Origin of the sequence: Magnetospirillum fulvum (assembly GCF_900108475.1) — a bacterium.
Classification (GTDB): domain Bacteria; phylum Pseudomonadota; class Alphaproteobacteria; order Rhodospirillales; family Magnetospirillaceae; genus Phaeospirillum; species Phaeospirillum fulvum_A.
Genome location: NZ_FNWO01000009.1, coordinates 1 through 57671, shown reverse-complemented (window position 1 = coordinate 57671; position 57671 = coordinate 1). Strand labels below are relative to the sequence as shown.

Here is a 57671-nt window from a genome sequence, read left to right as displayed (position 1 = left end):
CACGGTGCGCGAGCCGACCTTCGATTCCTCGCGCACCCCGGCCAGAGCCAGATCGGCCGCCCGGATCTGTGAGGTATAGGAGGTGACCTGAGCCTGAGCCGATTGCAGGCTCTCCCACGCCTTGGTCGCGGTCTCGACCGCGTCGCGGCGGGCCTGATCGGCCTCGATCCGGCGCTGCCCGGCGGTTTCCTTGGCGGCACGAAGGCGGGCATAGGTTCCCCCACCCTCGTACAGCGGCACCGACAGGTTCAGCAACACCTCCTTGTTGCTGATCGCGGAATCGAACCCGCCAATCCCGGTTCCCGCCGTGTCGAGATAGCGCGACACGTTGGCGTCGAGGGAGAGGCTGGGCAGCAATTCGCCGAACACCAGATCGATCCCGTATTTGGCCGAATCAAAGGTGCGGTCGGCGGCGACAACGGAGGGATTGTTGGCCTGGGCGGCGGCAATCGCCTCGGTCAGCCCGGTCGGCAGCGGTTCGGGCAGCGCGGGTTGGGACACCGAATCCGGCACGGTTCCGACGGTGTTGAGGTAATTGGCCCGCGAGCTTTTCAAGGTGCCCTCGGCCCCGATGCGATCGGCGACGGCCCTGGCCAGACGGGCCTCGGCCTGGCTGACGTCGGTGCGGGTGATCTCGCCAACGCGGAACCGCTCCTGGGTCGCCTCAAGCTGGCGCTTCAGCACCTGCTCGTTATTGATCGACAGGTTCAGCACCTGCTCGTCGCGGACGACGTTGAGATAGGCGTTGGTCGCGTTCAGCAGCACGGTCTGCTCGGTCGCGATCAGGCGGGCCCGCTCGGCCTGGACGTTCGCCTCGGCCTGATCGGTGGCGGCAACGGTGCGACCGCCGCTATAGATCGGCTGGCTGACGGTCAGCGAGGCGGATTTCGGCGTGCGGATGGTCTCGTACTTGTCCGGCCGGGTATTGGCGGTATAAAGCCCCTTGCCCGCCGACCCGGTCACCGTCACCGTCGGACGCCATCCCGCCAGCGCCTGCGGCACCCCTTCGTCGGTGGCGCGCAACTTGGCCCGATAGGCCGACAGATTCGGGTTGGTCTGGTAGGTCGTCGCCAGAACATCGTTCAGCGAGGCCGCCCTCACCGCTCCGCCCCCGGACATCGCCATCAACGCGACCCCAGCCACCCCGGCCAGCAGACCGAATGCCTTCTTCATCACGACACCTTCTCTTCGGGGGGACTGTCCGTCCGGTTCCACCGCGCCAAATCACAACCGTCGAAGATTAACGGGAGCGGGCATAAGTTCAAGGTTAAAACCTGAAGACGGGCTTCGGCTCCAAACCGGGCAGAAACGGCGTCGCGGCGTCGAACGGGGTGTCGCGTCCGAAAGCATCGCCCGTCCGCGTTACCCGCGTCGCAACGCCGCCCCCCTTTCCCGACGCGACCACCGCGACCAGACGGCCCGCATCGGCCAATTGGGCAACGATGCCTTCGGGAATCGCCGCCACGGCGCCCAGGAACAGAATGACGTCGTAGGGAGCCTGGGCCGGATAGCCGACCGCCAGATCGCCGGTGACCACCGCGACATTATCGACGTCGCGCTCGGCGAGGGTCGCGGCGGCGGCGGCGGCGAGGGTCACGTCGCATTCGAGCGACACCACCGTGCTGGCCAGTTTCGACAGCACCGCGCTGCCCCAGCCGGTGGCGTCGCCAATCGCCAGCACGACGTCGCCGCTTCCGATCGCGGCGGCCTGAAGCAGCCGGGCCATCACCAGCGGCTCAATCATCACCCGCCCGTGGCCCAGCGGCAAATCCTCGTCGGTATAGGCGTAGCCGCGCATCCGCCGGGGCAGAAACGGCTCGCGCGGGGTCGAGGCCAGCGCCTGGACGACGCGGCTGTCTCCGACATGATTGGTTCGAATCTGGTTCTCGACCATGTTGAAGCGGGCGGCGGCAAAATCCATCTCGGCTCGGCTCCTAAGGCTAGACTGCGCCGTGCAGGCGACGGTCCGTTATAGGACCGACTCAAAATGAAAACAATGCCGCCACAAAGCCGCTTGACCGAGGGTAAATCTCCGTTTATAAGCACCCACCTCACGTCGGCCCCCGGGCCGGTCGGACCGGTGGCCGGGTGGCAGAGTGGCTATGCAGCGGACTGCAAATCCGCGTACGTCGGTTCAATTCCGGCCTCGGCCTCCACCGTTCCTCGGGCGGGTACGACGCGAAGACAGTTTTTCGGTTTCCCACCACCGCAGGGAAATCGGTGATCCGGAGTAGCTCAGCGGTAGAGCAGCCGGCTGTTAACCGGCTGGTCGGGGGTTCGAATCCCTCCTCCGGAGCCAATGTAAAAGGCTGGCCTTTCCCAAGGCCAGCCTTTTTCTTTTCCGGTCGGCCGCGCCCCGCAACAGCCCTTTCGCGACCTGAGGCGCGACGCATCCCACCATGCAAGATTTTTGTTAGAAACAGAAGCGACTCCGGGCTATCAAAACGTGATAGTGGTGATAATAATATTCCATTAATTGATACTGACAGCTTTACAAATTTGCGAGGCCAACATGCGCAAGATCGCCTTGTTTGCAACACTTGCTATCGTTCTAAGCGCCTGTGGAACATCGCCGGTTAAGTTAAGCTCCGCCACAGCAACACCGCCTGAGCGAGTTCTCTCGCACGCCACTCCCGAGCAAGGTTTTTCTCCTGTTATAATTGTTCGCGATAGCGGTTTCTTTGGCAGCGGAGTTTATCAATCCATCCATGTCGATGGCGTTCTTTCTGTAAAACTTGCGACAGGCGAAATGGCTAAATTATATTTAGCGCCAGGAGATCATGTTTTAGGCGTCATTCCATCACCTAATTTATTTGGATCACATACGATTTACGAAATAGGCATTCGCATTGAGCCCAACCGCACTCATTACCTCCGAGTCTCCATTGGCCCGGAAGGATCTTCGCGGTTGGCTCCGACTGCGGAAGTACAATAGCCGGTGATTGGCCTCGATAGCATCGGGGGAACCCCCGTCGCCTCGGCCGGAGGCGGAATCGAACCGCTCTAAAAAGCTGTTGCAATTTGCCTGGGCGCTGGCGCTAAATAAAACCTTAGGCATAGTCCGACACCCCCCCCTAAGGGAGATAGCCCCACCATGTCCGTCACCCCGATTTCCAGTGGGTCAGCACCGCCGTCGCTGGCACCGTCTCCGCTCGCCAAAACCGCCCGCGACAGCGACACCGAATCGAACGAAGCCGCGACGGCAAAATCAACCGAAACCCCTCCGCCGCCGCGCGAATCGGCTGGACGCGGTCGGAGCGTCGATATCACCGCCTGACCCGCCCCGGCGGGCTCGCCCCCGTCAGGGATGCGTCGAGGTGATCCGTTCGCGCCCAAGCGGAAGATGCTTGGCCAGATAGATCGTCGCCGCGCAAATCTCGGGCAGCGGGTCTTCCAGCGTCCCGGTCTGATAGGCCCGGCGGCCGATACAGCCGCCGGCGCAATACGGCCCGATCGGGCAGGTCTTGCACTTGGGCAGATTTTCCAGACGATGGTTCTGAAGCCTTGCGATCTTGTCCTGGTCGTAGCGGATCGTCTTGCTGTCTGGATCCCACTGCCCGTAGATGAAGTGGCGCAGTTCCTCCTTGGTGTCGGCGAACATCGCCATGTCGCAGCTTGACACCGACCCGTCCGGGTTCATCTGCGGCATCGGCAGGCAACTGCGGCAACTGACTGATGTCTTTTCGTCGAAATTGAAGGTCATCGAGTTCATGAACTCGACCCCCAGCCGCTCCGCCACCGCATAGGCGGCGACGAACCCCTTGGCGAAACGCATCTGGCTCGACAAATTGACGTCGGTGGCGCCGTGGTCGTTGCGGCGGATCGGGCGGATCAGCGGATTGACGCACAGATGACGGACGCCAAGCCCGTGATAATAGGCAACCAGGGAATCCTGGGAATCGAGCGTCTCCTCGACCAGGGTCGAACGGACCCCCACCCGCGTCTTCGCCATCACCGCCGCCAGATTGGCCTCGGCCTCGCGGGTGCGGCCCAAACCGTCCCAGCCGGGGCGGTAGGCATCGTTGACCGAAGCCGGTCCGTCCAGCGAGAACCAGACGACGTCAAAGGTATCGGCGATCCAGTCCCGCGCCTCGGGTGAGGGGAACACGCCGTTGGTCTGAAGTTCGAGCGTGATGTCGGGCAGCAGCGAGCGAGCATAGGCGACGCAGGCGATGATGGTGTCCATATCCTGGGTCGGCTCTCCCGGACTGAAGAACCGCAACCGGTCGGCCTTGAACCCGGTCGGGTGTCCGGCGATGGAATCGCGAATCCCGGCCAAAGCGAAGTCCCGATCGACGACCAGCGGGTTCGCCTGTTCGTCGGGACTGCTGGCCATGCAGTAGGTGCACCTTAAATTGCAGCGACTCGTCACGTTGACGGTAACCGCTCTCTTGTCGCAGTGCTTCATCGCTAAAACAACCATGTAAGGTTGACGGATAAGACAGATCATCTACCCTTAGAAAAGGGAAGCCAACCCATATCAGGCTCTTTCGACGCAGGTCACGCGGCCGGACTGTCGCTCAGACGGAAGGTGATCTTCGGCTTGCCCTTTTTCTGGCTGAACGACGCCTCGACCGCCCCGATCTCGGCGATGTCGCGCAGATGGGTTCCGCCGCAGGGAATCGAAAAGCCCAGGCAGTCCCACCAGCGGAACCCCGCATTGCTGTCGTCGTCGCGGGTGGTGACCGCCCCACCGGCGGCAATCGCGGCCCGCAGCGCCTCGGTCGCCCGCGCCACCAGCCCTTCGTCGAGAGCGACACCCTCGTAGCGGTTATAGGCCTCGCCGTCGCCGATATCCGAAGTCTTGGGATGAGGCAGCCGGACCCCGCCGACCTGCTCGATCAGGCAATGATGGAGGTGAACCGTGCTGTGCAGCCGCATCTGGCGATAGCGGAACGGCCAGTCCAGCTTCGCCGTCACCGCCGCGCCGGGTTCAAGACCGGGGCACGGCCCGGCCAGAACCAGCAGCGAGCGAGGCGAACTGGCGTATTGGTCCTTGACCGTGTCGATCACCGCGACCGGCCCCAGCGCGGTCTCAACGGTGCCGATATCGCCCTTCTGGCCGCCGCCCTGGGGGTAGAACAGATTGTCCTTGAGGGCGAGATACCAGCGATCGTCCTCGTCGAAGATCGACTCGACCACGGTCGCCACTTCGGCGCAGTAGGGATCGGTATGATAGAGCGAGCTTGGCATCACAATCCTCTTTGATTGACTATGTTACGGCACCTCGCCGCCCGGACCGGCGCGGAATCGTCCGTCCGCCATGTCGAGAACGCGGTCGCCCGCGTCGAAATAGCGGTCGTCATGGGTGACGCAGACGATGATGCGGTCGGGACGGCGCAGACCGGGAAGAATCTCGCGATAGAACTTGCGGCGAAAGCCGGGGTCTTGATCGGCAGCCCACTCGTCGAGCACCAGCACCGGCTTGTCCTCCAGTTCGGCGGCAAGCAGGGCCAGCCGCTTGCGCTGGCCGCCCGACAGATCGATTGTCGAGAAGCAGCCGTCGCGCAGCGAAACCTTGTCGCGAATCTCGTATTTCCGCAGCAGGGCATCGGCTCGGTCGGGATCGACCGGCCCCAGCCCGTGCAGACGGCGGAACAAATGGAAATCGGACAGAACCATCGCGATCCGGTCGCGATAGGCCTGCCGCTCGCCCACCGGGACCGGGCGGCCATTGACCGAAAGGGTGCCGCGATCGGGCGGCAGCAAACCGACGAGAAGGTGGATCAGGGTCGATTTGCCCGAGCCGTTGCCGCCGGTGATGAAGACGATTTCGCCCGCGCGCAAGGTGAGGTCGAGCGGGCCGACGGTGAAGCCCGGCCAGCCCGCCGCATCGCGATGGCTATAGACGATTCCGTTAAGAGAGAGCGTCTCAAGCGGCGCCACCGCCTCGGGTCTGTGGCTGTCTTCGGCCTCGTGGCGGGCGGCGGCGGCGCGCAACCTGTCTTCGAGCGCCAGCAGGCGGTTTAAGGCGGATTCGGTTTCGGCAACGGCGGGAATCGCCTGGGCAATCGCCGAGATCGGCCCGACCATGAACAAGACAATCGTCGTCGCTTCGAGGGCGATGCGGGCAAAGCCGGAATCGAACGGCGGCACCACGAACACCATCACCCCGATCAGGGCATAGAACATCACCTGGATCAGGACGAAATAGACCGCCCACCGCTGCTTCGCGCCGCTTTGGGTCAGCCGCGCCGCGTCCGAGGCGCGGGCAATCTCGGCCACCAATTGCGACGCGCGCAGGCGGTTGATCCGCACCTCCTTGATCCCGTCGAGCAGATGTTCGAGCCCTTCGAACACCCGGCGCTCGTCGAGCGCGGCCTGCTCCATCGTCTCGGCCGTCGCCTGCGACCGGCGCAGATCGACCGCCACCACCGCGGCCGAGAACAAGACGAAGATCAAAAAGGCGGGCAGCGACAGCCACGCCAGAAACAGCGAGACCAGAACGAGGGTGACGACCTGCTGCGCCGCGATCGCCAGCAAGGTGACGGTGCGCGACAGGGTCTGCGTTTCCTGCGCCAGCGCGGTATGGATCGCGGCCCGGCCCACCGTCGCGACAACACGGTAATCGGCCTCGCGCACCTGTTCGAACAAACGCTCGCGGATGCGGCGGATGATCTCTTCGGCCTCGCGGGCAACCGCCGCCATCACCCATTGCTGCGACAAAGCGAACAGGGCCAGCCCGACGGCGAACATCAAGACGGCGCGAAAGCTGATCGTGCCATTGCGGGCATCGACCGCGCCGAAACTGACCAGACCCAGCACCAGCAGGGTCGAGAGCGCCCCCAACAGCGTCATCGCGATCAGCGGACCGGGCGACAACGCGGATTCGCGGCGGAGATAGGTGAGCAGCCGCATCTAGGGTTCCTCCCCCGCGTCGCGGCCCCGTTCGACCAGCCGCCCCTCCTCGAGGTGGAAGCGGCGGTCGGCGACGTCGAAATAGGAATCGTCATGGGTGACGGCGACGATCGTCCTCCCCTCCGCTTTGAGGGTGGGGAGAATCTCGCGGTAGAATTTGCGGCGAAACGCCGGGTCCTGATCGGCCGCCCATTCGTCGAGCACCAGCAACGGCCGCCGCTCCAGCAACGCCGCCATCAGGGCCAGCCGCTTGCGCTGACCGGCGGAGAGGTCGAGCCGCGAGAACCGGTCGCCGGTCAAACCAGCGACCCGCTCCATCTCCAGCCAGGACAGCATCGTCTCGGCCTCGGCGGCGGTGAAGGGCGCCGCCCCGTACAGGCGGGGAAACAGGTGGTAGGTTGAAAAGACAGTGGCGATACGGTCGCGCAACGCATGGCGCAGCCGTGGCCCCACCGTCACCCCGTCGATCCGGATCGTCCCGCATTTGGGCCGATACAGCCCGGTCAGCAGCTTGATCAGGGTCGATTTGCCCGCCCCGTTGCCGCCGGTGATAAAAACGATCTCGCCCGCGCGCAAGGTCAGGTCGAGCGGCCCCAGCACGAACGCCGCCTCGCCTTCGGGGGCCGGATAGGCGTAGGTGACGCCGCAAAAGGCGATCTCGCCAAAGGCGGCGGGAACCGAGGCGGCAGCGGACGGGGCCGCGCCCTCGTCTTCGGCCATCGCCGCAAGCGTCGCCTCGAGCCGGGCAATCCGCGCCGCCGCCTGCTCGGATTCGGCCAGCAACGGCAGATACTGGATCAGCGCGCCGAGATCGCCCGACATAAACAGAACCGCCGCCGTGATCTGCACCACCTGATCGCGGAACCCCGGAACATATTGCGGGATTACGAACACCACCACCGCCAGCATCAGATAGACCGCGATCTGGCCCAGGATGAACTGGCGGACGACGTGGCCCTGGACATCGACGCGGACGTCGGTAGCGGCAAGCGAAAAGCGGGAGAAGGTCGCGGCGAGATCGCGGCTGCGGGCGCTGCTGATCCGCACCTCCTTGAAGCCGCCGAGCAGGTCGTCCAGGCTTTCGAACAGACGGCGTTCCTCGTCCATCATCCGGGCAAAGCCGTCGTCGCGCCGCCGCCCGGCGCGGTGATAGAGCAGACCGCCCAGCCCGATCGTCAAGCCAACCAGGGCGAAAGCGGTCAGCGAGACGAAGGCGATATAGGCCAGGATCACCACGACCAGCACCGCCGAGCGCAGGGCCAGGGCGATGAATTGCGAATTCTGCGAAATCTCGCGGGTCGCCTGGGTGATGCTTTCGTAAAAGACGGTGTGGCCGACCCGTTCGACCTGTTCGTAATCGGCGCGAACAAGACGGTCGAGCAGACCGGTCCGCACCTGATGGATCGCGTTTTCCAGCGCGGCGCACAATCGCGACACCGCAAAGACCTCGACCCCGGCATAGAGCGCGATCCCGGCAGCGAAGGCGGCGGCCAACGCCCAATCGACCTGGGCCAGTCCGGTCCCGGCGATTTCGGCGGCGGCCTTGTTGACGATGCCGAGCACCAGAACCCCGGACAGGCCCGACAACAGGGCCGCGACCACCACCCGGGTCCGGGGCAGCGTATCCTGCGACAGAAGCATACCAAGCAGGTGATTCATCGGGCCGCGGCGACAGGGGTTCCGGGTGGAGGGCGTGCGGCAACACTCTATCTAGAAGTGTTGCCTGCCGTCCATCCGCGTGTTGGGTAAACCGACGCGCCGATCAACTGAAACGGCATCGCCCTATGGACTTGGCTCCGCATTTCCGGAAGGATATCAATCGTCGCACTGTGAAGATGGTGCGGACGATATCGAACGGAACCGCCGATCAGGCGGATTACTTTTGCGCGAAGAAATGCAAGTCGCCCCGGCGACCTGCGCATGAAACAGCCGGAGAGCAGGAATATGACCGCGTCGGGTCTCCCCTCCACCGTCAGTCCGGGTCGCCCCCCTGCGGCGGAGACGCACGGGTTTCCCCCGCTGCCACCCGAAGCACCGGTTTCGCTCGACATGCTGCTGCGCCGGGCCGCCCACGACTGCCCCCACGCCGGTTTGTCGTGGATCGGATCGGGCGGCGCGTCCCACCGCATCCTCTATCCCGATCTGCTGGCCGAGGCGGAACGGATCGCCGTGTCGCTGCGGCGCGCGGTCGAGCCCGGCGGCGCGATGATCCTGCTGCAAGGCGATCCCCATCTGATCCTGGCCGGTCTGTCGGCTTGCCTGCTGGGCGGTCTCGTCGCGGTTCCGCTGCTGGCTCCCGATCAGGCCGCCGCCGCCCTGCCCCGGCTGCGTCAGGTGTGGGAGACGCTGGGCCAGCCGCCGATCCTGGCCAACGATAGCGATTGCGACCGACTGGCCGACCTGTGGCCCAACGATGCCGCGCCGCCCCGTCTGCTCCCGCTGTCGGCGGCGCTGGCCGGGAGAGAGGGCGAGACACCGCCGCCGCCCGCGCCCGCGCCCGGCGATATCGGGTTGATGCTGTTCACCTCGGGCAGCACCGGCCAGCCCAAGGGGGTTCCGCTCAGCCATCACGGGCTGCACCATGCCCTGCGCGGCTTCGATGCCCGCTTCGACCTTTGCGCCGCCGATTCGGTCTTCAACTGGATGCCGCTCGACCATGTCGCCGGGTTGGCCTTCCTCGCCCTCGGCGCCCTGCTGCATGGAGCGGAGCAGAGCCACATCCCGACCGAATCCGTTTTGAAAGACCCGCTCCGCCTGCTCGACGGACTGGATCGCAGCCGAGCCGCGCTGGCCTTCGTCCCCAATTTCATCTTCACTCTGGTCGCCGAGCGGCTGGAAACCCTGGACCGTGGCGACGTCATCCCCTCGGATCGCTGGAATCTCAGCCATCTGCGGATTCTGATCAGCGGCGGCGAGGCGGTCGATGCCGTCGCCGCCCGACGCTTCGAACAGGCGCTGGCTCGCTTCGGCCTGCGCCCCGGCGTGCTGCGCCCCGGCTTTGGGATGAGCGAGGCGGGCGGCGGCATCACCTTTGCCGAGGGACTCGAAACCTGCTTGGTGCCCGGCCTCACCGCCCAGCCGGTCACCGGCCTGGGCGTTCCGGTCCCCGGCCTGTCGCTGCGGATCGCCGACGACCAAGGCGAGGTCCGGCCCGAGCGCAGCATCGGCCGGGTCCAGATTCGCACCGAGGCGCTGATCGAGGGCTATGTCAACGATGCCGAGGCGACCGCCGAAGCGTTCTTGGACGGCTGGTTCGATACCGGCGATCTCGGCTTTCTCGATCAGGGGCGGCTGTTCCTGGTCGGACGCGGCAAGGACGTGCTGATCGTCAACGGGCTGAACGTCGCCAGTCCGGAAATCGAAATCGCCGCCGAAACCGTCCAGACCATCGTGCCGGGCCAGACCGCCGCACTGGGGGTCCGCCGCGACGGCAGCCAGACCGATCAGGTCGCCCTGCTGTTCGCCCCGCGCGATCTGACGATCCTGCCGCCGGACCATGCGGCGGCTTCCTTCTGGTCCGAGGACGAGGCCGAACGGCTCGCCGAGATGATCGCCCAAATTCGCGGCGCGGTGGCCGACCGCACCGGGCTTGCCCTCGCTCTGTGCCTGCCGCTGCCGCCCGACAGCCTGCCCCGCACCTCGATCGGCAAGATCAAGCGGGGCGACCTGCAAAGCGATGTGCAATCGGGCCGGTTCGACCGTCTGAGCGAGGCTATCGCTCGGCTGGAAGCGGCGGCGCGGCCGCGCCCGTCCACCCGGTCAGAACAGAGCGCCCCCTTCGACTCCGTCACCGACGCTCCGCTGTTCGCCCTGGTCGCCCAGGTCTGGCGCACCGTGTTGGGGCAAGAATGCGTCGCTCCCGACGATTCGTTCCTGACCTTGGGCGGAGACTCGATCGCGGCGGCCCGCATCCTCGAAGAACTGGGCCGCACGCTCGGTCTTGACCTGCCGCCCGCGCTGTTGTTCCAGGCCCCGACCCCGGCCGGATTGTGCCGCGCCCTGGCCGACGCCATCGCCCGGCGGCCCGGCACGGTCGCGGCGACCATCCCGTCGCCGCCGCCATCGCCCTCATCCCAGGCCGACGATCCCCCCGTCTCGTTCGGCCAGCGGGGGCTGTGGCTGCTCGACCGGCTCGACGGCCCGCAAAGCAGCTACAACAACCCGGTCGGACTGCGGCTGACAGGACGGCTCGACCTGCCCGCCCTCACCCGGGCGCTGGAACTGATCCTGGCCCGCCACGAACCGCTGCGGACCCGGATCGTCGCCGGACCGGACCAGGACGAGCCGGTCCAGCGGATCGACCCGGTCCCCCCCGTCCTCCTTGATCCGGTCGCGGTGACGGCAAAGGGGCTCGACGCCGCGATCCGGACATTGATCGACCTTCCCTTCGCGCTCGACCGCGATCACCCGATCCGGATCGCCCTGTTCGCGCTGGAGCCTGACGCGCATCTCCTGGTCCTGTGCCTGCATCATTGCGCCTCGGACGGCTGGTCGCTGGCGCTGCTGCTGCGCGAACTGGAACGCGCCTATGGGGCTTTCCACGCCGGATCGCAGCCCGATCTGCCGCCGCTTGGCACCCGCTATGCCGAGTTCGCCCGCTGGCAGCGCGACCCGGCCACCGCCAATGCCGCCGGTCTGGCCTATTGGTGCGAGCGGTTGAAGGACGCGCCGCCACGGCTCGACCTGCCGCTCGATCATCCCCGCCGACCGAACCGCCTCCGCTCCGCCACCCATCACAGGGTTACCCTGTCGGCGGCGGAGACGGCGCGTCTGCGTACCCTGGCGGCGGGGCGCAACACCACCCTGGCGATTGCGACCCTGACCGGGTTCGCCCTGCTGCTGACAAGGCTGTCGCGGCAGGACCGGGTCGTGATTGGCCTCCCAGTCGCCAACCGGCCACGCCCCGACCTCGCCAACCTGATCGGCTTTTTTGCCAACACCCTGGCGGTGCCGCTGCACCAAGCCGACGGGGACTCGTTCCTGGAGCGGATCGAACGGACCGCCCTGACCGTCCTGGATGGATTGCGCCACCAAGACACCCCGTTCGAGGCGGTGGTCGAGGCGGTGAACCCCGACCGCAGCCTGGGTCACGCCCCGCTGTTCCAGGTGATGTTCGCCTATCAATCGGTGGTCAGCCACGCCCCCGACTTGCCCGGCCTCGAGGTCCGGCTGGAGAAGCTGTCGCCGAATTCGTCGCCGTTCGACCTGTTCCTGTCGGTCGAGGAAAGCGAAGACGGCGGCCTTGATTGCTGCCTCAGCGCCGATCGCGGTCTGTTTGAGCCGGTCACGGCGGCCCGCTTCGCCCAATCCTACCGCCATATCCTCGTCGCCGCGACCGACGCGGCGGAGCGTCCGCTCGACGAGATCGACCTGCTGCCGCCCGAGCAGCGCACTCTGGTGATGAAGACGTGGCAGGGCGGTCCTCCGGTCGGACCGGACGACGGCGCGACCCTGGCCCGGCTGTGGGCCGACCGCGCGTGCGCCTCCCCCGCCGCGACGGCGGTCCGGACGATCGAAGGCGACGAAATCCGGTGCGGCACGCTGTTCGCCGAAAGCCGCGCCCTGGCCTGGGAGATGCTGCGCCAGGGAGCCCGCCCCGGCCAACCGGTCGGGCTGCTGCTGCCCCGCTCGGTCGCGCTGGTGCGGGCCAGCACCGCCGCCCTGCTGGCCGGATGCCCGTTCGTCGCGCTCGATCCCGCCGCACCCGACCACAAGATCGCCCAGACCGCCCAGGCGGCCGGGCTGCGGCTGGCGATCTGCGGCGAGGGCGAATCCGCCCGGCTGGCGGCGCTGGGGATCACAGCGCTGGCCCCGCTCGCCCCCGACCCCGCACCGGATTCGTTTGTTCCGCCCGGTCTGTCCGCCCACCCCGACGAATGCGCCTTCCTGCTGTTCACCTCGGGCTCGACCGGCCGCCCCAAGGGGGTGGTCTGCACCCATCGCGGCATCGTCAACCGGCTGCGCTGGCAATGGAGCCGTCACCCCTATCGGCCGGGCGAAATTTGCTGCCTGCGCGCCGCCGTCACCTTCGCCGACAGTCTGGCCGAATTGTTCGGCCCGCTGCTGGCCGGGGTGCCCGTCGTGCCGCTGTCCGACGCCGACATCCACGATCCCGACCGGCTGCTGGCGCGGCTGGACGAGATCGGAGCGACCCGTCTGTTGCTGGTGCCCTCACTGCTGGCGCTGTTGCTTGACGCCGCCCCCGATCTGGGACGGCGGCTGCCCCGGCTCGGCCTGATCTCGGTCAGCGGCGAAGCGATGCCGGCCGATCTGCTGGCAAGGCTGCGCCGGGCCGCGCCCAACGCCCGGCTGCTCAATATCTATGGCAGTTCCGAAGTCTCCGCCGACGTGTCGTGGTACGAAGTCGGCCCCGACGACCCGCTGCCGCCGGACGGAACGGTGCCGATCGGTCGCCCGCTGCCGGGCAACCGGATCTATGTCCTCGATTCCGCCCGGCGGCCGGTTCCGCCCGGCGTGCCCGGCATCCTTCATGTCGCGGGCGAGCAATTGGCGCGAGGCTATCTCGACGATCCCGACCAGACCGCCGCCGCCTTCCCCACCGCCCCCGACGGCGAGCGGCTGTTTCGCACCGGCGATTTGGGCCGCTTCCGCTTCGACGGCATGCTGGACTATCTCGGTCGCGACGATTTCATGATTTCGCTGCATGGGCTTCGGATCGAACCCGGCGAGGTCGAGGCCACCTTGCGCGCCCATCCGGCAGTACGCGACGCGGCGGTGACGCGGGCCAGCCTGCCCGGCGGCGAGCCGATCCTGGCCGCCTTCGTCGTGCTCGATCCCGTCGCCGGTGCCGGATTGACCGCCGATTCCCTGCACGCCTTCGCCGCCGGTCGGATCGCCCGGACGATGGTGCCGCACCGCTTCTCCCGGATCGAGCGACTGCCTTTGCTGTCCAATGGCAAGCTCGACCGCCGCGCCCTGTCCGCGCTGGAACCGGGCGAGACGTTGCCCTCGGCAGCCGCGAGCGCCGCCCCGTCCACCCCCGGCGAAACCCTGGTCGCCCAGGCGATGAGCGAGATTCTGGGGCAAGCCCCCGCCTCGATCCACGCTAATTTCTTCACCTGCGGCGGCCATTCGCTGCTGGCGGTACGGCTGGCGGCGCGGATCGCCGCCCTGTCCGGCCGCGATTTCCCGGTCGAGCGGGTGTTCGTTGCCCCGACCGTGGCCGGACTGGCGCGCTGGCTGGACGAGAACGGGGACGACGAAGCCACCCCCGACCTGCCGCTGGTCCCCCGCGCCGCTGGCTCGGTTCCCGACCTGTCGCCCGCGCAGCGCGGCTTCTGGAGCCGCCAATTGATCGAGGGGGCTGAGCGGGGCGACGGTCTGGCAGGCGGGTTCGACCTGTCCGGTCCGCTCAATCCCGACCATCTCGAAGCGGCGATCCGGGCGGTGGTAACGCGGCATCTGCCGTTACGGACGCTCCATGGCGAGGCACAGGGCCAGCCCCTTCTGACCCTGCTGCCGACCGAGACGGCAATGAACGATATCTTCGCCGCCCTGGATCTGTCGGGCTTGACCGACGATTCCCGGCAGGATGGACTGGCCGCGCTGGAGACAATGATCGCGGCGGCCCGGTTCGATCTGGCCGCCGAGCCGCCGCTGCGGCTGCGGCTGGCCCGGCTTGGGCCGGACCAGGCCCGGCTCTATTTCAGCGCCCATCATATCGCCTGGGACGGCTGGTCGACCCAGGTATTCCTCGACGAACTGAGCGCCACCATCGCCGCGCTGGCCGAGGGGCGCCAGCCCGCCTTGCCCCCTCTGCCGGTCAGCTATTACGATTATGCCGCCTGGGCGCTGGCGCGCGAGCGAAGCGGCCGCTTTGCCGCCGATCTGGCCTATTGGCGCCAAAGCCTGGAGGGAGCCCCGCCGCTGCTCGACCTCGCAAGCGATTGGCCCCGCCCAGCCCGGCGCGACGGACGGGCCAGTGTCGTCCGCGTCGGACTCGACCCCGCCACCCTGGCCGGGCTGGACGCCCTGGCGCGGCGGCGCGGCGAATCCCGGCCGGTGGTCCTGCTCGCCGCCTTCGCCGCCCTGCTCGCCGCCCATGGCGGCCGCGAGGATCTGGTGATCGGGATGGTCAGCGCCAACCGCAACCATCCGGCGACGCATGGATTGATCGGCTTTTTCGTCAACACCCTGCCGCTGCGGCTGCGGCTCGACCGCGCCCGCTCGGTCGCCGATCTGCTCGACATCGCCCGCGGGGCCAGCCACGCCGCCCAGGCCCACGCCGAGCCGCCGTTCGACCGGATCGTTCAGACCGCCAAGGTCGAGCGCAGCCTCGCCTATGCCCCGCTGGTCCAGTGCCTGTTCGTCCATCACAACGAACCGTTCGCCCCGCCCGTCCTGCCCGGCGCCACCGCGACGCCCTATCCGATCGACCCGATCCGCACCGGGCTCGATCTGGTGTGGGAAACCCAACCCGATGCGGCGGGAGGTCTGTCCCTGACCGTCACCGCCGCCGCCGACCTGTTCACCGCCGCGACAATCGAGCGTCTGGCCGCCCACTCCCTGACCCTGTGCCGCGCCCTGGCCGAGACGGGTGCCTCCGACCGCGACTGGCGGGCGCTGCCGCTGATCCCCCCCGAGGAGCAGGACCGCCTGGGACGTCTGTCGCAGGGTGCCCCGGTCGCGCTGCCCCGGCCCGCCTTGATCCACGACCTGATCCGGCGCCAAGCGCTGGCCGATCCCGAGGCCATCGCCCTCGACGGCCCGGCCGGACCAGTGACCCGGGGCGCGCTCGACTCCCGCGCCAGCGCAATCGCCGCCGCGATCGCCCCCCATCTGCCCGAAACCGGCGACGCCTTGGTCGCGCTCTGCCTCGAACCCGGTCCCGATTTCGTCGCCTGCTGGCTGGGACTGCTCCAGGCGGGCGCGGCGGTGCTGCCGCTCGATCCGATCTGGCCGCCCGAGCGGATCGCCCTGATCCTGCGCCAGACCGCCCCGGTGCTGCTGGTGACCGATCCGGCGCGGTCGCTCCCGCCGCTGCCGCCCGGCACGACGCGGATCTCCCCCGACCGGCTCGCCACGTCACCCTCCGCCCGCCCCCCGGCGACGCCCGGCCGGACCCTGCCCGCCGACGGGCGGAGTCTGGCCTATGTCATCGCCACCTCGGGCACGACCGGGGCGCCGAAGGCGGTCGCGGTCGAGCATCGCTCGCTGGTCAACCTTGCCTTGGCCCAGGCCGACCTGTACGGAATCGGCCCCGCGACGCGGGCGCTATTGCTGGTCTCGCCCGCCTTCGACGTCGCGATGGGCGAACTCGCCACCCTGCTCTGCGCCGGGGGAACCCTGGTGCTGGCCGACCGGCTGGCCATCGTGCCGGGGCGGGAGTTGGTCGAACTGCTGAAAGCCTATCGCGTCACCCATCTGTCGCTGCCGCCCTCGGCGCTGGCCGCGCTGCCGCCGGTCCAGGACGACCTACCCGACCTCGCCTGCCTCGTGCTGGGCGGCGAAGCCTGCCCGCAGGCGCTGGCCGAGCGCTGGTCGCCGGGCCGGACCCTGTTCAACGCCTATGGCCCGACCGAGGCGACGGTGTGCGCCACCGCGACCCGCTTGACCACCAGCAGCGACATCGGCCGCCCATTGCCCAACGTCCAGGCGTTCTGCCTCGATGCCGCCGGACGGCCGACCGCCCCCGGCGTCGCGGGCGAATTGTATCTGGGCGGGATCGGTCTGGCGCGCGGCTATCTCGGCCGCGACGATCTGACCCAAGCCGTGTTCATCGCCCACCCGCTGGGGGCCGAGGGGCGGCTTTACCGCACCGGTGACCGCGTCCGCCGTCGCGAGGATGGCGGGCTCGACTTCCTGGGCCGCCGCGACGATCAGGTCAAAATCCGAGGCGTCCGGATCGAACCAATCGAAGTCGCCGCCCTGCTCGATTCGTTCCCCGAGGTCGCGCAATCGGTGGTGGTGCCGCGCGCCGAGGGCGGAACCACGCTGCTGGTCGCCTGCTATGTTCCGGCCCGCGCCGAGGGTCCGTCGCCGACCGCCGAGGAATTGCGCCAGCGGCTGAAGGAGCGGCTGCCGCCCCAGGCGGTGCCGGACCGGATCGTCCGCCTCGACGCCCTGCCGCTGACCGCCAATGGCAAGATCGACACCGCCGCCTTGCCCCTGGCAGCACCCACCCCGCCGCCGCCCCGCCCCGCGCGCGGTCTGCCTGCCGCCCGGCTGCGCCCGCTGCTGGCCGAGATCTGGCGCGAGGTGCTGGGACGCGAGGTCGGCGAGCGCGAGAATTTCTTTGACGCTGGCGGCCACAGCCTGCTGGTGGCCCAGGTGCAGAGCCTGATCGAACAGCGTTGCCAGCACAAGATCGCCGCCGTCGATCTGTTCCGTCACCCCACCATCGCCAGTCTGGCCGAGGCGTTGGAGCCCTCGGACGGTGCGTCCGCGCCCGAGCCCGAGGCGGTGCCCTCCCCCCGCGACGCCGCCGAGCCGATCGCGGTGATCGGGATGGCCTGCCGTCTGCCCGGCGCGCCCGATCTGCCCGCCTTTGCCCAGGCGCTGCGCGACGGGCGCGAGCTGATCGGGCGCTTCAGCGACGAAGAATTGCTTGCCGCCGGACTGGACCCCGCCCAACTGGCCGATCCGGCCTATGTCCGCGCCGGTGGATTCGTCGCCGACATAGATTGCTTCGACGCCGGGTTCTTCGGCATCAGCCCGCACGAAGCGGCGGGACTCGACCCCCAACAGCGGGTGTTCTTCGAATGCGCCTGGCACGCGCTCGAACATGCCGGTCATGCCCCCGGCCCCGACGGCCTGTCCGCCGCCTTGTTCGCCGGAACCGGGGCCAACCACTATCTGGCGCTGGCCTATCCCGACGGCCCGCCTTTGTCCGAGGAAGGCTTCGCCGCCTACACCGGCAACGGGGCCGACTTCCTTGCCACCCGCACCGCCTATCTGCTCAATCTGACCGGCCCGGCGGTGACGGTGCAGACCGCCTGCTCGACCTCGCTGACTGCGGTGGCGATGGCGTGCCGGGCGTTGCGCCAGGGCGAGGCCGAGTTCGCCCTGGCCGGTGGCGTGTCGCTGCCGCTGGTCCCGCGCGGCTATCTCTATCGCCCCGGGATGATCTTTTCCCCCGACGGCCATTGCCGCCCGTTCGATGCCGAAGCGCGGGGAACCGTGCCCAGCGGCGGCTGCGGGCTGGTCGTGCTGCGCCCGCTCTCCGCCGCCCTGGCCGACGGCGACACCATCCATGCCGTGATCGTCGGCGCGGCGATCAACAATGACGGCGCGGCCAAGGCCGGATATCTCGCCCCCGGCATCGCCGGGCAGAGTGCGGCGATCCGCGCCGCCCTGGCCCAGGCCGGGTTGCGCCCCGACCAGATCGGCTATGTCGAGGCGCACGGCACCGGCACCGAACTGGGCGATCCGATTGAGGTGGCGGCGCTGCATCAGGCCTATGGCCCGCTTGCCCCCGGCTCGATCGGCTTGGGCGCGGTCAAGGCCAATCTGGGCCATGCCGACGCCGCCGCCGGGGTGATCGGACTGATCAAGACCGTGCTGACCGTCGCGGGCGGCGAGATTCCCCCCACGCCCCACTTCACCCGGCCCAATCCCCGGATCGACTTTGCCGCCGGGCCGTTTTTCGTGCCCACCCGACCGATGCCCTGGCCGAAGGCAGACGGGACGCGGCGGGCGGCGGTCAGTTCGTTCGGGATCGGCGGCACCAACGCCCATGTCGTCGTCGCCCAGGCCGAAGCAATCGCCCGCGCCCCCTTGCCGGAGACAGAGACGGAGCCCGGTTGGCGGGTGGTGAAGCTGTCGGCCAAGAGCCCGGCGGCGCTGGAGCAATTGTCGCACGCCCTGGCCCAGGATGCCGGGACGGTCGATTTCGACGATTTCTGCCTGACCCTGGCGCGGGGGCGGCGGTCCTTGCCGCTGCGCCGGGCGATCGTCTGCCGCGACAAGGCCGCCGCCGCCGACAGGCTGAGCGGACGCGGGCGGCCCGATCCGGCGCGGACCATCGAGTTCAGCGGACAATGCCGCGACGGGGCGCCGCCGCTCCTGTTCCTGCTGCCGGGACAGGGCAGCCAATATCCGGGAATGGGGCGCGGCCTCTATCGCGCCGAGCCGGTATTCGCCCGCCGCCTCGATACCTGCCGCGAGTTCTTGCGCCCGCTGCTCGGCCGCGACATCCTGCCGATGCTGCTCGATCCGTCCTGGCCCGAGTCCGATCTGGCCGACACCGCGGCTACCCAGCCGCTGCTGTTCGCGCTCGGCCTCGCTTTGGCCGACCTGCTGGCGCAGTACCGCCTTGCCCCCGCCGCGCTGCTGGGCCATTCGCTGGGCGAACTGACCGCCGCCTGCGTCGCCGGGGTGATCTCGGCCGAGGATGGCCTGCGGCTGGTCGCCGAGCGCGGCCGCCTGATGGCGGCGATGGAGCCCGGCGCGATGATCGCGACCGACCTGTCCGAGGACGAGGCCGGGACGCTGTGCCAAGCCCATCCCGGTCTGGCCGTCGCCGCGTTGAACGGCCCCACCGCCTGCACCCTGTCGGGACCGGTCGCGACGATCCAGGCCGCCGAGGAATCGTTGCGCCACCAGGGTCGCCCGGCTCACCGGCTGGCCACCTCGCACGCCTTCCATTCCGCCCTGATGGCCCCCGCCGCCGAGGCGCTGGCCGCGTTCGCCGCGACGATGACCCTGACTCCCCCCCGCCTGCCGGTCTATTCCAACCTGACCGGGCAGATCCTCACCGCCGATCAGGCGACCGACCCGGCCTATTGGGCACGCCAGATGCTGGCCCCGGTCCGTTTTGGCGCGGCGCTGGCCGCCGCCGCTGCCGACGGATTGGTCGGGATCGAGGTCGGGCCGGGCCGGGCCTTGAGCGGGTTCGCCGCCGTCGCCGGGATCAAGACGGTGAATTGCCTGCGCCACGCCCGCGAGGACCGCGACGAATCCCTGGTGTTTCAGGAAGCGCTGGCCCGGCTGTGGCTGGCCGGAGCCGAGCCCGATTTTGCCGCCGGGCTTTCCCCCACCGCCCGCCGGGTTCCGCTGGCCGCCTATCCGTTCGCCCGCGACCGTCACTGGAGTCAGCCCGGAGTTGCGCCGCGCCGGTCCCGAAGCGAGCGGGCCGCCGACAGCGATCCGGCCCAATGGCTGTATGTGCCGTCCTGGCGTCCCCAGCGGGCGAGCGGGATGGCGGCATCCCCGCTCCGCTTCCCGCGCCACTGGCTGTTGCTGGAGGGAGCCGATCCGCTGGGCGAGGCGCTGACCGAGCGGATCGTCGCCCGTGGCGGGATGGTCGAGCGGGTCCGCCCCGGCGACCCTGATTCCCCTGCCGCCCGGCTGACCCGGCTGACGACGGAGGGACGGCGGCCCGAGATCGTGCTGCATCTGTGGAGTCTGGAGGTGGGCTGCGGCGAGGCCGAGACCGGGCGCGCCCTGGACCTTTCCCTGTTCAGCCTGTTCGATCTGGCCAAGGCGCTGGCCGAGGGCGACGAGTCCGCGCCGTGCCGGATCGGGTTGGTCAGCCGGGGATTGCACCGGATCGACGGTGACGAGAGCGGCACGCCGTTCGCCGCCGCCGCGTTGGGCCTGTTGAAGGTGTTGCCGGTCGAGCAGGACAACCTGACCTGCCGCGCCGTCGATATCGGAATGGGCGCGGTCGATCCCGACCGGCTGCTCGACGCGCTGCTATCCGGTCCCGAGGATGGGATCGAGCTGGCGTTGCGCGGCCGTCGCCGCTGGCTGCCGGGCTGGAATCCACGTCCGCTCCCGCCCGCCGAACCGTCTCCGTTGCGCCGCCACGGCGTTTACTGGATCACCGGCGGTTTGGGCGGAGTCGGGCTGGGGCTGGCCCGCGAACTGGCGGCCCGGTTCCAGGCCCGGCTGGTGCTGACCTCGCGCACCGGCCTGCCCGACCCCGGCAATTGGGATGCCCTGGCCCAGGGCGAGGACGACATCGCAGGGCGCATCCGCGCCATCCGCGAGATCGAGCGGCTGGGCGGGTCGGTATTGGTCATCGCCGCCGATTGCGCCGACGCGGCGGCAATCGAGGCGGCCCATGCCCAGGCAACCGACCGCTTCGGTCCGCTGGACGGGATCATCCACGCCGCCGGTCTGGCCGACGAGGCGGGGATGGCGAGACGGCGGAAGCGGGCGGATTCACTGCCGGTGCTGGCCCCCAAGATCGCCGGAACCCTGGCCCTGACCCGGCTGCTCGGCCGCCACGACAGCCGGGCCTTCCTGGTGCTGTGCTCGAGCCTGGGCGTCGCCCTGCCCGGCCACAAATTCGCCCAGGCCGCCTATCAGGCCGCCAACCAGTTCATGGACGCCGTCGCCGATCAGGCCGAGGGCAGCCGCATCGTCGCGATTGACTGGGACGATTGGACCGAGGACGGCATGTCGGTCCGCGCCGCCCGGCGCTGGCGCGAGCGCCATGACGGGCTGCCGGACTCCCCGCCCGCCCCCGGCCTGACCGCCGCGCAAGGCTTCGAGGTGCTGAGCCGGGTGCTGGGCTCGGGCGAACCGCGCGTGCTGGTGTCGGTCCGCGACCTGTTCGAGATGCTGGCCGAGGATCGTGACGGCCCGGCCCGGATGGCGCAAAAACTGGCCCCGAACCCGGCCCAGGCCGGGCGTCATTCCCGGCCCGACCTCGCCACCCCCTATGCCCCGGCCGCGACCGGCACCGAGACGGCGCTGATCGGCCTGTGGCAGGAGATCCTGGGGATCGAGCCGGTCGGGGCCGACGACGATTTCTTTGAATTGGGCGGCCACAGCCTGATGGCGACCCGGCTGATCGGACTGATCCGCGAACGGATGGGGGTGTCGCTGCCGCTGGGCGCGCTGTTCCAGGCTCCGACCCCCCGCACCGCCGCCGCGCTGGTTTCCGCCGCCCACCCGCCCGCCGACACAACCGAAGAAAGCAAGATCGAAGAGCATGTCCTCTGACCACGACATCGACCTGTTGCTCGCCGAATGCGCCGAGCGCGATATCAGCCTGTGGAGCGAGGACGGTCAGATCCGTCTGCGCGGCCCCAAGGGCGGCGTCCCCACCGATCTGCTCGACCGGATTCGCCAGCACAAGCCCGCGCTGATCGAGCGTCTGCCCGGACGGCCGGGTTCGCCCGCCGCCGTCGCCCCGATCCCCGCCCTGAACCTCGACACGGCGCCGCTGTCGCCGACCCAGCGGCGGCTGTGGGTGCTGTCCCGGCTGGAAGACGGTGCCGGAGCTTACACGATGCCGCTGGCGCTGCGGCTGGACGGCCCGCTGGACGAGGCCGCGTTCGAGGCGGCGCTGGTCGAGTTGCTGACCCGCCAGACCGCGCTTCGGACCGTGATCGTCGAGCGCGACGGCAGTCCGTGGCAAGAGGTGCGCCCGGTCCCGGCCGAGCCGCTGGAGCGGCTGGACCTCGGCGGCGAGCCCGACCCCGAGGCGGCGTTCCTCCGCCGCGCCCGCGCCCGCGCCGCCCTTCCCTTCGTCCTCTCCGGGGCTTTGTTCCGCGCCCTGCTGTGCCGGATCGGACCCAATCGGCACGGCCTGCTGCTGGCGGTTCATCACCTTGTCTCGGATTACCGCTCGATGGGGCTGATGATGCGCGACCTGGGCCGCGCCTATGCCCGCCGCATCGCCCCGTCCACCGCGCCCGACCCCGACCGCGCCTCACCGCCGCCGCTGCGCTATACCGACGTCGCCCACTGGCAGAGCGCGAAGGGCGACGATCCCCGCGAAGCCGAATCGGTCGCCGCCGCCGCCGCGATCCTGGAGACCGCGCCGCCGCTGCTGACCCTGCCGTGGGACCGGCCCCGCCCGCCGGTTCCGACCAACCGGGGCCGCACCCTGCGCTTTGCCGTTCCGGCGACGCTGGCGCGCGACGTCGCCGCGCTGGGCCGCCGTGCCGGGGCGACGCCGTTCATGAGCTGGCTGGGCCTGTGGGGCTTGCTGCTCGGACGCTTGAGCGGGCAGAACGACGTCTCGGTCGGCTGCCCGGTGGCGCAGCGCCCGGCCGGAACCGAGGAGACGATCGGACTGTTCCTGACCACGGCGGTGATGCGGTTGCAGGGCGACGACAACCCGCCGCTGACGACCTATCTGGAGCGGACGCGGACGATGGCGCAGCAGGTGCTGGCCCACCAGGACGCGCCGTTCGAGCGGCTGGTCGAGCGGCTGGCGCCCGAGCGCAGCCTCGACCACACCCCGTTGTTCCAGACGATGTTCCTGATGCACGAGGCCCCGCGCGGCGATTTCGCCCTGCCCGGCCTCTCCGCCACCCCTTGCCTGCTTGACGGCGGCGGGGCCGAATTCGATCTGACCCTGTTCCTTGAGCCGACCGGCGACGGCGGGCTGGACGGCTATATCGAATATGCGATCGACCTGTTCGACGCGGCGACGATTCAGCGCTGGAGCGGCCATCTGCTGACCCTCGCCGCCGCCGCAGTGCGCCAGCCCGATGGCCCCGTGCTCGACCTGCCGCTGTTGACCGAGGCCGAGAGGACGCGGCTGACCCGGTCCTGGTCGGGAGCCGGGATCGCCCCCCGGCCGGTCGCCGCCCTGCTGCCCGAAGCGTTGCGCCACGCCTGCCGCGACTGGCCCGACCGCGTCGCAATCACCGACGCCGACGGAAGCCTCGATTACGCCGGGCTGGAGCGGCGCGCCCGCGCCGTCGCGGCGGCGCTGCGAGAGGCCGGAATCGCCCCCGGCAACCGGGTCGGCGTGCTGGTGCCGCGCGGACGCGAGTGGATCGCGACACTGTGGGGCGTGTGGCGGAGCGGATGCGCCTTCGTCGCGCTCGATCCCGCTTTGCCCGCGCCGCGTCTTAGCCAACTGGCGACCCGGGCCGGACTGCGCGCGATTCTCGTCGATGACGGAAACGCGGCGCGGCTGGAGCCCGGCCCGTGGCAGGAACTGCGGCTGAGCGCGATCGGGCCGGAGCCGGTCGCGCCGGTCCCCGACCTCGACCCAGCTCCCGATGACGAAGCCTATGTCGTGTTCACCTCGGGCTCGACCGGACAGCCGAAGGGAATCCGGATTTCCCACGCCGCGCTGGCCTTTCACGCCGAAAGCACCGCCGACCTGTTCGGGCTCGAAGCAGGCGAAGCGGTGCTTCAGTTCGCCTCGCCCGGCTTTGACGTCGCGATGGAGGAAGTGTGGCCGACCCTGGTCCGGGGCGGCCGGGTGGTGATCTGCCCCGATCCGGCGCGAGATTCGCTCGCGGCGTTCACCGACCTGCTGGAGACCGAAGCGGTCGCCCTCGCCAATCTGCCCGCCCGCTTCTGGGATGCCTGGACCACCCATCTCGACGAAAACCGGCTGGCGGTGCCGTCCGCGCTGCGCCTGCTCGTCACCGGCAGCGAGGCGGTCGATCCCGCCACCCTGCGGGCTTGGTCGCGGCTGCCGGGAGGGGCGCGTCGGGTGCTGAGCGGGTACGGCCCGTCCGAAGCGACCGTCACCGCGACCTTCTACGATCCCGACCGCGACGGCCCCGCCGCCGCCGGGCCGCTGCCGCTTGGCCGTCCGATCCCGGGCGTCGTCGTCTTCCTGCTCGACTCGCGCGGCCAGACGGTGCCGCCCGGCTCTGTCGGCGAACTGTATCTGGGCGGGCCGGGTCTGGCGCTCGGCTATCTCGACCCGGTCGATCCCGACCCGTTCGGCCCCGATCCGTTCGGCCCCGATCCGGCACGGCCCGGCCAGCGTCTCTACCGCACCGGCGACCGTGCCCGGCTGCGGCCCCAGAGCGAGGACGGCCCCGCCGTTCTGTTGTTCGAGGGGCGCGCCGACCGCCAGATCAAGCGGCGCGGTTTCCGGATCGAGCCGGGCGAGATCGAAGCCGCCTTGCTGGCCCTGGGCGGGATCGCGCTGACGGTGGTGGTGACCGGGGCCGGAGGCCGTCTCGTCGCCCTGGTCGAAGCCGCCGAGGGCGCCCATCCCGATCCCGAGGAGATGCGCCGGGCGCTGGCCGCGCGTCTGCCCGCCCACCTGCTGCCCGACGCGATCCGGATCGTCGAGCGCCTACCCCGCTTTGCCAACGGCAAGCCCGATCTGCCCGCCGCCGCCACGCTGGCCGAGGGGGCCGCCGAGGGCGAGGACGCGACCGAACATCCGGGCACAAGCGCACCGCCGCAACCCGGAACACAAAGCCTGCTCGCCGCAATCTGGGCCCGCGTCCTGGCTGTTCCCCACATCGGCCAGGACGACAATTTCTTCCGACTGGGTGGAGACTCGATCCTGGCGTTGCGGGTGGTGTCGCTGGCGGCGCGGGCGGGACTGGCCCTGTCGCCGCGCGATCTGTTCCAGGCCCGCACCCTGGCCGAACTGGCCGAACGGGCGCGGTCGGACGGCGGAATCGCCGCCGAGCAGAGCGAGATCACCGGCGAAATCGCGCCCTTACCGATCATGGCGTGGCTGCGCGATCAGCCCGCGCCGCTGCGCGACGGGCTGACGATGAGTCTGGCCCTGACCCTCCCCGCCCCGGTCGAAACCGCGACGCTGCGCCGCGTCGTCCTGGCCTTGCTTCGCCATCACGACATGCTGCGGCTGACCCTGGCGGCCGACGGCCGCTTCCGGCTGCGCCCGGTCGATCCGGCCGAAGCCCGGGCCGTCCTGATCGAACCCGACGCCGCCGGTCTGGCCGAAGCGCTGGCCGCGCCGTTCGACCTTGCCGCCGGACCGCTGCTCCGTCTGATCCGCACCGCCCCCGACCGGCTGGTGCTTCAGGCCCATCATCTCGCCATCGACGCGGTGTCGTGGGGCATCCTGGTCGAGGATCTGGCCCGGCTGATCGAGACGGAGGACGAGGCCGCCTCGCTGCCGCCCAAGACGGTCTCGGTCGCCGCGATTGCCGCCCGGCTGGCCGAGGCGGCGCGAACGCCCGCTGCGAAGACCGCCCTGGCCCTTGCCGAACGGCAGGCGGCGGGGCTGTCGCCGCTGGCGCGGTCAAGCGAAGACGGCAACGGAAAGACAGAGACGGTCGAGTTGAGCCTTGAGCTGGCCGCAGGAATGCGTCGTCCCGACGAATGGCTGCTGGCCGGGCTGGGGCTGGCCCTGGCCCAATCGCTCGACCGGCACTCCTGGCTGGTCGAGATCGAGGGACATGGCCGCGACCTCCCCCCCGATCTGCCCGCCGGGATCGACCTGTCGCGCACCATCGGCTGGTTCACCACGATGACCCCCGCGCGGTTCGACCTTGCCGCCGCCGTCGCTTCCGATCCGGCGGCCCGCGCGCTGGCCGCCGCCCGTCAGGCGCTACGGCGCGCCCGCCACCACGCCGACGATTTCGCGCTGGTCCGGCTGTGCGACGATCCCGCCCTGGTCCGCCGCCGCGACGCCCTGGCCCCGGCCGATCTGCTGTTCAACTATCTGGGCGCGCTCGACCGCGATCTGCCGCGCGGAATCGGCTTTGACGACCAAATCGCGCCGCTGCTGCCGCCCCAGCCGCTCAGCCACCCGCTTGAGGTCAACGCGATGATCGTCGCGGGCCGGGTCCGGCTGCGGCTTGACCTGTCGCCTGCGCGTTGGCCCGCCGGGTTCGGCCCCGATCTGGCGGCACGGCTGCCCGTCGCCCTGGTCCGCCTTGCCGCGCTCTCCGACGACGACAGCCCGGTTCCGGCCGATTTCCCGCTGGCCGACCAGACCGGACTGGACCCGGCCCAACTCGACCGCCTTGCTCGCGACGGCGGGCTGACCGACCTGTTCCCACTGACCCCGTTGCAGCGCGGCATGCTGTTCCACACCCTGCGCGACGAATCCTCGGGCACCTATTTCGACCAATTCACCTGCCGGATCGACAGCGACGGATCGGTGACGCCCGAACGCTTCCGCACCGCGTGGGAACGCGCCATCGCCCGCCACGACGCGCTGCGGTGCGCCTTTTTCTGGGACGGGCCGCCCGAGCCGCTTCAGGCGGTGCGGCGCCGGGTGGTGCCGCCCGTGACCCTGCTCGACTGGCGCGATTTAAGCGGACCCGAGCAGGACGCGGCGATGATCCGGTTACAGAAAGAGGACCGCGCCCGTCCGTTCGATCTGACCCAAGCCCCGCTGATGCGGCTGGCCCTGTGCCGGACCGGCGAGACGACGTGGCGGATGCTGTGGTCGAACCATCATCTGATTCTCGACGGCTGGTCGTTGCCGCTGCTGCTCGACGAGGTTCGCCGCCGTCTGATTGATCCCGAGGGGCGGGTGGCGGAGGACGAGTCTCCCGCCCCGTCGTTTGGCGCGATTGTCGGCTGGCTCGCCCGCCGCGACGAAACGGACTCGCTCGCCTTCTGGCAAGACGATCTGGCCGGGTTCGATACCCCCACCCCGCTGCCGCTGGCAGGAAGCGGAGGCGATCCCGATGGCTGGCCGCAGGACTCGCTGTTGCTGGGGCGGACGGCGAGCCGCACCGTGCAGGCGGCGCTGCGCCGTCGCGGCCTGACGCTCAGCAGCCTGATCCAGGGAGCCTGGGCGCTTTTGCTGTCGCGTCACGGCGGCGGCCGCGACGTGCTGTTCGGCGTCACCGTGTCGGGCCGCCCATCCGATCTGCCCGGCGCGGACAAGATCGTCGGGTCGAGCATCAACACCCTGCCCGCTCGCGTCCGCATCCCGCGCGACACCCCCGCCGCCGACTGGCTGGCCGAGTTGCGCGACAGGCAGGCGCAGCGCGAGGCCCACGGGCATCTCGATCTCGGCCTGCTGACCCGCCAAAGCGCGTTGCCGCCCGGCACCCAATTGTTCGACTCGCTGGTGCTGGTCCAGACCTATCCGCTGGGCGAGTTGGGGGCCGAGGACGGCGCGGGCGTCCGCCTGTCCGACTTCCAGGCGTTCGAGCGGACCGATTACGGCCTGACCCTGGTCACCGCCCCCGAAGCCGACGACATCCGGCTCGGTCTGGTCTATGACCCGGCCCGGTTCGAGCCCGCGTGCTGCCGTCGCCTGCTCTGCGATCTGCGGACGCTGATGCTGCGGCTGTGCGAGGAGGGCGATCGCCCGCTTGACGCGATCGAGATGCTGAGCGACGACGAGACGCGCACGATACTCGATCAGTGGAGCGGCACCGACCGCGCCATGCCCTGGCAGGGACCGTGGCATGGCCTGTTCGAGGCCCATGCCGCCCGCCGCCCTGATTCCGCCGCGATCCTGTTCGGCGACAGCGTGACGACCTATCGCGATCTCGACCAACGCGCCAACCGGCTGGCCCATCGTCTCCAGGCGCTGGGGGTGGGGCCGGAAAGCTTTGTCGGGGTGTGGCTCGACCGCTCGCCCGAGATGGTCGTCGCGGTGATGGGGGTGTTGAAGGCCGGGGGAGCCTATGTGCCGCTCGACCCGGATTACCCCGCCGACCGGCTGGCGCTGATGATCGAGGACACCAACCCGCCGGTGGTGGTGACCCAGTCCCACCTGCTGCCGCGGATGCCCGCACTCGGCGGCCGCGCCGCGATCCTGCTCGACCACGAATCCGACGACCTGGCCGCCCTGCCCGCGACGCCACCGCCCTGCGCCGCCGGTCCCGACAATGTCGCTTTCATCGTCTACACCTCGGGCTCGACCGGGCGGCCAAAGGGATCGCTGACGCTGCATCGCGGCCTGACCAATCTGGCCCAGATCCAGACCGAGCATTTCGGGGTCGGCCCCGACAGCCGGGTGCTGCAATTCTTCTCGCTCAGCTTCGACGCCTTCACCTGGGAAATGCTGATGGCGCTGGGATCGGGTGCCGCCCTGGCGATGGGCAGCCCGCGCGAGGTGCTGCCCGGGCCGCCGCTGGTCGCCTTCCTGGCCCGCCACCGCGTCACCCACATGACTCTCACCCCCTCGGCGCTGGCGGTGCTGCCGCCCCCGGCGGCGGGAGAGCTGCCCGACCTCGCCACAATCATCACCGGCGGCGAGGGCTGCGAGCACCGTCTGGCCGGACGGTGGGCGAGCGAGGGACGGCGTTTCTTCCACGGCTATGGCCCGAGCGAGACGACGATTTGTTGCAGCGCCCATCTCTGCCACGATTTTTCCGGTCCGCTGCCGCTGGGATTCGCCTTGCCCAACATGCGGATGTACGTGCTGGACGACCGGCTGCGCCCCTGCCCAATCGGCGCGGTGGGTGAAATCCATATCGGCGGGGTCGGAGTGACGCGGGGCTATCTCAACCGGCCCGACCTGACCGCCGAGAAATTCCTCCCCGACCCGTTTTCGGCGGTGCCGGGGGCGACCTTCTATAAAAGCGGCGACCTTGGCCGCCTGCGTCCCGACGGCAGCATCGAATTCGCCGGGCGGGTCGATCAGCAGGTCAAGATTCGCGGCTATCGGATCGAGCCCGGCGAGATCGAGACGGTGTTACGCCGCGATCCCGAGGTGGCCCAGGCGGCAATCGTCGTCGATACCGTCGCGGGCCAGTCGCCCCGCCTGCTGGCCTATGTCGTCGGACAGGAGGGCACAGCACCCGATCCGGCCCGGCTGATCGACCATATCCGGGCCTCGCTGCCGGTCTATATGGTTCCAGCCCATCTGATCGTGCTGCCTGCTTTTCCGCTGACGATCAACAACAAGATCGATGTCGCCGCCCTGCCGCGTCCAGCGGCAGCGCGTTCGGGCGGCACCGTCCGCGTTCCCCCCGCCACCCCGCTCGAACAGCGGATCGCGGCGGTGTGGGCCGAATTGCTTGAGCTGCCCGAGATCGGCGCCGACGAGAATTTCTTCGATCTGGGCGGCAATTCGCTGTTGGTGGTGCGCACCTGCTCGGCGCTGAACCGGACGCTGGGATCGGACCTGACCGTCGTTGAATTGTTCGACCTACCCACCGTGCGCCAATTGGCGGCGCGGCTGGAATCGGGCGGCGGCACGGCGGCGGCGCGGCCCGACCCGTCCGAGACCAGCCGCAGCCGCCAAGATGGACAAGACAGACTGAGCGCGCTGCGCCAGCGCCGCAGCAGGGAGCGGACATGAACGGATATAGCGGAAACGAAATCGCCGTTATCGGCATCGCCTGCCGTTTTCCCGGCGCCAACGATGCCGCCGCCCTGTGGCGGCTGCTGGCCGAGGGACAAGAAGGAATCGTCGATCTCGACGAATCCGCTCTGATCGCCGCCGGTGTGCCCGAAGCGGTGTGGCGCAACCCGGCCTATGTGCGGCGGGCGGCGGTTCTCGACGGCTATGACCGCTTTTCGCCGCTCCAGTTCGGCCTGACCGCCGCCGAAGCCGAGCGGATGGACCCGCAGCACCGATTGTTCCTCGAAACCGCGTGGGACGCGCTGGAACAGGCCGGTCTCGCCCCCCGTCACCGGGCGGGACGGGTCGGGCTGTATTGCGGGGCCGGGATCAACACCTATCTGCACCATTGCCTCGAACCGCACGCGGTGCTGGCGTCGGATCAGGCGTTTGCGACGATGATCCTCAACAGCGGCGACTTCCTGGCGACGCGGGCGGCCTATGCCCTCGATTGCACCGGCCCCGCGATCACGGTGCAAAGCGCCTGCTCGACCTCGCTGCTGGCGGTCCACCTCGCCAGTCAGAGCCTGCTGGCGGGCGAGGCCGACATCGCATTGGCGGGCGGTGTCACCGTCGGCGTCCCCCATGCCGTCGGCTATCTGTACCAGCCCGGCATGATCCTGTCGCCCGACGGGCGCTGCCGCCCGTTCGATGTTCGGGCCGGGGGCACGGTGCCGGGCAATGGCTGCGGATTGGTGGTGCTGCGCCGCTTCGAGGATGCGCTGGCGGCGGGCGATCCGATCCTGGCCGTCCTGCGCGGCAGCGCCAGCGGCAACGACGGCGCGGGCAAGGTCGGCTTCACCGCCCCGTCGGCGGACGGACAGGCGGCGACAATCGCCGAAGCCTGGGACATCGCCGGACTCGACCCCGCCGAAGCGGGCTATATCGAGACTCACGGCACCGCGACCGAACTGGGCGACGCGATCGAGATCCGCGCCCTGAAACGGGTGTTCGGGTCGGGCGGCGGCGGACGACGGATCGCGCTGGGCTCGATCAAATCGAATATCGGCCATACCGACGCCGCCGCCGGAATCGCCGGACTGATCAAGACGGTGCTGTGCCTGCGCCACCGCCATCTGGTCCCCAGCCTGCATTTCACCGCGCCCAACCCCACGCTGGGGCTGGACGACAGCCCGTTCTTCGTCGCGAATGCGACCGCGCCGTGGCTGGCCGCCGACGGTCCGCGCCGGGCCGGGATCAGTTCGTTCGGGATCGGCGGCAACAATGTCCATGTCGTGGTCGAGGAAGCCCCACCGGCCCCGCCACGCCGGGCCTCGAACCGGGTCCAGGTGGTCGCGCTGTCGGCTCCATCGGCCGAGGCTCTGGACGAGACCGCCCACCGGCTGGCGGCGTGGCGCGACGACGCAGCGAGCGAGCGGCCCGCCGCGCTGGACGAGATCGCCGCCACCCTTCAAAGCGGGCGCGAGGCGATGGCGTTTCGCCGTGCCGAACTGGTGGCCGACCGGGCCGGGCTGGCGCGGGCGCTGGAGCGCGACCGCCACGTCCGGGCCAGACCGGGCCGGTCGGTCGCCTTTCTGTTCGCCGGGCAGGGCAGCCAATATCCGGGACTGGCCGAGGGACTGTACCGCGCCCACCCGGTGTTTCGCGATGCCTTCGCCCGGATGGCCGCCGCTGTCGCCGCCGATGGCGGGCCGGACCTGACCGCCTTCGTCGCCCCCGGGGCGCGGGAGAATCCTGCTCTCGCCCACGCTCTGTCCGACACCGCGACGGTCCAGCCGCTGCTGTTCGCGTTGGAAACCGCCCTGGCCGCGCTGTGGCGGGAGCTTGGGATCGTACCCGCCGCGATGCTGGGGCACAGTATCGGCGAACTGGCGGCGGCCTGCGTCGCCGGGGTGATGACGCCCGAGGCGGGCGCGGTGCTGGCGTCCCGGCGCGGGCGGCTGATGGCGGCGACACCACCGGGCGGGATGCTGGCGGTGGGTCTGGACGAGGCCGGGGCGAGCGCGTTCCTTTCCCGCCATCCCGATCTCGATCTGGCCGCGATCAACGGGCCGGGCCAGTCGGTGCTGTCCGGACCAGTCGCGGCGATCGAGACCGCCGAGGCTACCTGCCGCGCCGAGTCCCTTCCCTGCGCCCGGCTGGCGGTGACCCGCGCCTTTCACTCCCGGTTGATGGACGGCGCGGCGGCTTCGTTCCGCGACGCCTTTTCCGGTCTGACCCTGGCGGTACCGAAGCTGCCCTGGCTGTCGAACGCCAGCGGGCGCTGGGTCGAAGAGGCCGAGGCGACCGATCCCGCTTATTGGTGCGATCTGATCCGCCGCCCGGTGCGCTTCGGCGACGGGCTGGCGATGCTGCTGGCCCAGCCCGACACCGCGTTGCTGGAGCTTGGCCCTGCCGATACCCTGGCCCGGATGGCGAAAAGCCACCCCGCCGCCCGCGCCGAACAGCCGGTCCTGTCGTCGCAACCGGCCGCCGGAGCCAGCGCCGAGGCCCAGGCCGAGGAGCCGCTGCGGGCACTGGCCCGGCTGTGGGAAAGCGGGGTAACGGTCGCCTGGCGCAGCCTGCATGATGACCCGCCGCCCCGGGTCGCCCTGCCCGCCACCGTTTTCCCGCGCCAGCGCTTCTGGATCGACCCGCCCGCGCCGGGTGCCGTCGCTGCCCCCTCTGCCGCCGACACGAGCGCGCTTCCGCCCAAGCGCTCCGATCTCGACCGCTGGCTTCACGCCCCGATCTGGGTCGAACATCTGCCCGCCGCCGCGATCGGGCGGGAGAACGGACCGACCGCAATCTGCCTGCTCGGTCTCGACCATCCGCTGGGACGGGCCTTGGCGGCCCGGCTGGGGGCGATGGGATGCGCGGTAACCGGGCTTTCCGTCGCCGACAGCGCCGCCACCGATCCCGACTTGTGGTCGCGCCATCTCGACCGACTGGCCGGGCCGCCGCCCGATCTGATCCTCGATTTGATGCCGCTCGCCCTGGCAGGAGAAAGCGACCCCAATCCCGACCGCGCCCTTGATATCTTGCTGTTCGCGCCGATGGCGCTGACCCGGTCCCTCGCCGCGTCGGCCCGACCGCCCGGCCGGATCGTTTCGGTCAGCCTGGGCGGCTGGTCGGCGCTGGGAAGCGAGGCGGTATCGCCCTGGCCCAGCCTTGCGCTGGCCGCCGCCAAGATTTTGCCGCTCGAATTTCCCGACCTCCCCCGCGAGTTGATTGATCTCGACCCCGCGTTGAAAGGGCGATGGGACCGGCTGGCCACCGCGCTGCTTGGCGCGCTGGAAGCCGCATCCAGCCATGCGCTGGGGCAAGAACCGCTGACCGCGTTACGTCATGGCCGGGTGTGGCGGCGCGACTTCGCCCCGCTTCCCGCGAGCCCCCTGCCGCCGCCCCTGCGCCAGGGCGGAGTTTATCTCGTCACCGGCGGCCTTGGCGGCGTCGGCCTCGCCCTCGCCCGCCATCTGGCCGAGCATTGGCAGGCCCGCCTGATCCTGCTGTCGCGCCGCGATCCGCCCCCGCCCGAATCCTGGGCCACCCTGGCCGGGTCGTCCGACCCGCGTCAGGCGCATCTTGGCCGCGAACTGATCGCGATCGCGGCCAAAGCCTCGGCGTTGCGGCTGGTCGCGGCCGACGTCGCCGATCCCGCCGCCCTTTCCGCCGCCATCGCGGCGGCGCGGAGCGCGTTCGGGACGATCCACGGCTGCCTGCATTGCGCCGGGCTGGCCGATTATGCCGGAATGGTGATGCGGCGCGAGCGCGACGCGACCCTGGCGGTGCTGCGGCCCAAGCTGCATGGCTCGCTGGCTCTGCTGAAGGCACTGGAACCGGACCGGCTTGATTTCGTGCTGTTGTGCTCGTCGTTGGGAACGGTGTTGTTTCCGACCAAATTCGGCCAGATCGGCTATGAAGCCGCCTGCGAGTTCCAGGACGGGCTGGCCGAATGCCGTCCCGATGGGCGGATCGTCAGCGTCAATTGGGACGATTGGACCGAGGCGGGAATGTCGGTCGAGGCCGGGGACTGGCTGCGCGAGCGGCTGGGCCACGATTCCGAGCCCTTGGTCGGGATTGATCGCGGCGAAGGTGGCGCGGCGCTGGAGCGGGTGCTGGCCGCCGGCCGGTCGCGGCTCGCCCTCTCGGTGCGCGACCTGTCACGGCTGCGGGTGCTCGCCCCCTCCCGCCACGCCGACACCGACGGCAACGCCCGTCCCTCCGGCACCCGGCTGCCGCGTCCCGATCTCGACCGACCGCCGACCCCGCCCGAGGGCGCAGTCGAGCAGACCCTGGCCGAATTGTGGGCCGAATTACTGGGACTGGACAGCGTCGGAGTCGAAGACGATTTCTTCGCCCTGGGCGGCCATTCCCTCCTCGCGGCGGCGCTGTGCGGCCGGATCGAATCCGCCTTCGCCACCGCCTTCCCCCCGGCGCGGCTGCTGGGCGAGCCGACGGTGCGGGGATGTGCCCGCCATCTCTCCCCCGACACCACCGCCTCTGGTTCGCCGCTGGTCACCCTGCGCCGGGGTGACCGCGCTTTGTCCCCGCTGTTCCTGATCCACGGGTCGGACGGCGGAGCGCTCAGCTTCATCCACCTCGCCAGCCTGCTGCCCGCCTCGCTGCCGGTCCTCGGTCTGGTCTCGCCCGGTCTTGAGGGCGGCCCCCCGCTAACAACGATTGAAGCGATCGCCGAAACCTATCTGGACGCGATCCTCTCCCGCCAGCCGCACGGCCCCTATCGCCTGGGCGGGCTGTCGATGGGGGGCGTGGTGGCGGTCGAGATGGCCCGGCTGTTGCAGCTTCGGGGCGAGACGGTCGAGCCGCTGCTGCTGATCGATTCCTATGCGCCGACCTGCCCCGGCATGGCCCAGGGCTTTTCCGCCGATGAAGTCGCCGAGGCACTGCGGATGACGGAAACGCTGCCGACCGCCCATCGGCGGGTGATCGAAGCCAATCTGCGCGCGCTCTATGCCTATCGCCCCGTCTTGCTCGATCAGTCCGCCACGCTTATCAAGGCGCGGACGCAGGCGCTGGAGATCACCACCGCCCCCGATCTCGGCTGGGACGGGATCTTCGCCCGCGGCCTGACGATCGAGACCGTGGCGGGACACCACTTCACCGTGATGAAGCCGCCCTTCGTCGCCGAGGTGGCCCGCACCGTCGCCGCCATCCTGGCCGCCTCGGGATAAAGCAGCCGCTTTGCCCGCGCCGGTCAGGGCCGACCAGGCGACCCGCGTGATACACAATCACTGACCTCGTTCGGCGCCAGAGCACCCCAAACTGTTTCAATTTTTCGATAAAAGATAAAGCCTAAATCGCCTATAGGATGTTATTCCCCCACCCTTTGTAACATAGGACTCTGTGACGATTACCTTTGCGTGTTACGACCCGGCAAGGTCGATGTTGATCCCTGCCAATCGGGCTATATCTCTAATGGATGCGGATATTGAATTATACACAAAAGGATATATCCTCTCTCCCAATAGGAGCGTGACCGAGGTGAGGGAGGGCGAGATGGCGAAATTAGGGATTTCCGGAAAAATGCTGAGCGTCGTCGTCGTCAGCGTCTTGGGATTCGGGATCATCACGTTTTTCGCCCTGTCGTTCCTCAGAACGGTGATGATCGAGGATCGGATTGCCAAGCTGCGCAATCTGGTCGAAATCGCCGAGGGCATCGCCCAAGACACTTATGACCGCGCCCAGAAAGGCGAATTCGACCAGACCCAGGCTCAGGCCCAGGTTCGCAGCCAATTGCGGACCCTGCGGTTCGATAAGTCCGAATATTTCTTCGTCTATCAAGATGACGGAACCTGCGTCCTGTTGCCGCCCAAGCCGGAACGCGAGGGACAGAACCTGATCGGCATGACCGATGCCAAGGGCACCAAGATCATCGAGGGAATGATCGCGACGGCAAAGGCTGGCGGTGGCCCCTTCTTCTACCAATTTCCCAAACCCGGCGGCACCGAGGCGCTCGACAAGGTTTCCTATGCCAAGCGCTTCGCCCCCTGGGGCTGGATGATCGGCACCGGTATCTACATCGACGATATCGACGCGATCTTCCTCAACAAGGCGCTGTATTTCGCCGGAATCGTTCTGGCGATCACCCTTGTTACTGTCGGACTGGCGCTCTCGATCGCCCGCCACATTGCCCTGCCGTTGAAGCGGCTGACCGAGATCACTGCCCGGCTGGCGGATCAGAAATACGATACCGAGGTCAGTGAAACCGGGCGTGGCGACGAGATCGGAGTGCTGGCCAGTTCGATCCGCGCCCTGCGCGACGTCGCCCGCGAGGCGGAAAGTCTGCGCAAGGAACAGGAGGCGGCAAAAGTCCGGGCCGAAAGCGAACGCCGCGCCACCGCGCTGTCGATGGCGGATTCGTTCGAAAGCAGCGTCAAACAGGTCTCGGACGTCATCACCGCCTCGGCGCGCCAGATGAAGGGAGCCGCCCAATCAATGTCCGGCGTGGCGCGTCAGACCGCATCACAGGCCACCAGCGTCGCCACCGCCGCCGAAGAGGCTTCGTCCAATGTCCAGACGGTGGCCTCGGCCGCCGAGGAATTGTCGGCCTCGATCAACGAAATCAGCCGTCAGGTCCAGCAATCCTCGGCGATGATCGCGACCGGCGTCTCCGAAGCGAAACGCACCGACCAGTTGGTCCAGGGCTTGGCCGAAGCGGCGGGACGGATCGGCGACGTCGTCAATCTGATCAACGACATCGCGGCCCAGACCAACCTTCTCGCGCTCAACGCCACCATCGAGGCAGCCCGCGCGGGCGAAGCGGGCAAGGGCTTTGCCGTCGTCGCAGGCGAGGTCAAACACCTCGCCAACCAGACCGCCAAGGCGACCGAGGAAATCGGTGCCCAGATCGGCGCGGTTCAGGCGGCGACTGCCGAAGCGGTGGACGCAATCCGCTCGATCGGCGGCACGATCGGACAGATCAACGAAATCAGCGCCGCGATTGCCGCCGCCGTCGAGGAGCAGCACGCCGCCACCGCCGAAATCTCGCGCAATATCCAACAGGCGTCGGAGGGCACCCGTCAGGTCACCGGCTATCTCGGCCAGTTGGCCTCGGCGGTGACCGAAGTCGGCGATACGTCGGCCAGCGTTTTGACCTCGTCGAACGATCTGGCCGAACAATCGCAGCGGCTTGACGGCGAAGTCAGTTCGTTCCTGGTCTCGGTCCGCGCCTGACCTCTCTCGGAGCGGTAAACCCGGCCGGTTCCCCCCATCGACGGGAACCGGCCCTACGACGCCACCAGCCGGACCCAGATTTCCGCCGCGGCAGTGCCGCCAATCGCCAGACGGCGTTCGTCGAAACCGATCAGGGTGGCCCCGCCCGGCAACTGGCCCAGAACGATGCACAGCCGTCCCGGTGCCAAACCGGCGACGGCCAGTTCATCCATTTCCCGCCCGCCCCCGCGTAAAGCGACGATCCGGACGGATTCGCCTGCGCGCGCCTGCGCCAGCGGCAAGGCTCGCACCGTGACGTTGGTGCTTCGGCGCGGTTCGATCCCGTTTCCGTTCAGATAGCTCATGACATGCCCCGAAGATCGGTTAAAGACGCGGATGGCGACGGGGTGTAGAGGCGATAGCCGCGCTTTCCCGCCCGCTTGACCTCGTACATCGCAAGATCGGCGTGTTTCAGGATATCCTCGCCGGTCATCCGCTCGTCCCCGAAGGCGATGCCGATGCTGGCCGACACCGCCAGCGTCACCGCGCGGAACCCGACCGGACGGGATAATTGCTCGACCAGATGCTCGGCGACCCGCCGCACCGCGCCGTCATGGTCGATCGGAGCGAGCAGGACGACGAATTCGTCGCCGCCCAGACGGGCCACCATATCGCCGACCCGCACCGCCGCCGCCATCCGCCGCGCCATCTCGCACAGCAAGGCGTCACCGGCATCGTGGCCCTGAGTGTCGTTGACCGCCTTGAACCCGTCGAGATCGATCAGCAGCACCGCGACGCGATGCCCGTCGCGACGGGCAGTTTCCAGCGCCGTTTCCAGGGTTTCCTCGAACATCCGCCGGTTGGGCAGGCCGGTCAGGGCGTCATGATTGGCGGCCTGAAGGATTTTCTCCTCGTGGCGCTTGCGCTCGGTGATGTCGAAATAGAAGCCGACGAGAAAACCGCCGCCGCCCGCTTCGGCGGCAACCCGGGTGATGCTGAGCCACACCGCATAGGGTGTCCCGTCCTTGTGCCGGTTCCACACTTCGCCGCACCAGATCCCCTCACGCTCCAGGGCCAGCCGGATCGCGGCATGAAACGCATCGTCGTGATGGTCGGATCGCAGCACCGAAACCGGCTGGCCGATGATATCGGCGGCCTCGAACCCCGACAGGCTGGAAAAAGCGGGATTGACGATGATGATCTGCCCCTTGAGATCGGTGACAATGATCGCCTGGGGCGACCATTCCACCACCGCCGCCGCCAGCTTGCGGCTTTCCTCGGCATGGCGGCGTTCGCGGATGTCGCGGAACACCACCACCGAGCCGGTCACCCGCCCGGCCTCGATGATCGGCGCGGCAACGATCTCGACCGGAATCACCTCGCCGTCGCGACCGCGCAGCACGGCCTCGGCCCGTTCGCGAGCGACGACGCGGCCTTGATTGGGCAGGTCGGCGACGAAGGGAAACACCCGCTCGCCAGCCAGCCCCAGCGCCTCGCGTTCGCTCCACCCGCTCAACCGTTCGCCAGCGCGGTTGACGAAGGTGATCTGCCCGGCCTGATCCAGGCTGAGAATGCCGTCGGCAACCGAATCGAACACCGCCTTGTTGAGGGCGGCGATCAAATGGCCGACATCGCCGGAGGCCGCTTTCGCGCCCCGGCCCCCAAATCTGGCCGCGACCCACTCCCGGACCCGGCTCATGATTGTGTCTTCTAGTTCGTCGCTGGCCCCCACCGTTCGCTCGCCCCCCGCCAATTGTTGCGAATGATTCGCACCTGCGTTCGGCGATGTCAATCGCTTTCCCCCGCGATGAGGCGTCCTATATCGGATGCCGGGAAATCGTCCGAGATAGGCCGCTGGCATGGTGAAACCGCTTCTCAATGCCGTGCCGACTGTGGTCAAATAGACCCTTGACACCGGAGATTCCCTTGCCGCACCAGCGTCCGCTCCCCCCGCAGACCGCGCCCACCGCCCGTCCGTTGATGGCGGGGCTGGCGGCTGTGATGCTGGTGCTGGCGATGGTCGTGGGAGTCTCGCTGTCGCTGGCACCCCCCACTGCCCGCGCCGCCCTGACCGCTTTCGCGTCGGTCGAGCGCGCCGCCGACATGAGCGTGGACGAGGACGAATCCGCGACTGTCTGGATTCGTCCGGCGCTTTCCAGCAAGCTGAGCCGCCAGTCCTCCGCCCTCCTCGACCCGCCGACGGGACAAAACCCGCCGATTCTGGCGCTGTTGCCGCGGGCAAGCGAGGCCGACCCCGCCATCGGGGCGGCGATCCGCGCCAACGGAAACCGCGTCACCCATCGTGCCGCCAGCGGCGGGCTGACCAGCCGCATCCCCACCGGGCCACCCGCGCCCGCGTCTCGCGCCGTTTAGGCGTTTTTCCTCTCTTCGACGGCGTCGTGTCGCTGGATTTGGGCTTCAGGCCCGAATTCGTCCGTGACGCTGTCCGATTCGCGAGACCGCGCCCGTCCGACCGACGAGCGCTGAGGATGGACCATGCTGTATTTTTCCAAAGTAAAGACGACGCTGATCTGGGTGATCTGCGCCCTGGGGGTCGTCCTCAGTCTTCCCAATTTCGTCAAGCCCGACGCCCTGCCCGACTGGCTGAACGCGCCTCGGGTTCATCTCGGCCTCGATCTTCAGGGCGGTGCCTATCTGCTGCTCGAGGTCGATGGCGAGTCCGTGACCAAGGAGCGGCTTGACGGTACCGTCGACGGGGTCCGCACCGCCCTGCGCGAGGCGGGGATCGGCTATCGCAACCTTGCCGCCGGTGCCACCGACGTCTCCTTCACCCTGATCGACCGGGGCCGCGAATCCGCGATGCGGGCGGCGCTGCGGCCGTTGCTGAACGGCGCGACGCCGGGACTGCGCGATTTCGATCTGGAGATCACCCCGACCGATCAGGTCAGGCTGATCCTGTCTGAAACCGCGATCCGCGCCGCCCAGACGCGCGCGGTCGAGCAATCGGTCGAGATCGTGCGACGCCGGATCGACGAGACCGGCATCAACGAGCCGGTGGTGGCCCGTCAGGGACAGAACCGCATCCTGGTCCAATTGCCCGGCATCGACGATCCGGGACGGATCAAGCGGCTGTTGGGTCAGACCGCGAAGATGAGCTTTCATCTGCTGGCCGAAGAACCGGGGCCAGGGGTGCGATTGCTGCCGATGGCGGACTCCGCCCAGGCCGGGCCGACGATGCCGGTCCGCACCAAGGTCGAAGTCGATGGGGCCCGCCTGCGCGACGCCGCCGCGACGATGGATTCGCGGGCGGGAGAATGGGTCGTCACCTTTGCCTTCGACAGCGTCGGAGCCAAGCGCTTCGCCGATATCTCGACCCGCAATGTCGGTCGCCCCTTCGCGATCGTGCTGGACGGCAAGATCATCAGCGCCCCGGTGATCCGCGAACCGATCACCGGCGGACAGGGCCAGATCAGCGGCCATTTTTCGGCCCAATCCGCCCACGATCTGGCGGTTCTGCTCCGCGCCGGGGCCTTGCCCACACCGCTGACCGTGGTCGAGGAACGCACCGTCGGACCTGACCTGGGGGCCGACGCGATCCGGGCCGGTCTGATCGCTTGCGCCGTTGGCTTCGTCCTAGTGGTCGGCTTCATGGCGGTCAGTTACGGCCTGTTCGGCCTGTTCGCCAACATCGCCCTGCTGTTCAATCTGGCGCTGACCCTGGCCGCGCTGTCGCTGCTTCAGGCGACGCTGACCCTGCCCGGCATCGCCGGAATCCTGCTGACGCTGGGGATGTCGGTCGATGCCAACATCCTGATCAACGAGCGAATTCGCGAGGAGGTGCGCCGGGGAGCCTCGCCCGCCGCGGCGATGGAGGCCGGATTCCGCCGCGCCTTCGCCACCATCACCGACAGCAATCTGACCACCCTGATCAAGATGCTGCTGCTCTATGCGGTCGGGACCGGAACGGTCAAAGGCTTCGCGGTCACGATCAGCCTGGGCATCATCACCTCGATGTTCACCGCGACAATCGTTGCCCGCTGGCTAATGGTGGCGTGGTTCCGCGCCAAGCGGCCCAAGGTGCTGGCCCTATCCCGGCTGCTGCGGCTGGTCCCCGACGTGACCCGCATTCCCTTCATGAAAGGCCGCAATGTCGGGCTGATCGTCTCGCTGCTGCTCAGTCTGGCCTCGGTCGGTCTGGTCTACACCCCCGGCCTCAATTACGGCGTCGATTTCGCTGGCGGCACCGTGGTCGAAATCCGCACCGAGGGTCCGGCCGATTTCCCGGCCTTGCGCGACTCGATGGCGCAATTGGGATTGGGACAGGTGACGCTGCAACAATTCGGCGCGCCCACCGATTTGTTGATCCGGTTCGAGCGCCAGCCCGGCGGCGATCCGGCCCAGCAGCAGGCGGTCAGTCTGATCGAACGGAAGCTGGCCGAGGATTTCCCCGCAGCCACGATCCGGCGGGTTGATTCGGTTGGAGCCTCGGTCAGCGCCGAACTGTTCGAAAGCGGGATGCTGGCCCTGGGTTTGGCAGCAATCGCGATGCTGATCTACATCACCATCCGTTTCGAATGGCAGTTCGGAATCGGTGCCGTCGTCACGATGATCCTCGACGTGACCAAGACGGTGGGCTTCTTCGCCCTGACCGGGATGCAGTTCAACCTGACCGCGATCGCGGCGATTTTGACCGTCATGGGCTATTCGATCAACGACAAGGTCGTCGTCTATGACCGAGTGCGCGAGAACCTGCGCCGCTATCGCACGATGCCGCTGCGCGAGCTGATCGACCTCAGCATCAACGAGACGATGAGCCGCACCGTCGGCACCTCGGTCGCGCTGTTCCTCGCCACCTTGCCGCTGGCCCTGTTCGGCGGCGAGGCAATCCGCGACTTCGCCCTGGTGCTGCTGTTCGGCGTGGTGCTGGCGACCTCGTCATCAATCTTCATCGCCGCGCCGATCCTGTTGTTCCTCGGCGAACATCGGCTGAGGCGCTCCCCCGACTCTGACAGTAATGAGGAGAAACACTTAAGACGGGATGAGGCGTCATAAGCGCTCTTGCACGCAAAACTCTTAATCACAATATAGATTCAAACAGTTCGGTCATATTAAGGAACACAATGCATCACGAAGCATCTCTGATCGCGACAATCTCGATGAGCCTTCTTTTTGCCTTCGGCGGCGGATGGATTGCCTCAAAGCTCAAATTACCGCCCCTGGTCGGCTATTTGCTGGCCGGAATCGCCGTAGGCCCGTTCACCCCCGGCTTTGTCGCCGATTCCGGGCTGGCCCAGCAATTGGCCGAGATCGGAGTCATCTTGCTGATGTTCGGGGTCGGGCTGCATTTCTCGGTCCGTGAATTGTGGGCGGTGCGCTGGATCGCGCTGCCCGGCGCGGTGGCCCAGATCGCGGTGGCGACCACCATCGGCGCGGTGCTGGCTTCGGTCTGGGGCTGGAGTCTGCCGGCCGGGCTGGTGTTCGGACTGGCCCTATCGGTCGCCAGCACCGTGGTTCTGCTCCGCGCCCTGGAAGAGCGCAACGCGGTGCAGACCCTGAACGGCAGCATCGCGGTGGGCTGGCTGATCGTCGAGGATCTGGCGACGGTGATCGCCCTGGTCCTGCTGCCGCCGCTGGCGGCGGCGATCAACGCCCCGCAGGGTGCGGCGGATCTGGCCGACATCCTGCCCGCGCTGGGAATGACGCTGGCCAAGGTTGCCCTGTTTATCGCGATCGTTCTGATCGGCGGGCGGCGGGTGGTGCCGTGGATTCTGGACCAGATCGCGAAACAGGGATCGCGCGAATTGTTCACCCTGGCCGTTCTCGCCCTCGCGCTCGGCATCGCCTATCTGTCGTCGGCGCTGTTCGGGGTGTCGTTCGCGCTGGGCGCGTTCTTTGCCGGGGTGGTGATGAGCGAATCCGACCTCAGCCATCAGGCCACCGCCGATTCGATGCCGCTAAAGGAAGCCTTCGCCGTTCTGTTCTTCGTTTCGGTGGGGATGCTGTTCGATCCCAGCATCCTGCTTGAGGAACCGCTGGCGGTGCTGGCGGTGCTGGCCGTCATCATCGTCGGCAAGTCGCTCGCGGCCTTCGCCATCGTGCTGCTGTTCCGCTATCCGGTTTCGACCGCGCTGATCGTCTCGGCCAGTCTGGCCCAGATCGGCGAGTTCTCCTTCATCCTGGCCGCGCTGGGTTTGTCGCTGGGGCTGCTGCCGCCCGAGGGACAGGCCTATATTCTGGCCGGAGCGCTGCTGTCGATCGCTCTGAACCCGCTGCTATTCTGGGCGATTGGACCGCTGGAGCGCTGGCTGCGCGCCCACCCCCGCCTGCTGGCCCTGATCGAGCGGTCGGGCCAGGACCGGCTGGCCGACCTCCCCCCGGCGCCGAGCGACAACGGCCGCCGCGATCATGCCGTGATCGTAGGCTTCGGCCGGGTCGGGCGGACGGTGGCGCAAGCCTTCGATTCCGCCCGGATTCCCTATGTCGTGATCGAACAGAACCGTCAGTTGGTCACCGCCCTGCGTGGCGAGGGACTGCCGGTTCTCTATGGCGACGCCAGCGTGCCGGGCGTGCTGGACAAGGCCGATATCGGCCGGGCGCGGTTGCTGGTCGTCGCGATTCCCGATGGCTTTCAGGTCCGTCAGGTCGTCGCGATCGCCCGGACCACGACCCCGGAACTCGACATCGTCGCCCGGACCCACAGCGAGCACGAGCGGGATTATCTGCTGCGTCAGGGCGTCGGCCTCGCGGTAATGGGCGAGCATCAACTGGCGCTGGCAATGACCGATTATGCTCTGGACGGGTTCACCGCGTCGCAGCGCCACGCGGACGCGGATCGGGACGACGCGGCGCTGGCGAGCTGACGGCAAGGGACAAACGAACGGCCCCCGCCCGGTCGCAACCGGGGCGGGGGCCAAGAGACGAAACCCGGGACTTATACCGGCCAACCTTTGTTTTGACCTGTTGGCCGGTATCTGGCCGCCATTGAGGCGGCAGGCAAGGGCGCGGATGCGCCCGCCCGGCGAGGGGCAATATGGCGGGTCAATTCATTGAGCCGCCGGTATTAAGCCGGAACGGCGGCGGCGGGCAGGAACCCGCTTTTGACCAGCGTCTTGACCTTCTCGAACGCTTTGACCTCGATCTGTCGGATCCGCTCGCGCGAGACCCCATAGCGCAGCCCCAGTTCCTCGAGGGTGGCGGGGTCGTCACGCAGACGGCGCTCGATGAAGATTTCGCGTTCGCGCTCGGTCAACCCCTCCAGCGCCTGACGGATCAGGTCGCGGCCCTTGCTCAGTTCCTCGCGGCGGCCATAAGCGGTTTCCTGATTGTCTGCGTCGTCGGCCAGCAAATCCTGAATCTCGGTTCCGCTTTCGCCGACCTGAAGGTTCAGCGAGCCGTCGCGGGCCGCCATCCGGCGGTTCATCGAGATGACGTCGCTTTCATCGACCGACAATTCGCGGGCGATCGCGGTGACATGCTCGGGGGCGAGATCGCCGCTTTCGAGCAGGCGCAGCCGCGACTTGATCCGACGCAGGTTGAAGAACAGCTTCTTCTGAGCGGCCAGGGTGCCGATCTTGACCATCGACCACGAATTCAGCACGAACTCGTTCAGCGACGCCTTGATCCACCACATCGCATAGGTGGCAAGGCGGAAGCCGCGATCGGGATCGAATTTCTTGACCGCGCGCATCAGCCCGATATTGCCCTCGGAGATCAGATCGGCGACGGGCAGGCCGTAATGGCGATAGCCGATCGCGATCTTGGCCACCAGGCGCAGGTGCGAGGTGACCAGGCGGTGCGCCGCCTCGGTATCCTCGTAATCGACCCAGCGCCGGGCCAGCATGAATTCCTCCTCGGCCTCAAGGAGCGGAAAGGCGCGGATATCGCGGAGATATTTGGCCAGACCGTCGTCGCCATCGACAACGGGAAGAGCTGCTACCGACATGATCATCCTCCTGGATTTCTGTCATCGTCTGGTCCCGCGCCGGTCACAGGCGGCGGGCAATGGCGGAAAGGTGAAGAGGCAATCAGTCGCGGCTCGGGCACATCATGGTCATCATGTCATATCCTCCCACGAGCAACATGACCCGGGACCCGTCGCATGTGACAGCATCCCTGCTTCGACGGTTCCGCTCGGACCCCGTCAAAAGCGATCCCACATATTATGCTGAACGCACCGATTGAAATCAACAACGCCTCCCCAAGGGGGGTGGAAATACGGAGGCAGCGTCGCTGTCCTCGAGCGGTATCTCGCCTGAGGAAAATGGCAAGATCAGGGCAGAAATTAAGATTTATAACGGCAAATCACCGACAAAACGCAAAACACCCCCCAGAGACGAACTCTGGAGGGTGAAACGCATCGGGTCAGGACCGCACGCGCCGCCTTCATCTGAAGGCAGCGCTCTCCGGACTTAGCCGACCAGTTCGGTACCGGCGAAGAAGTAGGCGATCTCGATCGCGGCGTTCTCGGCGGAATCGGAACCGTGGACCGAGTTGGCTTCGACCGACTCGGCGAAATCAGCGCGGATCGTTCCCGGAGCGGCATTGGCCGGGTTGGTGGCGCCCATGATCTCGCGGTTGCGGGCGACGGCGTTGTCGCCTTCGAGAACCTGGACCACGACCGGGCCGGAAATCATGAAGGCAACCAGTTCGCCGAAGAACGAGCGCTCGGAATGCACCGAGTAGAACTGCTCGGCCTGCTCCTTGGTCAGACGGATGCGCTTCTGCGCCACGAAGCGCAGGCCGGCTTCCTCGAAGCGGGCGTTGATCTTGCCGGTCAGGTTGCGTCGGGTCGCGTCCGGCTTGATGATCGACAGGGTACGTTCGGTAGCCATGAATGAGATTCCTTGGTCGGCGGTTGCTTGCGCCGCGCCTTCGTCCCCCCACGGACGTGCAGCAGCGATCCCTCTCCCCACGGCCGGCGTGGGGGAGCGGGCGCGTTATAGCGCCAACGCGTCCCGGGAGCAACGGAAGCTTTGGCCCACCACCGTCTTCCGTGTTAAGCAACGCCTTATGCTGCGTATCACTGATCTGACCTTCCGCTACGGCGGCCGCGCTTTGTTCGAGCAGGCCGGCGTTCACATCGCCGCCGGCCAGCGCGTTGGCCTTGTCGGGCGCAATGGCACCGGCAAATCGACTCTGTTCAAGCTGATCCTGGGCGAACTGCACCCCGATGGCGGCGAAATCGTCTTGCGCCCCCGCGCCCGGATTGGCCGTCTGGCCCAGGAAGCGCCCGAGGGCGACACCAGCCTGATCGAGTGCGTCCTGGCCGCCGACACCGAGCGCGCCACCCTGCTGGCCGAGGCCGACTCGACCGAGGACGGCCATCGCATCGCCGAGATTCACGAACGGCTGAGCGCGATCGACGCCCATTCCGCCCCGGCGCGGGCGGCGGCGATCCTGTCCGGTCTGGGCTTTTCCGCCGAGGCGCAGACCCGCCCGGTATCGGACTTTTCCGGCGGCTGGCGGATGCGCGTCGCCCTGGCGGCGGCGCTGTTCGCCAATCCCGATCTGCTGCTGCTCGACGAGCCGACCAACCATCTCGATCTCGAAGCGACGCTGTGGCTGCAAAGCCATCTGTCCTCCTGGCCCGGCACCCTGGTGGTGATCAGCCACGACCGCGAATTGCTGAACGAGGTCGCCAACCGCATCGTCCATCTCGACGGCGGCAAGCTGGTTGCCTATGGCGGCAATTACGACCAGTTCGAGGCGACCCGCCGCGCCCGGATGGAATTGCAGGCCAAGGCCTTCACCAAGCAGGCCGAGCAGCGCCGCAAGATCCAGGCCTTCATCGACCGCTTCCGCGCCAAGGCGACCAAGGCCACCCAGGCGCAAAGCCGGGTCAAGATGCTGGAACGGATGGAGATGGTGGTCCCGGTGGTCGAGGACCGCGCCGTCAGCTTCGATTTCCCCGATCCCGAACCGATGAGCCCGCCGATCCTGGCGATCGACGACGGCATCGCCGGGTACGGCGACAAGGCGGTGTTAAAGGGGCTCGACCTGCGGATCGACATGGACGACCGCATCGCCCTGCTCGGCGCCAACGGCAACGGCAAATCGACCCTGGCCAAGGTGCTGTCGGGCCGGTTGAAGCTGTTGAGCGGCAGCCTGCGCAAGCCGCCCAAGCTGCGGATCGGCTATTTCGCCCAGCATCAGACCGAGGAATTGCGCGCCGAACGGACCGCGTTCGAGCATATGGCCGAGTTGATGAAGGGGCAGCTCGATTCGAAGGTCCGCGCCCAGTTGGGCCGGTTCGGCTTCGAGCAGGAACGCGCCGACGTCAAGGTCGCCAACCTGTCCGGCGGCGAGAAATCGCGACTGCTGTTCGCGTTGATGAGCCGCGACGCCCCTCATCTGATGATCCTCGACGAACCGACCAACCATCTCGACATCGACGCGCGCGAGGCGCTGGTGTCGGCGCTGAACGCCTATGACGGCGCGGTGGTGCTGATCAGCCACGATCCCCACTTGATCGAACTGGCCGCCGACCGGCTGTGGCTGGTCGGCGACGGCTGCGTCACCGCGTTCGACGGCGATCTGGCCGGGTACCGCCGCCTGCTGCTCGACCGCGCCCGCGACGCCCGCCGCGAGGCAAAGCCCGACCGTGCCGCCGACGCCACCGACCGCAAGGCCGACCGCCGCGCCGCCGCCGAGGCCCGCGCCCAGCTTGCACCGCTGCGTAAGGCGGCCCAGGTCGCGGAAAAGGCGTTGGAAACCCTGCACCGCCAGCAAAGCGAAATTGCCGCGCAATTGGCCGATCCCGCGCTTTATCAGGGGCCGCCCGCCCGCCTGACCGAATTGCGCCGACGCGAGGCCGATCTGGCCCGCAAGGTCGCCGACGCCGAATTGTCCTGGCTGGAAGCCCATGAGGCGCTGGAGCAAGCCACGACATAAGTCTTGGGCTTCCCCTCCCCCTGCCAGAGGTATAGCATCCTCCTTAAGACGCAACCAAGGGGACTACCGGTGGGCGAAATCAAGCCGAATGCCCCACGTTTTCCACCCGCAAAGCAAGCTCGCCCTCCGGATGAATTGAAGGGCATCCTCCGCCTTTTGGTCATTCTCGTCACGACCTTGATGCTATTCGGCTCGACCGGCTTCCTCGTTCACCTTCGGCAATCTACAATTGAAAATGCCGAGGAGAACACTGTTGGTGTGGCTCGGTTGCTGGACGAGACTCTTACCCGCACGCTCGGCACCACCGAAATGCTGTTGCGGCGGATGGCCGAGATCGCCCGGGCACATCATCACGGTAGAATCACCGATTCACAGGAACGGGAGCAACTGGCCGATCTCCAGGCCAGCCTGCCGGAACGCGGCAGCATCGTCGTCATCGACATTAACGGCGATACCGTCGCCTCGCTGATCCCCTCGGTGGTCGGATCGCCGGTCAACCTGTCCGACCGCCCCTGGTTCAAAGCCCATGCCGAGGGGGCCGAGATGATCGTCGCGCCGATGGTCTTCGCCCGCTACAGCAACAATCTGATCTTCACCGTCAGTCGCCGGGTGTCGGACGATCAGGGCAATTTCATCGGCGTCGTCGCCTGCGGCATTCACGCGATCTATTTCACCAATTTCTACAATTCCCTGGTCCTGGGCCAGGGCGGCGTGATCGCCGCCGCCGGTCCCGATGGATTGATCCTGCGCCAACCCAACCCGGAACTTTACGTCAATCGCTCGGTCCAGGGCGGGGCGATCTTCACCGCCGCCAGCCGGACCCCGACCGGAACCATCGTCGGCGCGTCGCCATTCGACGGAATCGAGCGGATCAACACCTTTCGTCGGCTGAAGGATTACGACATCGTCGTCGTCGCCGGAATGTCGCTGGACGAGGTGCTGGCCCCCTGGTGGTCGACGGTGGGCGCACTGTGTCTCGCCCTGCTGCTGGCCGGAACCGCCGTTGCCGGACTGGCGATGATGGCTTTTCGCGGCATCGGACGCGAGCAGGCGATCCTGGCCGGGCTGGAGCAGCGGGTGCGGGAGCGGACCGAAGAGGCCGAACACCGCGCCGAGGAAGCCCGCCTTGCCAACGAGAGCAAGACCCGCTTTCTCGCCGCCGCCAGCCACGATCTGCGTCAGCCGCTGCAAGCGGCGGGAATGTTCGCCGAGGTTCTGTCCGCCCGGATCACCGATCCGGCAACCGTCTCCGTCGTCGATAAATTGCGCCGCAGCATCGAGGCAACCAACTCGCTGCTCGGCTCGCTGCTCGACGTCTCGGCGCTGGAAGCGGGCAAGATCACCCCCAATCTCAGCACCTTCCGGCTGATGCCGCTGCTGGCCGCCCTGGTCGATCAGATCGAACCCGAAGCCACCGCGCGGGGATTGTCGATCGGCGCGGTGCCGACCCAGGCCCGGATCGTCAGCGACCCGGTTCTGCTCGAACGGCTGTTGCGCAACCTGCTGGTCAACGCCGTCCGCTACACCGAAACCGGCGGTGTGCTGATCGGATGCCGCCATCGCGGCGACCATGTCGCGATCCAGGTGTGGGATACCGGCATCGGCATTCCGCCCAGTCAGGTCGCCAAGGTATTCGACGATTTCACCCGGATCGACCGGCCGGGCGTGGCAGCCGATTCGCGCGGCCTTGGCCTCGGTCTTGGCGTGGTGCGGCGGATGGCCGGGCTGCTCGACCACCCGCTTGAGGTTCAGACCCTGTCCGGCCGGGGCTCGTGCTTCGGCGTTGTCGTGCCCAGGGCCGACCCGACCTGAAACGCCCGCCGCATTCGGCTAAGGCTCGGACGTGGACTTTGCCTCGGTGCTGGCTTTCTCGACCCAGCCGCCGCTTTCGCTTTGCTGGTAATAGGCCAGGACGTGACCGGAATCTTTCCACAATTTCCAGCGGGTCCGTGCCGCCGCCACCGCCTGCGGATCGGTCCCGTCGAACATATCGAGGCAGCGCTCGAATCCCTCGACCGCCTGGGGCACCACCCCGTCGCAGGCGACCAGCACCGTCGCGCCGTTGGGGTTTTCCTCCTCGTGGGTCAACCAGACCGGCTGCAACGCCGCCTCGCCGTCGCGGGCGCAGCCATGCGGCAACCACGAATCCGGCTGATAGGTCCACAACCGGTCGGACAGCGCCTGAACCCGTTCGGGCGACCCGGCCAGGACCACCGCCCGCAAGTCCGACGCCAGCACCTTTTCCAACAGGCGGGGCAGCGCCTGTTCGAGCGGCCAGCGCGTGAGATGATAAAAGCCGATCCGGGTCATAACCAAACACTTAGCACGACGGCTCCGGCGCGGCTATAATCCGCCGCCATGCGCGTTGCCGTCGTCATTCCCTGCTACAAGGTCGCCCCTCACCTCGCCGAGGTTCTGGCCGCCATTCCGCCCGAAGTCAGCCACATCCTGGTGATCGACGATTGCTGTCCACAAGGATCGGGCGACGTCGCCGCCGCCTACCCCGACCCCCGGATCGAGGTGCTGCGTCACCCGGTCAATTGCGGCGTCGGCGGCGCGGTGACCACCGGCTATCGCCGCGCGCTGGAGCTTGAGTGCGACATCGCGGTCAAGGTCGATGGCGACGGACAGATGGACCCGGCCCATTTGCCCCGCTTGATCTCGCCGCTGGCCGAGGGCCGCGCCGATTACGCCAAGGGCAACCGCTTCCTGCACTTCCATGCCCTGAAATCAATGCCGGTGGTCCGGCTGATCGGCAATTCGGCGCTGTCCTTCCTGGTCAAGGCCGCCTCGGGGCAATGGGGGGTGATGGACCCGACCAACGGCTTTACCGCGATCCATCGCCGCGCCTTGTCCGAACTGGAATTGGACCGGCTGTCGCAACGCTATTTCTTCGAGAGCGACGTGCTGATTCAACTCGGCATTTCCGGCATGGCGGTCGAAGACGTCGCGATTCCCGCCCGCTACGGCAACGAGGTGTCGTCGTTGTCGGTGTCGAAGGTGGCGTTCGAATTCCCGCCGTTGCTGTTGAAGGGATTTATGCGGCGATTGCTGATCCGCTATTTCGTCGCCGACTTCAACCTCGCCTCGTTCTATCTGCTGATCGCCCTGCCGCTGCTGCTGTTCGGCGGTGGAATCGGGGCGGTGGAATGGGTCCATTCGATCGAGACCGGGCTGCCACGCTCGCCCGGCACGGTGATGCTGGTGGCGATGCCGATCATCATCGGCTTCCAATTGCTGATCCAGGCGATCGCCTTTGACGTCCAGGCCGCGCCGCGGCCGAGGCGATAGCGCCTATCCCCCGGCCAAGGCGTCGAACAGCCGCACCCCGAACCCGGTCGCGGATTCGGGACAAAGCGGGTCGTCCTCGTCGGCGAATTCCTTCCCGGCCATGTCGATATGGGCCCAGGGCAGATCGGGCGGGACGAAATGCCACAAAAAGCGGGCGGCATCGTCATTGTCGGGCACTTCGCCCCACGAGCAATTGCGCAGATCGGCGATGGCGGACTTGATGTCCTCGTCGCAGGATTCGGTGATCGGCAGCCGCCATAACGGCTCGGCCTCGGCCTTACCCAGTTTCAGCAACCGCGCCGCCAATGTGTCGTCATTGGCGTACAGACCGGCATAGAAATCGCCCAGCACCTCTTCGACCGTGCCGGTCAGAGTGGCGATATCGACCATCGCCCGGGGCTTTAGCGTCCGGGCGGCATAGGCCAGCGCATCGGCCAGCACCAGCCGCCCCTCGGCATCGGTGTCGATCACCTCGACGGTCAGGCCCGCGGCGGAGGTCCACACGTCGCCGGGACGCTGCGCCCGGCCCGACGGCATGTTTTCCGCCAGCGCCAGCACGCCGACGACATGAGAGCGGGCCTTGCGCCCGGCAATGGCGCGAATCGCCCCGATCACCGCCGCCGCTCCGGCCATGTCGGCCTTCATCAACTCCATTTCGTCGTCGTCGGCCTTGATGGTGATGCCGCCGGAATCGAAGGTGATCCCCTTGCCGACCAGCACCAGCGGCGGCCGGGCATCGCCCCGCCAGCGCAGCAGCACCAGTCGGGGCGGCCGGGCACTGCCCTGTCCCACCGCCGCCAACAACCCCAGCCCGGCGGCGGCGATCTGGGCCTCGTCCAGCACCGTCACCTCGACCCCCAGCCGTTCCAGGGCGCGGGCCTGGGCGACGAACTCGTCCGGCCCCAGCACATTGGCCGGTTCGTCGGTCAGATCGCGGGCGAGGAACACGCCTTGGGCCACCGCGTCGCGCGCCGCGAACAACGCCTCGGCCCGCTCCGGATCGTCGGTGGTGATCGTCACCGTCACCAGCAGCGGGGGACGGTCGTCCTCGTCATCGGGATCGAGCCGGGTCCGGTATTTGCGCAAGGGGCGGTAGGATTTCAGCCGCAGCCCATAGGCCAGCTCCGCCGCAAACTCGGGCGGCAGATCGAGCGCGGCCAAGGCGTTGACCGCGCCGGATTCGTCGAACGCGTCGAGCAGAGCACCGCCAATCTTGCGCAACCGTCCCGGTTTGGGCGATTTGGCCCCGCCCAGTCCCAGCACGATCAGGCAATCGAGCGGCGGCGTGGGGGCGAGAAACAGCTCGGCCTCACCGACATCGCCGGTAAAGCCGACCTGCTTCAATGTCCCGCGCAGCCGACCGTCGGGATCGAGGGCGGCAAACGCCGCCCCCGCTTGCCGCCGCCGACCCAGGCCGACGGCGACGGTTCCGGCCAGGGGAGCCTCTGACGGCCGGGCGAAGGAAATACGCACGGGCAGACTACTTGCTCCCCTTATCCTCGTAATGATCGGCGACGAGACGGTCGAGCAGACGGACGCCGAACGCGGTCGCTCCCTTCGGGCAGGTCGCGGTGTCCTTCTTCGACCACGCCGTCCCGGCGATGTCGAGATGAGCCCACGGCACGTCGTTGGTGAAGCGCTTCAGGAACTGGGCGGCGGTGATCGAGCCGCCCTCGCGCCCGCCGACATTCTTCATATCGGCGATGTCGGACTTGATCTGCTTGTCATAGGCATCGCCCAGCGGCAGCCGCCACAACGGCTCGCCCACTGCCTTTCCGGCTGCGGCAAGACGATCGGCCAGACGGTCATCGCCCGAGAACAGACCGGCATATTCATGGCCGAGCGAAATGATGATCGCCCCGGTCAGGGTGGCGAGATCGACCATGAATTTCGGCTTGAAGCGATCCTGGGTGTACCACAGCGCGTCGGCGAGAACCAACCGGCCCTCGGCGTCGGTGTTGATCACCTCGATGGTCTGGCCCGACATCGAGGTGACGACGTCGCCGGGACGCTGCGCGGTGCCCGACGGCATGTTCTCGACCAGTCCGACCACGCCGACGGCGTTGACCTTGGCCTTGCGGGCGGCCAGGGCGCGGATCGTGCCGATCACGGTGGCCGATCCGGCCATGTCCCACTTCATGTCTTCCATGCCGCCGGCCGGCTTGATCGAGATCCCGCCGGAATCAAAGGTGACGCCCTTGCCGACGAAGGCGACCGGGGCGGCCTTGGCATCCTCGGCCCCCTGCCAGCGCATCACCACCAGCTTCGATTCGCGTTCCGAGCCCTGGCCGACGCCCAAGAGCGCCCCCATGCCCAGCTTGCGCATCTGCTTCTCGCCGAGAATCTCGACCTCGACTCCCAGCTCGGCCAGGGTTTCGGCCTGAGCGGCGAGGCTTTCCGGGTGGATGATATTGGCGGGTTCGCTGACCAGATCGCGGGTGAAGTCGATCGCCTCGGCCAGCTTGTCGAGACGGGCAAAGGAGGATTTCGCCTCGGCCAGGGGCTCGACCAGCAGGGTCAGCCGCTTCAGGGACGGCTTCTCGTCCTTCTTTTCCTTGGTGCGGTACTTGTCGAAGCGATAAGAGCGCAGCCGGGCGCCAAAGGCGGCCTGGGCAGCGACTTCGGCCGCAGACAGCGGCTGGGCCGGGAAGGCATCGACCACGATCGCCGCGTCGGTCTCGCCCGAGCACAGCAGAGCGGCGGCGGCATTGCCGCCGAACGCCTGGGCGGCCTGGGCATCGAAATCCTTGGGCTTGCCGATCCCGACCAGCAGCACGCGCGAGGCGGCAAGGCCCGCAGGCGCCAGCAAGGTCAGGCTCTGGCCCTTCTTGCCCTCGAAGCGGCTGGCGGCGATGGCCCGTCCCAGGCTGCCCTTGGTCTCGGCATCAAGGGATTGAGCGGTGGCGGACAAAAGTCCGCCTTCGGCGACGGCGACGACCACGGCGCCCTGAGCGGGCAGCGACGGCTTGGAAAACGCAATCTTCATGAAGCTCCTCGCGGGGGAAGAAAAGGAAGGGGAAGAAGCGATTGGGCCAAGCTTAGACCTCATTCATCCGCCTGTCACGATGAGCAGACGAAAGTCACCCCCCTCCCTAGGGTGTTGGCCTCACCCCGCAGCTTGGCGCATACTGATATTGACTCGGTCCGCACCGGCGGCGCGGGTCGCGATCGCGCCTATCCCGCACGGAGGATGCCCGACATGCCGACCAAGGTTGCCACTTTCCTCGCCCATGCCCTGGCGATGGAGAACGAAGCGGCCGATCGCTACGACGAATTGGCCGATACGATGGAGGTTCACAACAATCCCGAGGTCGCGGACCTGTTCCGGCAGATGTCGGAATTCTCGCGTCGTCACGCCGCCTCGGTCGCCGAGCGCACCGTTCCGCACGAATTGCCCGAGTTGAAATCGTGGCAATACCGCTGGAACAGCCTGGAACCGCCCGAAGTCGGCGCGGTTGAGGGCACCCATTACCGGATGACGCCCTATCACGCCCTCAGCTTCGCCCTCGACAACGAACGACGCGGCCGCGATTTCTACGCCGCCCGGGCCAAGGACGGCGAAACCGCCGAAATCCGGCGGTTGGCGGCGGAAATGGCCGCAGAGGAAGAAGAGCACGTCCTGGAACTGGAACGCTGGATCACCAGCGTGCCGCGCCCCGACGCCGATTGGGCCGACGATCCCGACGACGCCATCGTCGCCGATTGACCCCCGGGCGGAAGGCTTCCCTTAGCGCGCGAGGTTGTAGCGCAAGATGCAGTACAGGGCGCGGAACCCGTCGCGCCAGCCGATCTTCTTGCCTTCCTCGTAGGTGCGGCCGGAATAGCTGATCCCCACCTCGTAGACCCGCGGGCGGGGGGTAAGGCGGGCGATCTTCGCGGTGATCTCGGGTTCGATGCCGAACCGGTTCTCGACCAGCCTGATCCTCTGGATCACCTCGCGGCGGAACGCCTTGTAACAGGTCTCCATGTCGGTGAGGTTGAGGTCGGTGAACATGTTCGAGGCCAGGGTCAGTACCCGGTTGGCGACCGAATGCCAGAAATACAGCACCCGGGTTTCCTCGCCGCCCTTGAAGCGCGAGCCGAACACGACATCGGCGCGGCCGTCGAGAAACGGCTTTAGCAGCTTGGGATAGTCGATCGGGCTGTATTCAAGGTCGGCGTCCTGGACCAGCACGATATCGCCCCGCGCCCGGGCGAAGCCGCTCCGCAGCGCCGCCCCCTTGCCCTGGTTGATTCCGTGCTCGACGACGACGATCTCGGCATGGCGGGCGGCAAGGTCGCGCATCACCGCGACCGAGCGGTCCTTGGACCCGTCATCGACGATGACGATTTCCAGCCCCAGCCCGCAGCGATCCGCCGCCAACACTCGCTCGACGATAGAATCCAGGGTTTTCTCCTCGTTATAACAAGGAATAACCACGGAAAGTCGGGCCTGGCTCATCGATGAATTCCCAAATGAAATTTATGACGCGACAAAATTCGTGTTCCGGTTATTCGGAAAACCAGCCGTCTTGTCAACCGGCACCGCCACAAGACAGGACGATATCCTCGTCCCGATAGCCCTGCGCATAAAGCAAGGCGGTCAGGTCGCCATGATCAATCCGGGCGCGCGCCTCGGCCGCCACCACCGGCTTGGCGTGAAACGCCACCCCCAACCCGGCCTCGCGCAGCATGTCGAGATCGTTGGCACCGTCGCCGACCGCCACCGCCAGCGCGGTTGAAATCCCCAGTTCGGCGGCGGTGGCGATCAGGGTGGCCAGCTTGGTCTCGCGCCCGACGATCGGAGCGCCGACCTGCCCGGTCAGCCGCTGATCGGCGACGATCAGTTCGTTGGCGATGTCGCGGTCGAAGCCGCACGATTCCCGCACCCGCCCGGTGAAAAAGCGGAACCCGCCCGACACCAGCACCGCCATCGCCCCGTTCGCCTTCATCGTCGCGACCAGGGCATGGGCACCGGGGGTGAACTCGATCCGTTCCCAGGTCGCTTCCAGGCATTTTTCCGGCAGCCCGGCCAACAGCCCGACCCGTTCGCGCAGCGCGTCCTCGAACCCGATCTCGCCATTCATCGCCCGCGCGGTGATCCCGGCGATCCGGTCCTTCAGCCCGGCGAAATCGGCCAGTTCGTCCAACGTCTCGCCGGTGACCATCGTCGAGTCCATGTCGGCGACCAGCAGGCGCTTGCGCCGCCCGATGACGGGCTGGGCGACGACATCGACGCCCCACCCTTCGAGAATACGCAGCGAGATCGCGTCGGCGTCGGCGGTCGACAGGCCGGAAAAGACCAGATCGCAGGCCCGGTCGGGCGACAGCCAATCGGGCTGGCCGACCTCGGCCCCCAGCGCCCGCAGCGCCCCCCGGACTTCGGACACAAGCGAGCCGTCGAGACCGGCCAAGCCATGTCCGGCGATCAGGGTCAGCACGTTTTCCATCGGGGGGTCCTTGGAAGGAAGGCGGGTGGGGAGAAGCCCCACCCTTTACTGCGCCCCGAGCCGCCTTGGCAAGCGTGAAGCCGGTTTAGGGTCGTGACAATCGCTCCCACCCGCGAGAAACTGGCGGGAAAGGATGCGCGATGTCGGCCAAAGTCCGGTTCCTCTTGCCGATCCTGCTGGCTCCGGCCCTGGCGGTCGTCCCCCTCGCCACCGCCGGAGCGGACGGTTCCCCCTGCCCGTCCTGCCCGCCGCTGGCGATCGTTCCGGCCGCTCCGCCCGCGATCCCCCACCCGTTTGCCCTGACCCGGACCGAGATCAGCTTCGACCAGTGGCGGGCCTGCGTCGCCGAGCGCGCCTGCCCTGGAGGCCAGGACGATCATGGCTGGGGCCGGGGACACCGCCCGGTGATCAACGTCACCTGGGACGACGCCACCGCCTATGCGGGCTGGCTGGGGGCGAAGCTGGGCCGGGTCTGCCGCCTGCCCACCGAGGTCGAGTGGGAGCATGCCGCCCGTGCCGGAACCACGACCGGCTTCTGGTGGGGAGAGTCTCCCGACCGGGGCCGGGCCAATTGCCGCGATTGCCTGGGCGACACGCCGCCTTACGGCACCCGCCCGGTCGCCAGCTTCGCCGCCAATCCGTGGGGGCTGTACGACATGAACGGCAATGTGTGGGAATGGACCGCGAGTTGCGCTCGCCCCATTTCGGATCGGGGCAACGGGGCAGAGTGCCGCGACCGGGTGATCAAAGGCGGGTCGTGGTATTATTATTCGAAGATGTCGCGGGCCGAGTCCCGCGCCAGCAACGATTCCCGCCAGTGGAGCTATAATATCGGCATCCGGGTTCTGTGCGAAATCCCGTAGGGTGCGGTGACACTTATCGCACCCTAGGGTCAGGACCCATAAAAATGTTTTCTTGGGAGAAGCTTTGTGATTCAAGGAATCCTAAAGGAGCCCTTGAATGGACGATCATCTTTTCTGGCTGACGGACGAGCAGTTTGTGCGGCTTGCCTCGCATCTTCCGACCGATACGCGGGGCAAGGCACGGGTAGATGACCGGCGTGTCATCAGCGGGATCATCCATGTCCTGAAATCAGGATGTCGCTGGGTCGATGCCCCTTCAGCTTATGGACCGCGCAAGACGCTCTATAACCGTTTCGTCCGCTGGGGCGACAAGGGCATCTGGCAGAACATATTTCATGCGCTGGCTTCGGC

30 protein-coding genes and 2 tRNA genes (1 of these 32 running past the window's edge) are annotated in these 57671 nt (G+C 68.0%); 17 read left to right on the top strand and 15 right to left on the bottom strand.

All coding sequences use genetic code 11. The features are described from left to right. Positions 1-1173 carry the 5' portion of a TolC family outer membrane protein gene (locus BLW40_RS11325; protein ID WP_074768626.1) on the bottom strand. Its footprint begins 228 nt before the window's first position, so 1173 of the gene's 1401 nt are visible here — the first part of the coding sequence; the start codon lies at positions 1171-1173; its stop codon lies off the left edge, out of view. 94 nt (positions 1174-1267) lie between these two features. Then, positions 1268-1921 (bottom strand): protein-L-isoaspartate O-methyltransferase family protein, encoded by a 654-nt coding sequence (locus BLW40_RS11320; RefSeq protein WP_074768624.1) that lies wholly within the window; start codon positions 1919-1921, stop codon positions 1268-1270. Between the two features lie 161 nt (positions 1922-2082). Here BLW40_RS11320 and BLW40_RS11315 point away from each other — a divergent pair. The 4 genes from BLW40_RS11315 (at position 2083) to BLW40_RS17415 (ending at position 3277) form a co-directional block, all read left to right on the top strand. Beyond that, positions 2083-2156: transfer RNA gene (locus BLW40_RS11315), tRNA-Cys, on the top strand. Positions 2157-2224: 68 nt separating this feature from the next. Then, a tRNA-Asn gene (locus BLW40_RS11310) sits at positions 2225-2299 on the top strand. A 213-nt stretch (positions 2300-2512) separates the two neighbouring features. After that, complete coding sequence (locus tag BLW40_RS17420; protein ID WP_139305576.1) at positions 2513-2935, top strand: hypothetical protein; 423 nt, start codon at positions 2513-2515, stop codon at positions 2933-2935. A gap of 159 nt (positions 2936-3094) precedes the next feature. Beyond that, entirely contained in the window at positions 3095-3277 is a 183-nt protein-coding gene (locus tag BLW40_RS17415) for a hypothetical protein (protein WP_139305575.1), read from the top strand. A 24-nt stretch (positions 3278-3301) separates the two neighbouring features. Here BLW40_RS17415 and BLW40_RS11305 read toward each other — a convergent pair whose 3' ends face one another. From BLW40_RS11305 to BLW40_RS11290, 4 genes are all read right to left on the bottom strand, one after another. Beyond that, a complete protein-coding gene (locus BLW40_RS11305; protein ID WP_074768622.1) occupies positions 3302-4336 on the bottom strand; it encodes a radical SAM protein in 1035 nt (344 codons plus the stop codon). A gap of 164 nt (positions 4337-4500) precedes the next feature. Beyond that, on the bottom strand, positions 4501-5193 hold the full coding sequence (locus BLW40_RS11300) for an alanyl-tRNA editing protein (RefSeq protein WP_074768620.1): 693 nt from the start codon (positions 5191-5193) through the stop codon (positions 4501-4503). A gap of 24 nt (positions 5194-5217) precedes the next feature. Continuing rightward, positions 5218-6858 (bottom strand): cyclic peptide export ABC transporter, encoded by a 1641-nt coding sequence (locus BLW40_RS11295; protein ID WP_074768618.1) that lies wholly within the window; start codon positions 6856-6858, stop codon positions 5218-5220. After that, positions 6859-8517, bottom strand: a complete 1659-nt coding sequence (locus tag BLW40_RS11290) for a cyclic peptide export ABC transporter (RefSeq protein ID WP_074768616.1) — start codon at positions 8515-8517, stop codon at positions 6859-6861. Positions 8518-8802: 285 nt separating this feature from the next. On the opposite strand from BLW40_RS11290, the gene BLW40_RS11285 reads away from it, so the two are divergent. The 4 genes from BLW40_RS11285 to BLW40_RS11270 all read left to right on the top strand — a co-directional run bounded on the left by BLW40_RS11285 (position 8803) and on the right by BLW40_RS11270 (position 36907). Then, the gene (locus tag BLW40_RS11285; protein WP_170834567.1) at positions 8803-21771 is read left to right on the top strand and encodes a non-ribosomal peptide synthetase/type I polyketide synthase; all 12969 of its coding nucleotides are present in this window, start codon (positions 8803-8805) and stop codon (positions 21769-21771) included. After that, positions 21761-29728, top strand: coding sequence for a non-ribosomal peptide synthetase (locus BLW40_RS11280; RefSeq protein WP_074768612.1), 7968 nt, complete (start codon positions 21761-21763; stop codon positions 29726-29728). The genes BLW40_RS11285 and BLW40_RS11280 overlap by 11 nt, the downstream gene beginning before the upstream one ends. Then, entirely contained in the window at positions 29725-34905 is a 5181-nt protein-coding gene (locus BLW40_RS11275; protein WP_074768610.1) for an SDR family oxidoreductase, read from the top strand. The genes BLW40_RS11280 and BLW40_RS11275 overlap by 4 nt, the downstream gene beginning before the upstream one ends. 352 nt (positions 34906-35257) lie before the next feature. Continuing rightward, the gene (locus BLW40_RS11270) at positions 35258-36907 is read left to right on the top strand and encodes a methyl-accepting chemotaxis protein (protein ID WP_139305574.1); all 1650 of its coding nucleotides are present in this window, start codon (positions 35258-35260) and stop codon (positions 36905-36907) included. 53 nt (positions 36908-36960) lie between these two features. On the opposite strand, the gene BLW40_RS11265 is transcribed toward BLW40_RS11270, so the two are convergent. Together BLW40_RS11265 and BLW40_RS11260 are read right to left on the bottom strand one after the other, a co-directional pair. Beyond that, on the bottom strand, positions 36961-37251 hold the full coding sequence (locus BLW40_RS11265; protein WP_074768608.1) for a FeoA family protein: 291 nt from the start codon (positions 37249-37251) through the stop codon (positions 36961-36963). Further along, positions 37248-38585, bottom strand: a complete 1338-nt coding sequence (locus tag BLW40_RS11260) for a diguanylate cyclase domain-containing protein (RefSeq protein ID WP_074768787.1) — start codon at positions 38583-38585, stop codon at positions 37248-37250. Before BLW40_RS11260 ends, BLW40_RS11265 begins: the two co-directional genes overlap by 4 nt. 227 nt (positions 38586-38812) lie before the next feature. On the opposite strand from BLW40_RS11260, the gene BLW40_RS11255 reads away from it, so the two are divergent. The 3 genes from BLW40_RS11255 (at position 38813) to BLW40_RS11245 (ending at position 43707) form a co-directional block, all read left to right on the top strand. After that, positions 38813-39259 carry a hypothetical protein gene (locus BLW40_RS11255; RefSeq protein WP_074768606.1) on the top strand — a complete coding sequence of 149 codons (447 nt, stop codon included), beginning with the start codon at positions 38813-38815 and terminating at the stop codon, positions 39257-39259. A gap of 123 nt (positions 39260-39382) precedes the next feature. Then, entirely contained in the window at positions 39383-41899 is a 2517-nt protein-coding gene (secD, locus tag BLW40_RS11250) for a protein translocase subunit SecD (RefSeq protein WP_074768604.1), read from the top strand. 104 nt (positions 41900-42003) lie between these two features. Beyond that, a complete protein-coding gene (locus tag BLW40_RS11245; protein WP_244511152.1) occupies positions 42004-43707 on the top strand; it encodes a cation:proton antiporter domain-containing protein in 1704 nt (567 codons plus the stop codon). A 200-nt stretch (positions 43708-43907) separates the two neighbouring features. Here BLW40_RS11245 and rpoH read toward each other — a convergent pair whose 3' ends face one another. Continuing rightward, positions 43908-44789: an RNA polymerase sigma factor RpoH gene (gene rpoH, locus BLW40_RS11240; RefSeq protein ID WP_074768785.1), complete on the bottom strand. Its 882-nt coding sequence runs from the start codon at positions 44787-44789 to the stop codon at positions 43908-43910. A gap of 466 nt (positions 44790-45255) precedes the next feature. Further along, positions 45256-45678, bottom strand: a complete 423-nt coding sequence (gene ndk / locus BLW40_RS11235) for a nucleoside-diphosphate kinase (RefSeq protein WP_074768600.1) — start codon at positions 45676-45678, stop codon at positions 45256-45258. A gap of 178 nt (positions 45679-45856) precedes the next feature. Between ndk and BLW40_RS11230 the strand changes: the two genes are divergently transcribed. Next, positions 45857-47737: an ABC-F family ATP-binding cassette domain-containing protein gene (locus tag BLW40_RS11230; protein WP_074768598.1), complete on the top strand. Its 1881-nt coding sequence runs from the start codon at positions 45857-45859 to the stop codon at positions 47735-47737. A 180-nt stretch (positions 47738-47917) separates the two neighbouring features. After that, positions 47918-49549, top strand: coding sequence for a sensor histidine kinase (locus BLW40_RS11225; protein ID WP_280139911.1), 1632 nt, complete (start codon positions 47918-47920; stop codon positions 49547-49549). 18 nt (positions 49550-49567) lie between these two features. Here the strand turns inward: BLW40_RS11225 and BLW40_RS11220 are convergent, their stop codons facing one another. Then, positions 49568-50047 (bottom strand): DNA polymerase III subunit chi, encoded by a 480-nt coding sequence (locus BLW40_RS11220; protein ID WP_074768596.1) that lies wholly within the window; start codon positions 50045-50047, stop codon positions 49568-49570. Positions 50048-50095: 48 nt separating this feature from the next. Between BLW40_RS11220 and BLW40_RS11215 the strand changes: the two genes are divergently transcribed. Next, on the top strand, positions 50096-51028 hold the full coding sequence (locus BLW40_RS11215; RefSeq protein WP_074768594.1) for a glycosyltransferase family 2 protein: 933 nt from the start codon (positions 50096-50098) through the stop codon (positions 51026-51028). 3 nt (positions 51029-51031) lie between these two features. Here the strand turns inward: BLW40_RS11215 and BLW40_RS11210 are convergent, their stop codons facing one another. Then, a complete protein-coding gene (locus tag BLW40_RS11210) occupies positions 51032-52501 on the bottom strand; it encodes a leucyl aminopeptidase (RefSeq protein ID WP_074768592.1) in 1470 nt (489 codons plus the stop codon). A gap of 7 nt (positions 52502-52508) precedes the next feature. Continuing rightward, positions 52509-54014, bottom strand: a complete 1506-nt coding sequence (locus BLW40_RS11205) for a leucyl aminopeptidase (protein WP_074768590.1) — start codon at positions 54012-54014, stop codon at positions 52509-52511. Positions 54015-54227: 213 nt separating this feature from the next. Here BLW40_RS11205 and BLW40_RS11200 point away from each other — a divergent pair, with 213 nt between their 5' ends. Next, positions 54228-54734, top strand: coding sequence for a ferritin-like domain-containing protein (locus BLW40_RS11200; RefSeq protein WP_074768781.1), 507 nt, complete (start codon positions 54228-54230; stop codon positions 54732-54734). 21 nt (positions 54735-54755) lie between these two features. Here BLW40_RS11200 and BLW40_RS11195 read toward each other — a convergent pair whose 3' ends face one another. Together BLW40_RS11195 and serB are read right to left on the bottom strand one after the other, a co-directional pair. Beyond that, complete coding sequence (locus tag BLW40_RS11195) at positions 54756-55469, bottom strand: glycosyltransferase family 2 protein (protein WP_074768588.1); 714 nt, start codon at positions 55467-55469, stop codon at positions 54756-54758. A gap of 73 nt (positions 55470-55542) precedes the next feature. Beyond that, positions 55543-56457, bottom strand: a complete 915-nt coding sequence (serB, locus tag BLW40_RS11190; RefSeq protein ID WP_074768586.1) for a phosphoserine phosphatase SerB — start codon at positions 56455-56457, stop codon at positions 55543-55545. A gap of 140 nt (positions 56458-56597) precedes the next feature. On the opposite strand from serB, the gene BLW40_RS11185 reads away from it, so the two are divergent. Continuing rightward, entirely contained in the window at positions 56598-57320 is a 723-nt protein-coding gene (locus BLW40_RS11185; protein WP_074768584.1) for a formylglycine-generating enzyme family protein, read from the top strand. A gap of 97 nt (positions 57321-57417) precedes the next feature. After that, positions 57418-57671: IS5/IS1182 family transposase (locus BLW40_RS11180; RefSeq protein ID WP_074768779.1), on the top strand; the 254-nt coding region annotated here is incomplete at its 3' end.

Excerpts from the sequence above, each read along its gene's own strand:
- BLW40_RS11320 (WP_074768624.1), bottom strand. The coding sequence starts at position 1,921 with ATGGATTTTGCCGCCGCCCGCTTCAACATGGTCGAGAACCAGATTCGA.
- BLW40_RS17420 (WP_139305576.1), top strand. The coding sequence starts at position 2,513 with ATGCGCAAGATCGCCTTGTTTGCAACACTTGCTATCGTTCTAAGCGCC.
- BLW40_RS17415 (WP_139305575.1), top strand. The coding sequence starts at position 3,095 with ATGTCCGTCACCCCGATTTCCAGTGGGTCAGCACCGCCGTCGCTGGCA.
- BLW40_RS11305 (WP_074768622.1), bottom strand. The coding sequence starts at position 4,336 with ATGGCCAGCAGTCCCGACGAACAGGCGAACCCGCTGGTCGTCGATCGG.
- BLW40_RS11300 (WP_074768620.1), bottom strand. The coding sequence starts at position 5,193 with ATGCCAAGCTCGCTCTATCATACCGATCCCTACTGCGCCGAAGTGGCG.
- BLW40_RS11295 (WP_074768618.1), bottom strand. The coding sequence starts at position 6,858 with ATGCGGCTGCTCACCTATCTCCGCCGCGAATCCGCGTTGTCGCCCGGT.
- BLW40_RS11290 (WP_074768616.1), bottom strand. The coding sequence starts at position 8,517 with ATGAATCACCTGCTTGGTATGCTTCTGTCGCAGGATACGCTGCCCCGG.
- BLW40_RS11285 (WP_170834567.1), top strand. The coding sequence starts at position 8,803 with ATGACCGCGTCGGGTCTCCCCTCCACCGTCAGTCCGGGTCGCCCCCCT.
- BLW40_RS11280 (WP_074768612.1), top strand. The coding sequence starts at position 21,761 with ATGTCCTCTGACCACGACATCGACCTGTTGCTCGCCGAATGCGCCGAG.
- BLW40_RS11275 (WP_074768610.1), top strand. The coding sequence starts at position 29,725 with ATGAACGGATATAGCGGAAACGAAATCGCCGTTATCGGCATCGCCTGC.
- BLW40_RS11270 (WP_139305574.1), top strand. The coding sequence starts at position 35,258 with ATGCTGAGCGTCGTCGTCGTCAGCGTCTTGGGATTCGGGATCATCACG.
- BLW40_RS11265 (WP_074768608.1), bottom strand. The coding sequence starts at position 37,251 with ATGAGCTATCTGAACGGAAACGGGATCGAACCGCGCCGAAGCACCAAC.
- BLW40_RS11260 (WP_074768787.1), bottom strand. The coding sequence starts at position 38,585 with ATGAGCCGGGTCCGGGAGTGGGTCGCGGCCAGATTTGGGGGCCGGGGC.
- secD (WP_074768604.1), top strand. The coding sequence starts at position 39,383 with ATGCTGTATTTTTCCAAAGTAAAGACGACGCTGATCTGGGTGATCTGC.
- BLW40_RS11245 (WP_244511152.1), top strand. The coding sequence starts at position 42,004 with ATGAGCCTTCTTTTTGCCTTCGGCGGCGGATGGATTGCCTCAAAGCTC.
- rpoH (WP_074768785.1), bottom strand. The coding sequence starts at position 44,789 with ATGTCGGTAGCAGCTCTTCCCGTTGTCGATGGCGACGACGGTCTGGCC.
- ndk (WP_074768600.1), bottom strand. The coding sequence starts at position 45,678 with ATGGCTACCGAACGTACCCTGTCGATCATCAAGCCGGACGCGACCCGA.
- BLW40_RS11230 (WP_074768598.1), top strand. The coding sequence starts at position 45,857 with ATGCTGCGTATCACTGATCTGACCTTCCGCTACGGCGGCCGCGCTTTG.
- BLW40_RS11225 (WP_280139911.1), top strand. The coding sequence starts at position 47,918 with ATGCTATTCGGCTCGACCGGCTTCCTCGTTCACCTTCGGCAATCTACA.
- BLW40_RS11220 (WP_074768596.1), bottom strand. The coding sequence starts at position 50,047 with ATGACCCGGATCGGCTTTTATCATCTCACGCGCTGGCCGCTCGAACAG.
- BLW40_RS11215 (WP_074768594.1), top strand. The coding sequence starts at position 50,096 with ATGCGCGTTGCCGTCGTCATTCCCTGCTACAAGGTCGCCCCTCACCTC.
- BLW40_RS11205 (WP_074768590.1), bottom strand. The coding sequence starts at position 54,014 with ATGAAGATTGCGTTTTCCAAGCCGTCGCTGCCCGCTCAGGGCGCCGTG.
- BLW40_RS11200 (WP_074768781.1), top strand. The coding sequence starts at position 54,228 with ATGCCGACCAAGGTTGCCACTTTCCTCGCCCATGCCCTGGCGATGGAG.
- BLW40_RS11195 (WP_074768588.1), bottom strand. The coding sequence starts at position 55,469 with ATGAGCCAGGCCCGACTTTCCGTGGTTATTCCTTGTTATAACGAGGAG.
- serB (WP_074768586.1), bottom strand. The coding sequence starts at position 56,457 with ATGGAAAACGTGCTGACCCTGATCGCCGGACATGGCTTGGCCGGTCTC.
- BLW40_RS11185 (WP_074768584.1), top strand. The coding sequence starts at position 56,598 with ATGTCGGCCAAAGTCCGGTTCCTCTTGCCGATCCTGCTGGCTCCGGCC.